The organism is Ruegeria sp. AB7 (genome assembly GCF_056542625.1).
Map to the genome: position 1 here is coordinate 1 of NZ_JBQGAC010000009.1, position 57671 is coordinate 57671.

Below are 57671 nucleotides of genomic sequence, written 5' to 3' on the forward strand. Positions count from 1 at the left end.
CATCAAACGGCCCTGCATGTCAACCAGACAAACCAATACCGTATCAATCTCGCCAGACGAAACCTCAGCCTTCAAATGCTCAAATGTCAGCGTCGCGCTCACGATGCGTCCTCCCTGATCGTGATATCGTTCAGCGCCGGTTCAAGCAGCGCCAGTATGTCCCGGGACATGTTGGCAACCTGTATTTCATTGCCCAAAAGATCATTGCGTACTTCGATCATCACATTGGCCAGCCCCCGGCTCAGCGCATGGAGACGGAGCGAATGCGTTACACCGTCAGCGGGGCCATAGGGCTGATTGCGTTCCGTGCGGCGATGCGGGATCTGATCCATGTGATCCAGCATGGCATCGACCAGACGGCTGTCCTCGTCATGGAGAAGTCCAAGTTCAACCGCGCGCGGCTGCCCAAAATAGACCGGCGTGAAGGAGTGAATGGTCACAACGACTGTATCCGGACCGCGCGCATCCAGAACCTGTGCAACTGCCTGACAGAACGGGGCATACACTGCCTGGATGCGTGCATCGCGTTGCGATTGATCGAGGCCCACATTGCCCGGCACTTCGATCAGTTCTGATTTCTCGGGCATTGCGCTTGCCGCCTCGGGCGGACGGTTGCAATCATAGACCAATCGCGAGACGGTCGAGGCCACGACCGGAGCATCAAGCGCTATCGACAGCGCCCGTGTCAGCGCCATTGCGCCCGGATCCCAAGCGGCATGGCTGACGCGCGCGGATGCGGACAATCCCAAATCATCAAACTCTGCCGGAATGCGGTTGCTTGCATGTTCACACAGCAGAACGACGCGCCCAACGCCCGCCTGGTTCAGGATTTCGACCGATCCGGTCATCCTTTGACCTCGGTATCCGCATCCTGTTCCATCTGCGGCATTTCTTCGATCAGGCGGGTTTCAAGCAACTGCCCGTTGCGATACAGGATCGGATAGGCGACGGCCGCGATGTGACTGTTGAATTCGCGAAAGGCGCGCAGCGTTTCTAGGTGGATGTCGCTGGTTTCAAAGCTTTCTGCGCTGCCATGTTGCAAGCGTTTAAGGTGGCGTTTGCGACTGTCACGCTCGGCCCGCTTGATTTCGGTTTTTTCCAGGCTCAGCAGACGCGCGCTTTCCAGATCGTCCGAGATCAGCACGTTCGAGGCCAGTTTCAGGTTGGCCACAATCCCCTCGTGCATTTCGACCAGCTCTGACCAACCTTCTTTCGAGAACGCGGCCCCCTTTTTGCGCATGTCATCCGCCAATGCCGTCAGGCGTTTGGCCACCACGTCGCCCGCGGTTTCCAGGCGAATGGCATATTCCATTAGGTCCCGCGCAATCTTGGCATTTTCCTTGCCGAACGCATCAGCGGGGATAGCCGCCACATATTGCCGGATACCAGAAAGGCAATCGTTCACATCAGTATCCATGTCCCGAATGGCCCGGATCTGCTCCTTGTCGCCGCTGCGATAAAGCTCCAGCGCAGGCCGGAACATCGAGCCAACCATGTCGCTCATCCGCAGAAGCTCGCGTTTGAGGTTAGACAGGGCCTGATTGGGTCTGCTGAGGGAGTCGAGATCAAGTGCGCTGATCGGTTGCCCGGGCTGCGCGCTGCTTTCAGGACTTTTCGGATCGGGCAGCAGTTTTTCGAATGGCGCGCGCAGCATGCCGCAGAACGGCAGTGCCAGAACCAGAAGCGAGGCGTTGAAAATCAGATGTGCATTCACCAGCATCTGCCCGCCTTGCAGATCGCCCAATACTCCGGTTCGCAGCGCCAGGTTGGCAGCAAACAGCGAGACAATTGACCAACTGCCCCGCAGCGCCAGATTAGCGAAGGGAATGCGCCTTGCAGACAGGGCCATGCCGCGTGTCAGCCAAACCGGGATGAAGGCGGACCCGAAATTAGCACCCAACATCAGTGAGAGCCCGGCGGCAAACGGGATCGCCCCGATTTGCACCAGGGTCACACACATCAAGATCGCAGCGACCGAAGAATGCATGACAAAGGCCAGCGCTCCACCGACTAGGAACGCTGTGATGTAATCACGCGCAAGATACTCGGCGATGGCGGGTAGAAAGGCGCTGTCACGGATTGGGTCCATCGCCTCGCGGAGAAAACGCAGTGAGATCAGGATGAATGCGACACCCATCAGAATACGGCCCAACTGGCGCGGTTTCTTGGCCTCTGTCTTGACGAACAGATAGCCGCCGACCGCAAGCAGTAGCGGCACCAACCAATCCAGTTTGAAGGACAGAACCTGAATGATCAGCGCCGAGCCGAGATCGCCACCCAGAACCATCGCGAGCCCGGTCGGAAAGGCCAACATCCCGCCCGCCGCAAATCCGGAGGTCAGCAATGCAACCGCGGCCGAGCTTTGCAAGACGACGGCCATTGTAAGCCCTACCATCGAGGCCTGCGCATAGCTGCGCTGCCCCGTCATCACCCGCTGAAACGATGCACCATAGCTACGCTCGATGCCCGTGCGCACCATGCGCACAGCGTAGAGCAGCAGCATCGTTGCACCAGCCAGACTTATGAGGAAACTGACAATCGCCATTCCGTTATCCGTTCACCAGATCAAGCAGCTCGGAATGCAGTTGCGGCGTGGCCGCCGATATGACTCGGCCGTCGGAGTTCAGACCTAGCGGCTTACCCTCCCAATCGCTCATGATCCCGCCCGCAGCTTCAACTACGGCGGAAACCGGCAGATAGTCATAAGGCTGCAGATCATAATCGATGACCGCATCAACATGGCCCATCGCAAGTAGTGCATGCGGGTAGCAGTCATAGGCGAAGCGTCGGGTCTGTCCCGAATTCATCAACCGATCAAACAGGGCCGGATGATCCCGGTAAATCTTGTCGCCTTCGTTGACGAAAAAAACTGCGTCGCTCAATTGGTGTGTAACGCTGACCGAGACAGGCTTGCCATTCAGTGTGGCCCCTTGACCTTTCATGCCGATCAGAAATTCGTTCAGGGCAGGCATGCCGATGACCCCCAATCGGGGAACACCATTCGTGAGATATCCCAACAGGAACCCAAACAACGGATGCCCCGACAGGAATGATCGGGTGCCGTCAATGGGATCTACAATCCAGACATTCTGCCGATCCTGACCTTCGAACCCCTGTTCTTCGCCAAAGATACCGTCATCTGGAAAGTTCTCAGCCAAATATTGTCGCACCACGGCCTCGACACCCTTGTCCGCCTGTGTGACCGGGCTTTCGTCCGCCTTGAACTCAACCCCCAAACGTCCCCGAAAGTACCCGCGCGCAGCCTGCGCGGCGATATTGGCGATTTCGGCGGCGTGAATCGCGATATCTGACGTACCTTCGGGCGTTGCAACGGTATTAGGTGGGGTTAGCATCTGTTTTTGTCCCTCATTGCAATGCCTTAAGCAGTATTCAGAGACGCCGTCATGGTACAGGTAAACTGGATGACTAACGGATCGCCATTGCACATGGGTGTTCCGGTTGTATCGTCACTCTGCGATGCTGCATTATGCAACATCTTTTAAGCATCAACGTCACAAAACCCCACACAGCACAGCAACATTAACCCACAAAAAACAACTTATTCAACCAAATTATTCCGTTTTTGGTTGATTAGCGGTTTCGTTTGTGGATTTTTGAGCGGTGGGTATCGCCATTCCGAGGCAAAGCAGGCAATACCGCCGCGTAGTTTTGGCAGGAATTCACGCGCAGGGCCAAGGATTCGGTTCAGCGATCAGGAGCACCGGGATATGACAGACAAACACAACGTCCTGTTTATCATTACTGACCAGATGCGGGCGGATTGTTTGTTTGGGGCATTGGATGCCCATGTTGACCTGCCTCACATGCGCGCGTTGATGGAGGACAGTGTTTCTTTCACGCGGCACTTTTCCGTTACCAACCCCTGCGGGCCATCGCGCGCCTCATTGCTGACCGGGCAATACGCGATGAACCACCGGTCGGTACGAAACGGCACGCCCCTGCGCCACGATGCACCGACCATCGCCAGCGAGATGCGCAAAGCAGGGTATCTGCCGATGCTGTTTGGATATACCGACACATCACAGGACCCGCGCGTGTTTGATGCAAAAGACCCGGCGCTCAGGTCATATGAATTCCACATGGCCGGTTTTCAGGAAATGCTGGAAATGCGGCTGGAGATGTCATTCCCATGGCGTTCTCATCTGAAAAACCGTGGATATGAGTTCGAAAACTATATTGACGTGTTCAAACCGGTCGCACCCGATGGCGGCCAGCCTGCACTGAATGACCCGGCCTTCTACGCAGCCGAGGATAGCGATACCGCCTTTCTAACCGATCGGTTTCTGGAAACCATGCCGGCGTATGCGGATGATGACAGGGGATGGTTTGCACATCTGACCTACATTCGCCCGCATCCACCGCTGGTAGCCCCGGCACCATATAACCGAATGTATGACCCTGCCTCGCTACCATTGCCATCGCGACTGCTAACCGCCGAGGCCGAAGAGGCGTTGCATCCGTTTTTCGCTCCGGCACGGGCCAACAGCACGGTTGCCGGTTTTGTTGAAGGTTTCCCGGACCTTGAACCGACGGACGAGGTAGTGCAGACGCTGCGTTCGATCTATCTGGGTCTTGCCACGGAGGTAGATCATCATATCGGCCGCGTGGTTTCGTTTTTGAAAGAGACAGGGCAGTACGACAACACTATGCTGGTGGTCACCGCAGATCATGGCGAGATGCTGGGGGATCGGCACAGTTGGGGTAAGATGTCGGTTTATGATGCAGCCTATCATACACCCTTGATCGTGCGCATGCCCGATGGAGCCCGTGGTAAACGGGTCGAGGCACCCACGGAATCGATTGATATCGTTCCGACGATTCTCGAATGGATCGGGCAGACAATACCGGATTCCATGAATGGGCATTCGCTGTTGCCCTTCCTTCAGAGTGAATCCTCAACCCCGGCTGACTGGCGCCGCTATTCATTCTCGGAGCTGGACTTCGCTGATCCGCTGAACCCAACCCGCTGGCAACGCGATCTGGAAACGGGGTTAGAGGACAGCTGCCTGAGCATCCTGCGCGACGACCGGTTTACATTGGTTGAGTTTGCGGCTGATCTTCCGCCCATGCTGTTTGACGGTGAAGGGCAGGGTGAGATGGAGAACGTGGCAGAACATCCTGAACACGCCGCCACATTGGCGCGCATGACACGCGACATGTTGCGTCACCGGATGCGGAAAATGGACAAGACCCTGTCAAACTGGATGATCACCCCGGATGGTCCGCGCCAACCGTGACGTTCCTATATGGCTGAGGATCGTCAACCACCCCAGGTTACAGTCATCAGCATATCCTCGAACTCTGCGGTGTCGAAAAACAGCACGATCTCACCCGTTGGGCCTGCGGGCAACGGAACCGTCGCCAACTGACCAACCGCCAGATCGCCCAGTTCCGGACGGCGGGTCAATGTGTCCTGAACCACACCTCCGTCGCTGGTATCAGAACGATCAGACACCGTGATTGTTGCCGGAGCAGCATCCAGACTGCTTTCAGCAAAAAGATCGCACCGTTTGAGCGTCGTGAGGCGACCAGCCGACCAATAGGGATAGTGCTCGGGTCGGAGTGTCAGCCGCAGCTCGTGACGCCCACCCGCAGCGGGTGTTTCGCGGCGGAAGCGCGCCCATTCCGTCGGGAACTCGTGCCGCAGTGAGAATAGCCGCACATTGCCCACAGTCCCGTCTGCCGCGATATCGGCTTTCAGATGATCAACCGCCGCATTACGCACGGGTCCACCGCCATCCCGCGCAGTGTAGCGCAGGTGCAAGACGACGTCCGAGATCGTGTCATAGTCGAACTGCTGCGGATCGCCTTGCGTTGGGTCCGCCGGCAGCTCTAGCCGCCACTCGCTGACTGCGCCCACATTTTCGAATGGTAAATAGCGATCATCAGGCATGCCCTCGAACTGACCGGTTTCCATTTGCGCCGCACTGAACACATTGCTTTCGGCGCTGTGAATATCGGCGAAACGGTCGTCTTCGGGGCCCGTGCGAACATAGCCATCCCCGATATCCGGTCGTTGCCGGATGCTGCTCTTGAGATGCACGAGTTTCGCGTGGGTCCCAATATAGGGCCCGGACACGCAGGGCAGGCTGAGCGCAACACTCTTGATCCGGCGGAAATAGTGGCCCGGCCCATCCAGATCGAACTGCGCCTCGGGGATTTTGAAGGTACACCGACCCGTGCGTCGTAGGTTGACCAGGGCCAGTGGATCGATTTGCAGCAGGCTGACATGTTTGGTCAGCTCGTATTCGTTTCGGTTGTGTTCATGATACGCAAGCTCCATCCGCTTGACGTCCAGCAGCAGCGCTTCGCCGGAAAGAAGCCCCTTGCGACCGCCATCCCAATAGTTGAACTGCACCAGAGTTTTCTGATCCAGCTCGGGCCGCATCAGTTCGGCTTTCATGGTCTGCTCGGCGCGTCGCGCGGTATCGAAGGCAAAGCGGTAGTACTCGTAATACAGCTTTGACAACTCGCCTTGCAGCCAGCCATAGAGCTCTTCGTTGGTGTATTTGTCCTGCAAGAAATCGCGGGTCTGCTCTGTTAGACGGATTGCCTTCTTCAAGTTCAGGTATTCGCGATGCTGCGCCTGTTCCGCGATCAACGATGTCAGAATCTGACGCCCGATCTGCATCACATCATGGGCCGCCAGATTGTGCTGCAATATCCATTCATCGGCGCGACGTTCATAGGCGGCAGTGCGGGCCGCCATCCCGGCCTGATCACGGTTCCAGTCCGCGATCATCCCGGATACATCCCCCGCGATCCGCATGACCGAGGACAGCACGGTTCCTACCTTAAAGTCGATGGTGCCACCGAGGCCCCAATAATGCAGGTCCAGTTTCGGGTCGGGGATCGGGGTAAGCGTTGCCGAGATCGAGTGGAATACCGATTTGGCCAGCGTTGTGTCCCGGGCTATTGGCAGCAGGATGTTAAGTTCTTCATTCTCTTTTTTCGACAGGTGAAGGTCTCCGTCCCCGGTTTGGCCTGACGTCTGCGCGCCATCGCCATCGCCCGGACGCTCAAGATCGGGAAACTCCAGCCGCTGAACCGGCACGTCATATTGCGCAACAAGTGCTTCGTAGGCTTCGTCGAAATTGGCCTTTGTCAGGGTCTGACGGGTCAACTCAAGGGTCTCGGGCGCATTTGGATCAGCTTCCTGACCCAGCAGGCGCTTGTAATAGTTCAATCGCTCAAGCGCCGCGCCACGACTGCCTATCAGCGCTTGCGTCGCTGCTTCGGTGTTTTTCCATTGCAGGTAACGCAGATCGACTTGCAGTTTCTGCAAGCTGACTTCGTGCCCCTGCCGCAACAGGGCTAGCGCCTCGGCGTCGCGTTTCTCCAAGGCGGTCAGCAACGCCGACCCGATATTTCGGACCTCACCAGCCAATTCCGCCGCCTTCTCGATCAACACGCGCGAGCGGACGGGGCTGACCGGTTGATTTAAGCCTGACACGACCGAGCCGATATCCAGCCCAGCCGCCGCCGCCTTGACCAGCATTCCGGGATCGATCGGCGGGTCGAACAGGGCAAGCGGACGAACCTGCCCTTCGATATCCATACAGTTGCGGATTTTGAACAGCCGGTCGGCAACCGTATCCCAATAACCCAGCAGCTTTTCATTATGCGGGATGCAGAAATACAACGTGCGGGCCATACCGAATAACGGCGCAGCGCTGTCGCTGGTGCCCGCACCTGTTGGCGTTGTGAAATTGAAGGGGAACGCGCCTTCAAGCTCGACCAATGCATTGCCCATCGGATCAAGCCCTTGCGCCCGAAGCTGCGCAAAGGTGCGTGGCGTGGTTGTTCCACCCGCAGGTGACCGCTGCGGCTTGTCGCCCAACAAGTTCGAGGCGAGCACATAGATCTGCAGCGCTTCCATGATGGCTTCGCGCGTGAATTGCTGGAACAGGTTGTCACCCCAGGCAATCAGATTGTCGAGGTACTTCATCACCACGTGCATCATGAATGAAATCGTCCGTGTGCGCGCGACTGCAAAGGGCTGAAACGGGGTGTTTCGCACCGCTTCATACCCATTTAGGATCGCTTCTTTCTCGGCCAGCTCCGCGTCGGTGCATTCGTCGTTTGGTTTGCTGAGCAGGGTCAACAACGTATCGATGGATTGAGCTTCGCCCTCGCGAAAGGCAAGGAAACGCCAATAGCGTGTGGGCACCGGTACATCGGGGTCATTCTCGGTCGGATCGAAAATCAGATGGAACCAGCGTTGCGCTTCGGCGAAACGTTGGGTCTTGGACAAGTGCACCGCAATGGTCAGCGGCACATGGAACATCAGTTCCCAATTGTAGTTGGCATAAGGCCCACCCATCCGCGTGTCGATTTCCTTCGGGAACGAATGGATGTCGATCTTGTCGGTTTCCTGCGGGGAATAGAGGGAATTGAAGAATGACTTGCGCAAGCTTTTGTGAAACTCCGGGGACAACATCCCGGGCACACCCTGTATGTTCAGACGCTCGATCAACTCCGACACGAAGGGGTGGAAGAAGTTTTCAAACGTGTAGTCCCAGTGTTTTTCATAGCTGATAAGCTTGATCTTCTGGGGGCCGAAAATGTCCTGATCAAGCAGGTGATGATAGCCGTAAGTGCTGATCTTGCTGGTATCCATGATCAAAGTCCTTTCCGGATCAAGTGCGACGCATGCGGACGGTGCTGCCCATCGGGCCGATGTCGCGGTCGCCAAAGCGGACCGTGCCACCGGTGCCCAGCGCTGTATGGACAAAGGCGTCTTCGGTCACGAATGCACGAAGAGTGCTCAGGTCGGCGCTGCCAAAGCCGGGGATTGCAGTCACCCGTTCAATCCGGTCGGGCTGCTCGGCAAACGGCTCAAACGCCAGCACCATGGTATCGATTGTCGGGTCAACTTCGGCCACGCGGCCAAAATCAAGCCAGGTCACAACTTCGACGATCCGCTGCTTCGTGGACACGTAGAACACATGTCGCGGGTCGGCATAGAAGAACGGCGACTCCCAGGCTTCTCCATTGGTCGGGTGATGCGGCTGTGTGGCCTGATCGGGCGCCTTATTGGACAGCAACCGATGCGTGATCCCGTCATTGGAATAGATCGCTGTAAGGCGGTTTGACCCGGTCGACGTAATACGTTTCGGCAAGAAATGCGGCGCCTTCTTGGGTGAGCGCGTATCGGGTGTGCTAAACGTGTTGTACATAAAGAACGAAACGCCCAGCCAATCCTTGTACGAGATCGATATCCGCATCCCGTTGGTCCATGGGAATGAAGACAGGCGGATGCCTTTACGGAAATTGCGCATCTCTCGGGCTGGCACGTTTTCGCGCAGCAACAGGGGCTCATCAGGATCCGAACTGCGCGGCGGTTGCCACACGCCATCCACCCGTTCGGTCCAGTTCAGCATGACCTTGACGTCAAAGGTGGGTTCATCAACATCCATCAACGATGACGCCTCAACCTCGGCCAGCGGGCCTGATCCCGCGTTGGGTGTTCCTTGTGCCGTGTTTTCCGGCATCATCTTGATCCAGAACAGGAACAGACGATTGTTCCAGACCAGCGGCATGACCGGATTATCCTCGATATCCAGCGGGATTTTCTCCCACGCGCTCCACGAGCCGTAGGCACGGGTCCGGTGGTAATAACTGCGTTTGGCCCCGGCGGTGCGCCCGATAACATGCAACACGTCGTCTGCAGCACCGGGATCGCCTTCGATCTGGTAGACACCGCATACTTCCAGCTTGGCGACCTCTTCCAGTTTCTGCAGATACCCGATCAGCGAGGTGGCTGCGCGTTCCTCGGTGATGTCACCCTGCAGCAATTCACTCATCGCCTCGCGGAAGAAGGGTGACTGGTCGTCGCGCAATTCCGGCTCCATCCAGTTTTCAGGGTACAGGAAGATTTTCCGGTTTGCCTCCCACACGCGGTAACGCTTCATCCACTCCCAATGCTTGGACCGAAGGCTGGATGCAGCCACACGGGGTTCAAGGTTCATCAGGCAGCGCTCGGTAAAGATCTGTACCGAGGACAATGCGTGACGAACCCGCGAAGTGAGCATGCACGGCTCCATCTGCACGTCCATCAGGAAGTATTCGAACAACTTTTCGGGCGTGTTGATATGCGCCGCATCCGGACGCCCGCGCAGATCGTGCAGGATATGCGCCACCAATGCATCACGCTGGCGCTTGCGCAGGCGGTCATTGATCGGTTGCAGGATTTTGAGCCAGTCATCCGGGCTGTAACGCGCACGAAGGGCGGCGCGGAAATTCCGCACAATGGGTCCGGTTGGGGCGGGTGTTGCGGCAGCGATAAGCGCTGTCGCCGGAATCCCAAGTGCCGTCAGCCATTCGGCGATGTCATGAAGCCGCTCCAGAACGGCCAGATCGCCAATATCGGCTGGGGTGAGTCCGAAATGTACCAACAGGGCGGCGATATCCACGGGATCCCAGCGCGTGACTTGGAACAACTCAGCCTCGGCGTCGGCTATGGCGAATGCTGGATTCTCGGCTATCGAGACCAGCCGGGCATTTTCAGGGTCATAAGCCGCCTTTAATCGCGCCATGCGCAGGTGTGCCGTTAGCACCCCCATCAGCGCGGCGGAGGTCGGATCATCAGGTGTGCCGGTGACGGGCAGGCTGTTTGGCCAGGCCGCACCCGCAATCTGCAAATCGCCATGTGTCGTCAGGTGCAAGACCTCAGCGACGTCAAGTTTCAGCGTTTCGGACAACCTGGCAATGCGGCGCGTGCGCAGGTAGGCCGCGCCCAGATGCGATACCGGATCAGCCGGGTAGAGATGCGAAGCGTCGATGACCTCAGTTCCTCGGCCCGGTGCACTCCAACGCAACGCCAGACGGTCGGTCACATTGGCCACGCCCAGCGCGATTTCGACCAAAGTGCCTGCGCGAAGCTCGATCGCGTTGGTGTTTGACCATATGCCGCCCGCCTCGGTCAGAGGAACAGGTTCGCCTGCGATGCTGAGTGTCACGGTCGCGCCCGCATCAGCTTCGACAGCAATGTTGAAGAACCCGTTTTCAGGCGCTTCCAGATATCCCCGTAACCGGATCGAAATCGAAGAACCTGGTGTGGTTTGATTGTCTGGCAGCACTGTTCCAGTGGAGGCAAAATCAATCGCGCCAGATAAAGTTTCGACCCGCGCAGGCGGTGCAGTGTGGGCCGGACCATCGCTGATTTCAGCACTCAGACCCCCGGATTCGAGCATCAGGGCATCCTCAAGCGCGGAGCTGGCCGGATCAGTCGCCGCATGCAGAACCTCGGCCTTTTCGAACAGGACGGCTGCCAGATCAGCCTCAACCTCGATCGCGGTACCCAGAAGCTGCAGCGCCACCTGGCGTTTCCGTCTTGAGATCAGCTGCGGCAGGATTCCTTCAAGCAGGGCACGATAGGCATCGGCCTTTGACGCAATTGAGCTGCGGTAGGCGTCGTGAAGCGGGAGCAGCTCGGGGAAGCGGGTGAAAAATGGCTGTGATTGTGCCTCGCTTGCGTTGAACAAAGCGTCAATTGCTGGCGTGAAGGCAGCAGGTGTCCCGGCGACGGCCTGCAGGGCATCTCTGACCGTGGTCGACATGAGCCCGTTGAAAACCAGAACCTTGCGGAAATCGTCATAAGCGATTTGATCGGGCGCCTCGGCCAGGATCGCCGGCTCTAGCGCAGGGGCAGAATGGTCATAGGTAACCTCGGCCGAGGATGTGGCCTCCAGATATCCGAAGAACTGCTCGGTCGCTTCGGCCCCATAGACCAGAGCCATGTGGGACCGGGCAATACCGCCATCGGGATCGTCCACCAGAACAAAGTCATTGGTGATCGCCGCAAACCCTGCACGCAGATCGCGTGCCAGGGTCGTGATGTTTTCTGCGGGCGGTGTCGTCTGGCCACTTGGGTCATGGTTCAACAGCAGCGCCAGCGCTGTTTCCAGCGACAGGCCTAGCTCGGACAGGCGATGCACCAGATCGATAACCGTCAGCAGAGCGGGTGTAGTGGCGTCTTGCGGGCCATAGGGGTCAAGACCGGTGGCTTGCAGCAAACGCTCCAATCCCGGCACGCTTTGCTCAAGCGCGCGCGCCAACCAGCCGCGACGGTAGATTGCGCTGACCGTCTCAATGGTCAGGGGTGTCGTGTCATCGAACCCCAAAACAGCAACGATCCGGTTAAATTCCGGACCCGTCAATGAAAAGGCCGCGCGCAATGTTTCAACCTCGGGCAGCAACAGGGCCGCAGGGTCTGTAAGCACGCCGCCAAAACCATCTTCGGCAAAGGCGGGGTTTTCGCGAGCAGGCCGCTGGAACATTTCACGGAATAGCGCGGCGGTTCCATTGGTGCTGATTGGTCCAAAGAGGGCCAGGATCGGGCGCAGCGCGTCCTCAGGCCTTAGCTCCAGCGCATCAAGGGCCGACATGGCGATGCCCAACTGTGGCAGGAGCTCGGCAAAGCCGGCGTCCATGCGAGCCAGGTCTACCTGCGCGTCGGCGCCGTCCGGCATCTGGTTCGTCGGATAAAGCGCCGAGATGATAGCATCCGTGTCGGCAATGCTAAGTTCCAGAACACGCCACAGACGGACGAACCGGTTAATCCGGATAAAGTCATTCCATTCAAGGCGGTTGGACAGCGGATCAGGGTCTGGGTGACGCAGTTCAAGCGCGCTTAGGTCGCACATATCCGACGGGTCTTGCGGATTTGTAAGCACGATCAGACCCATGATCCGGTCGAAAGTAGTGTCATCAAGCAACCATGCCTCGACATCACCGCCAAAGCGTTCAGGCTCGACCCCTGCCGCCATCCGGCTTTGTAGTTCTGCGGAGTTGATCGCGCCGTCCCGGAAGGCCCGGATATCGTCGAAGCCCAGGCCAAGATGCTCAAGCTTCGGGATCAGCGCGGCTCCGGGGTTCACGAACTCAGTCTTTAGGATGTTCACGAGATCAACCGGCGTGATCTCGGTACGGCGGCATAGGTCGCGCACGCTTTCCAAGCCATCACGCACTTCGGCTGCGCTGGCACCCGCATCAAAACCATAAAGCGAACGCACTGTCAGATCGGGTCGCGCTGACCCGGCAACCGCCACGCTTTCGGTCAGGACGGCGTTGAGACCGCGCGAGATGTTCAAGCGCTGCAGCCAGATGTCGCGCCATCCGTACGGTGCATCGTCCAGCGCGTCTGACGAACCCAAGTCAGCCATAACCCGATGTAAAGGCGCGTCGAAACGATTGAACAGGGCCTTCAGTGCCTCCAACGAACGGTCAAACGGCAATGGGGTGGGGAACTGGGCGGTGGCCAGCGTGGCATAGGCGGCATCGCGTACAAATTGAGGGCTGGCCAACAACTCTTCAGGCGGTGTTTGACCATCGGTCGAATGACCCTGATATCCACCCAAAGACATGCCATTGACAACGAAATGCTCAAGCACCTCGTTCACCAAGTCGATGTATGGCTCAGGCGTCAGAGTGTTTTCGCAAGTCAGAGGCAGGTGTTGAATATCAGGCCGCCGATCAAGCAACACATCAAGTGGATTGGTGAAGCCGTTCGGAATCTCGGTCGCGGGGCGATCGAGAAACAGCAGAAGATCGACAAGATAGGCTGCGGGGCTGAGGACTGACCGGCAATGCTCGCATCCGCAATAATCCATCGAACCGAAAAGCTCTTCTAATGTGGAGTATGCGAGCACATCACCAAAATTGTCCGACCCGCCCGGGGTAGGGTTCAAAAATCCGTCAGCAGCGCCCACGCTGGGGCCGATCGCTGGCATCATCCGATGAGTCATATAGGCGGTGGCCAGATTCAGAACCGCTCCATGGACCTGTTCAGCCTTGCGGTAGATCTGCATCGCGACGGCCTCGTTCAGAACGGCCTTGTGGGCGCGCAGGAACTCATCTTGTGGCAGCGCCACGACCGCATAGGCCGAATCCAACCCTGCAGCCAGCATGGCATTCATACTGCTGTCGTCGGGTGAGATCTGATAGACCCGCTGAATGCGTGAGATTTCGCGCACCACTTCTGGCGGTTCGTCCAGCGCATTTTTTGCAATAAAGCGCGCAACGGGCTGCTGGCCTATCTGGAAGGTATCGGCATGTTTTGCGAGGAAATCATGCACGTTATTCGACAGCCCTGTATCGACCAATGGCGTCTCCTGCGCCCGGACCATTTCCGCAACAACCGCAGTCGGGAAAGACAGCCGCACCTGAGCGGCCATGAATTCTGCATAGTTGGCGCGTCTTTCGGCGGCATCCCGGCCCTGAACTGCCTCTGGCACGGGGTCGGTATCATCCATGATCGCGGCCCAGGCATCGGCTTTATGAAAACCCGCCTTCACTAGGCCTCCCAACGTACCGTCCGCATCGCCATCGGTGTCACGGTGCAAGCGTTCGACCAGCTTGGAGTTGTTGAGCGTCAGATAGGCAAGCTTGCCATCGGTCTGCAAACGGGTGGCTTTGTCCTGACCCAACTTACCCTCTACCTCGGTCCAGAATGTATCGAGATCATCACCATGCGCCGCATGGAGCGCGGCAAAAGTTTCACGCTCGTCATCCCGCGTCAGCGAAAGTGCAAGCAAAGGCTGCATTCCGGCCAAAGCCCCGGGAGGGGGCGTATCCAGCCGCACGCGCGCGGAGACTTCGGTAAATCGGGCAAGGGAGGCATCTGTCTGATCCGCCAGTTTGGCGTCGATCAATCCTTCATCCAGCGCGGATTTCCAGATTTGCGCCACTTTAGCAGGGGGCGTGCGGAAAACCGCGGTGTCATCAGCGGGAACACCTGCACGTAAAAGCGCATAGAACAGGCCAGAGTCGATGCGTTGACCACGCCGTCCAGCGGTCTTGTCAGACAACTGCTGGGATAGCGACGCCAGTGCCACGGCGCGCGCGTCCCAACCTGTTTTATTGGCCAGATATGTGATGTCCTGACGGGTGTCGCTTTCTTCAAGTTTCGACAAGGCACCGTTGAACTGACCAGAGAGCGCCTTGGTCAGTGTGGCGTGTTCTGACGACAGTTTTGCGGCACTTTCAGCAGGCAGAACCACGGAAAGCTCGGAATCCGGTCCGGCGTCATATTCCACCGCCGAAGCGGCAACCACATCGTCATTCAAACGCACCTGCACCTGAAGGTCTGGTGCATCCTTGCCGCGCTTGGTGATCAGATCTCCGGTAAACACAATCTCGAAGGCACCGCGTTTACCGGTTGTAGCCTTCCCCAGTTCAACGTCGCCGCCGACACCTTTGTCGACAACAACAACAGCAAGGCCATCAACAGCCGCACTTTGCGCACTTATAACGCGACCGCTGACACGGTAGGTGCCAAAATCCGTCGGTGTGTCCAGTCGAGCGACCAGATCGTTAATCACAGCCGCCGTCCTTTTATCGACACTGCCGGTCGGGGACAGATCGGCCTCTTTCTGAAACAGGCGAACGGCTTCAGTGGTGCCTTTTCCGTAGGTCGGTGTGCGGCCATCCTTTTCGCGCGACACGATATCGGCCAGCGCTCGGCGCGCGCTGATATCATTGGCCAGCAGCAAGCCTTCACGCAGCAGTGCCAGCAAAGCGGATTGCAGATCGCCCACCGTAGCGCGGCGCATTCTGGGCTTTAGCGGATGCGTAACTTTGGTCATGAGGAGGTACCCTTTCTGACAACTGCGTTCACCATTTCAAATGGCCTTTGATGCCCTGGCCTTGCAGGATCGACATCGTGCCTGCCGCGCCCAGGCCAAGGTAACCAGCGGACCGTCGGAAGAAGCCGCCAACGCCGCCCTGACGATGGCCTGCATCGATTTCGTCCACCCAAAAATCGGCCGCTTCGCGTGCGGCGGTTTTTTCGCCTTTGATTGCGGAGCGAGCTTCGGTTCCGGCCAGTGCAATTGAGCCGAAAGCTGCGAGCCCGGCGGCAAGGACCGATCCGGCACCACCACCCGTGACGAGCTTGCCCGACACCGAGACCACGTTGAGAGTGCCCGAGGCCGTGCCCTCGACCACATTTGCAGTGCCAACGCCGGTCTCGCCTTCGGCGATTTGAGTGATCCCTGTGCCAACCTGAATGCCGCTGGCCGCCATACCGATCACCATGAGCCCACGGCCCATGACCCCTAGGATGGCGCGGCCCCCGGACAGGGTCTGCGACACTGCCTTGCTACCCCGCATTGCTTTGGCGAGCTTGGAAATTGAGGTGATTTTGCCTTGCTTGTTCACCATGTTCATGGTGTCGACTTTTTGCACCATCGACGCAGTATCGGGCGCAGCGCCCGGGCGGTAGACTTGCACGGTGCCCTTGATCATGCCGGTATTGGTGTCGAATGAGGTCAACATTCCGTTTCCCTGTTTCGGGATCTCGATCAGCGTCCAATTGCCGTTGCCATGCGCCACCAGATGAGACCGGACTCCGGCGACCTTCACACCCTGGGCATGGGTGGTGTTGACGTCTGCAAAGGAAACCATGGCAGTGGGCGGGTGCGTGTGTGCGATAGCCGTCGTTCCCTTTGGAATCGAGACCTCGGGCTTGGTGGCCGTGCCCTTCAATATCTTGAACGTGTTGTTCTCTTTGATAAGGGCAAACTCCTGCACGCTGCCTTCAGTGTTCCTGACCTGAGTCGCCAGCGCATCAAGCGTCTCAAGACCCTTCTGCAACGATGCAACTTCAAGGCCTCCGTTGGGCACAGTGGGCGGCGCAGTGCCCTCGGGATCGTTGAGCGTTACCGGGTTGTTATAGGCATAAGCATAAAGGTTCAGCCCACCTTCAATTCCGATGGGATCGGCGCTGATCCATCGGCCGAGCCAAGGGGCGGCATAGCGGGCACCATGATGGTTAAGCCCGGTTTCGGCATCCCGCTCCATCGCGGTATATCGAAAACGTTTCGGACCTAGGCCAGCGGTGGCAACGCCTTGATAGGTGGTACTGCCGAAGGAGCTGTATTCCTCGTAAGACAGAACATTGCCGTTCTCGTCCAGTTCGATCCCCACACTGCCCACATGGTTACTGTGCTGATAACGAATGACGCGGCTGACCGCTCCACCGGCGATCGTCGTCTCAACCAATGCAATACGGCCAGCTTCGTCCCCCACATGCAGGGTCTCTCGGGTCCGCGGGTTTGCACCCGGTTCGCGGATAATGTCGAACCCGCCCAGCGAGATCGTTTCGCGACGGATGGCTCCTGCAGCGGTTTCTGTCACTTTTCGGATGCGGGTCCCGTCAGAGGCGTAAACAAAGAAAGTGCGGTCCCCTTGGTGCGCCAGGCCGTCCGCATCATCAGGTCCAACTGCCTGACGGCGGCACATGCGCAGTTGGTTGTCGTGGTCCCATGCGATCTGATCGAGATGAGAAAGGCGCAGCATGTTGCCCATCGCATCATAGCCGTCACCGCCCTGACTGATGATATCATTCAAGGCACCGACCGATGTTTGACTTAAGCGGTTCGAGGATACCCCCGCGGCCAGATCGCTGTCCTCGCCATAGGTGTAGGTCCGCGTCCAACCGGGCGCCACGGGATCAGAGCCCCGGTGGCGCATCTCAATCAAGTTGCCCGCAATGTCATAGTGAAAACGCTCAAGATAACGGCCAAGGGCGAAACCATCACTGCGGTGTGGCAGCCGGGTTCGCGCGGCGTCGTTATAGCTGTGGGCGCCGGGTGCGCCGCCTTGCTGGCCCAGATGTTCGCGGCCCGTCGCCTCGATCAATCGATGCAGGGCATCAAACGTATAGTCGTTAGAGGCATCAACACGGCGATTGCGGAAAAAGATCTGCTGTTGCGCGCTGTCGCGGATGTGGGTCACGTGACCGGACACATCGTAGATCATGTGCTGCGCCTGCAAGTGGCATCCTGGCCAGCCTGCAACTGGCGGTGTCGGACAGTCCGAGCCAAATCCGGTTGCATCGCGCCGGGTGATGATGCGTTCGGTGAGACGGGTCAACGGATCATGCAGGATTTCTGTTTCAACCGCGTTGCCATAGGTGATGCGTTCGCGGTCGCCCCAAGGGTTGTATGCAATGCCTGTGACCACGGAATGATCCGCAGTGGCGGGATCCAATAAAGTGTCAGGTGCCGCGGGTCGTGCGTGCCAGGTGTCCACCCGATCAAGCCGCGAGGACGGGTTATAGCGGTACTGCACAACCTGGATGCGCGCGCCCGGCGATTGCGATTGCAGCGGCACCAGTTGGACCGGACGGTCCAGCGCGTCAAAGCGGGTTTGCCCTGCGAAAATCTCGGGCTCAGTCGCCACGGGTGCGGCCCAATCGAGCGTGGTGCGAAACTCCTGCGCCAGTTGCCGCTGGCTGCGGATTGGGTTGCCTTTGAAATCATGGGCCAGAATTTCCATCGTGCCGGATTGGTCGCGGCTGATCGCGATGCGTTTGCGGCGGTTCAGGGCTTCGGGTGTCGGCAGCGATTCTCCGTAGACCGTTTCATCGATCCGCAGCTCAGGAACCGCATTGATGCTTAGATGAGTGGCGATGGGTCGGCGCAATACATCGAATTCGTGGCGCAGCCGGTGGTCGCGCGCATCCCACGTAAACGCCGTTTCGCCATTTACATCCGATAGCCGCCAACGGGTACCGCCCTCCATACTGTCGGTCCGAATGGCGGTGCTGAGCATGTCGAAAGCGGTACGCTGAACCTCGCGCCCAAGCTCATCCCAGGTTCGGCGCGTATTGCCTTCGATATCGATTTCGGTCGCAACGCGGTGGAGTGTCTCGGTCGGTAGGGTGCCCGGGGCCGTGTTGCTGTAGAGAGTGCGGTTCGTGGTGAGGTGCGCGATCAGCGCACCACGGGTATCCGCCAATGCCCGCATCGGTGTGTCATCATAAAGCGCCGATTTCGATGCAGCCTCAGTGGCGCGCTGCCGGTCTTCGGGATCGGGGAAACGGGTCGCCAACGCCTGCGCTTGCGCCGGATCAGTGCGCAGCGCGTGCCAAGTGGGTAAATAGGCAGCCTGCGGCAACCTGCGGAAATGGTCGCCAAGATCGGGGTCTTGGGCGGGATCCGAAATCAGTACAGTATCGCCCGGGTCCCATGTCGTCTGGTCCCAAACAGAAAACCGGTGTTTGCTCCATGTATGATCGGGATTCAAAATCCCGATCTCTCTGCCCAATGCGTCGTAGAAGAAAATTGGGCTTACACCGATGCGGATGTCGGACTCATAGGTCGGGCGATCTGTGAAGAACGGTTCGAACTGTCGAACAATATTGCCTTTGTTGTTGCGCACTTGCCAGCCGGTACCGACCCAGCGTGGCGACTGCGATGCGGACATAACCGGCCGACCATCAGGTCCCAGCAGAATGCTCCCCGAGCCATCACGCGTTGGGACCGGACCGTCTTCGGCCTGAATCTTGCGTTGAATTTCCTGCCCCATCCCATCTGTAAAGGTAATTTCGGACAGGAACGGGGTGGCTTGACCCGGCAAAAGATCGCTGTCGTGAACCTCTCGATGCAGGGAAAGACCGATGACGGGTGATGGGACAGGATCCCCACGAGAGTGATAATAGGCCCAGGGATCATAAACATAACGCATTGTCGCGCGCCCAAGTGCTGCCAGAGCTTCAGGTCCACGCGGATTAGTCAGCACTTGGGTGCGTGCTGCAGGCACCGGTGTCGGATCAAAGCCATCCAGCCTGTCACCTTCGTCGGGCCCATCGACCTTGCCCATTCGGGCCATGCCGGTCACGCGGCCATAGGCGTCAAAGACCACCTCGCTGCGATTACCGTTCTCATCGGTCAATACCAAGGCTTGCAAAACGCGATAATCCTGTCGGCGTTCGGTGATTGCGCCAGCTGGACCGGTCGAGCGTACCCCTGCCGACATGCGATTGCCCAATGCGTCCTGCGTTTCCTCGATCAGCAGGTCGAAAGCGTCATAGCGGGCTGTTGTTTCCGTATGTGTCGCAGGCTGATGGAACGGGTCCCGCAGGCGATGTGGACGAAAGAAATGCTGACGTGCAAATGCCAGCTCTTGCGCGGGCGTATCACCGCTTGAGGGCGACAAAAGCTGACGGTCCGATGGGCGCCACCACTGGCCGTCGCCGTCAATCTCGGTGTATCCCGCCTGCGCCATCTCGGCCGCACCAACGCGGCCTCCATAAACCTGCGTGACAAGACCCGGCGTGAAGGCCAGTTGGAAGCTTTGATGGAGAAGCCCCAAACTGCCCATCTGGCCAAGCGGCAGTGGGCCGGTCAGCGTATCATCCCTGAAGTACTGACGGCGGTGTTCGATCAGACGACGCTGCACCTGACCCGCGGTTGAGGTCGCTTCATAAGCAAGATCGGCTGCAGCGTTCGCCTCTGTCTCGATCTCATCAAAGGACAAACGCGTACCCGGCGCTGGGCTTAAGCCGGTAAGCTCAAAGCTTTGTTCTTCACATGACACCGGGGCGCGGTAGGTTTGATCTGTCGCGATCAGGTCCGTGACGCGCCGCGTGTGTAATACCGCATATAACTGCGCCTGACGCACCTGATCTTCAGGCGTCAGCGTCGGATCAGGTGTTTGCCGGCCATACATGACATCGACGCGGCGCAGTTCAGTCCCAAACGGGTCAACCTCCAGTATGACCTGATGCTGAAGGCGTGGGTCATCGGGGATCCGCTCATAATGCGCGGTTAGACTTTCCCGGGCATGGGTCAGAAACACGGCATGACGGTTGGGTCCACGGGACTGCAGCAGATGCACAGTCTGCGTTTGCTCGACCACCTGATAGGGGTGACCGTTGGGATAGCCGGGCTCCGCCCTGCCATCGAGTGCGTAGGTCTCACGTCGCAGCACTGTGCCGCGAAGCGCGCGCGCAGCCTCGCGGGTTTCTCCGGTTGTCAATCCGGGTGGCAACACCGTGTCGGGCAAAAGCCGCCGCCGCGCTTCAACATCGTCGTCACGCCAAGCGGGTGCGCGCCAGTATTCCCCACGATCCTGCCCATCAAGCAGACCAGCCAAGACATCGGGCAGACTACCTTGGTCGAGATACACGCCGGTATGAAACCATGTTCTGGTCAGTACGGGCGGAACATGAGACGCCGGGTCTTCGTTTGATGCCAGTGGCCCCAGCGCATCTGACGAGAGCGCTGCGAATTCCTCGGTGTCCCATTGTTCGACCATGCCAAACCCGCGAAACTCTCGCTCGACCCCGTCGAAATGGCCATGGTGAAAGGCAAAGCGAGATACGAACCGGGTTTGCGCCACACGATCATGTGTGACGATGCGATCAACCACCTGCACCGGGAACGGCAGGCGCGTGGCCCAAGGGCGTCCTTCATAAAGGTCTTGCAGGTAAAACCGCGACGACGAGGCATAGCGCAATTCGGTCTCGCCACCGAAATTGTTGACATATCGGGTCATAAGATGCGGTTTTTGTCCGCCCATCAGATCGACGTAACGCAGTGGCTGACCTGCGTCGCGGGACAAAGTAGAGGACCACACAAGACAGGCGGTGCCCGTTCCAAATAGATCGAGCAGATCAACCGAAGTTTCGGTATCAAGCGGCGGCACATTCCCTAGGCGTCGACGCGGTGCAAGCCGGTTGCCAGACATGTTGAAATAGAGGTCGATACCTTCTGCACCCAGATAGACAATGTCGGTGGTGCCCGAGCCGTCGATATCCGTCAGGCGCAGGCGGCTGCGGTCGAACATTTCGGGGCGATCAAATTGTGGCGCGTCGTCCATCGCCACTTTGGTGCCGAAACGCCCATATCCGCAATTGGGCCAATAGGCGACTTCACCACAGCGGATACGAACCAGATCAGACAATCCGTCGCCGGACATATCCGCCAGAAAAATTGCAGCCTCAGGATCGGAAAACACAAGTCGGGGTCCGTCAGTGTCGTTCCATGGCTGCGCTTGCCTGCGCGCGGGGCCAAACCCGGCCTCGCCTTCAGAGGGGTGCCAGACAAAAGCGGTGTCCTCGGTCAGAAGAATGTCTGCAAGGCCATCGCCTGTCAGGTCAACCATCTTCATGCTGTCATTGGACGCATCTACATGTGGCCAATATTCAAACGCGCGGAAGTCGGACCAACCTGATTGCGCGTCGCGCTCATGGAACCCCGGGGTTGTCCGGTCCATTACCACCAGATCCGGGCGACCATCCCCGGCAAGGTCCATCCATTGACCTGACTCGGCAAATGCAGGCCGTTCGGCAACCAGCACGGGGGCAGCAAAGCGCGCCGTTCCATTCATTGGTCCAAGGTTGCGAGTGTAATGCCAGGCACCTGGGGTCGAAGTCAAAATTCCACCAACACCGTCACCGTCCAAATCAACCCAGTTTGCCGGATCGGTAAGTCGGGCCGGAGCACCTTCGGTCTGCTCGCGGTCAAGGCCGTGCACAATATCGTTCACTTCAGCTCGGCTATAGGTGAATTCCACCGGTGGAATTGCCTGTCGTCTGTAGGCGAGGAACGTGGCTCCGTTCACATCGAGCGGTGCAACCGTATCGTCCGGAGCGAAGCCCGACTGCGCGACCGCCATGAGGAATGAGCCATAGCGCGTACTGCCGGGGTGCTGACGCTCGTCATCAGTGCCAGCACCGGGAGGGGTGAAATCGTCATAGGAAAACTCGGTTGCCTTCACGAGACCGCGATAGCCCGGTTCGCCCGTCGGCAGGTCGGGGATATCGTGAAATGTCAGAATTCGATGGCAGCGACGATAGCGCCGAACCTCAAAGCCCGCGCGGTAGCTTGATGTGGGGTCCGGGCGCACTTGCCAATTTCGGCCGGGATCAGCGGATGCATGGACAAGCTCATGCTGAGCATCCGCCGCCACGTTGGGATCAGGTGCGATTGGCAACAGGTGGTCTTCGCCATAATCGAATACGACCGTGAACAGCCATCCACCTGCATTCACATCCGGATCAACCAAACGAGAGACTCGATTGCCGTAACGGATGCGTTTCAGGTACCGCTCGGCTGTGCGGGACCGATTGGCTTCGTGCGCCTGCGCCTGATCGATGCCAACTGCGTCTTCGGCGACATGCTCGTATCGGATGGCGTTGCCTTTGTCGTCGATGGTCTCGGACAACAACCAGCGAAATACACGGGCGGGGTCGTCCGGGTCTGCTACCCTTGATAGGCCTGACGCGCCATAGATCGAAGTGACGTTTTCGCGCGACGTGACACGCCAATGCGCGATACCCGTCGCCTCGTCTGTCCACCGCTCAATGCGGGCAAAAGCGCTTTCGATCCGTGGGCGGAACCTGTGGATGGTCACACCTGGAAACCGCGCGCGATCTTCCCATTGTGCCCCCTGAGAATCGAGCAGCGGCACCAGATCTTCAGACCCCGAAATCAGGAAGACATCCGATCCGGCGGCATCGTCGTATCGGGGCAGGCCTTTTTCCGTTTTGCGCGTAATCTCGGGCAGCGAAAGTGACCATCCAAAGCCGAATATGCCGCTGCTGGTGCCAGCCTCATAGCTCAGTTGCAGCTCTGGTGTGAAACCACCACGCCCAGGGCTGACAGGAACCGGAATCGTCAAGGACGCAGACCCGGTCACCGGGTTCGAGGTAATCTTTTCACCAATACCAGAAATCGCGCCACCGCCTTTCGGCAGATTAAGCGACAGCACATCTTTGTTGGCGCCATTGTCACCTGAAATGGCGGATGCTTCCGACCTTTGAGGTCGGGAAATGGCAGTGGAGCCTAACATTCGGCCACCATAAATTCGTCATAAAAATATCAGCGCCACAGGGGTGCTTTACGTAGGGTAAGCAATCGGAAACCGCTGGGTCAATGCAATCAGATGGGATCGGCGATTGTCTGCCATACCGTTCTGGTTGTGTTGTTAAGCACAAGCTCGCAAGCCTTGGACAAGGCTACGAAGTTTCATTGCGCCGGCAGTTTATCACCGGGGTTGCGGGACCTGCAGAAACAATAAACCAGTAGGGGTAAGGGCAGGGTACGCGTGCGAATCCGGTTCATGTGGGCCAGCTAGAATCAGCGATCCGACTAACGGACGCGCCTGAGGTAGACGTAATAGGCGCCATCACCGCCATGGCTGATATGTGCGGGTGTTACCTGCAGCACTGCTTGTGCAAGTGGTGGAATAGATAACCAGTGGGGCACCTGATTGCGCAAGACCCCACGCGGCGTTGGAATGGGTCCCGGTTCGTCCCGGTCCTTGCCCTTGCCGGTTATGACAAGCACCAGCCGTTTGCCCTGTGCCTGTGCGGTCAGGACGAACCGAACCAATGCGGGATGGGCTGCGCTCATGCGCATCCCGTGCAGATCCAGCTTGCCTTCGGGCTTGAGCTTGCCGCGTTTCATGCGACCAAAAGACTTGGTGTCCATCTGCACCGGATTTGTCCGTAAACCTTCGGTGATCGATGGCTTCAGGTTATTCCGTGACGGTTTGGTTGGCGCAGTCTGACCCAGTTCAAAGGCTTCTATCCGCGCCTTGGGCGTTTTGGTCGGTTTGGGCTTGGGCAAGGTAGTGGGGTGCACAGTCTGAGGTAGTTCGGGGTGCAAACGCTCAGCCTGTTTGGCGACCTTGCGCCACAAATCGATCTCATCCGCAGTCAGTTTGCGCCGGGTCATCAGAACTCATCCGGTAACAGGGCGTAGGCCCTCTGGATCGGCAACAGCACAACCATACGGCCGGGATCCTTCAAGCGACCGGCGGCCTGCCCGGCATCATCCCCTGTGCCAAAGAAAATGTCGGCACGTTGCGCACCCTTGATCGCCGATCCGGTGTCTTGTGCGATCATCAATCGGCGCAGCGGGTTTTTGCCATCCTTTTCTACCCAAACTGGCGCGCCCAAAGGTGTATAAGCCGGATCTGCCGCGATACTGCGCATCGTGGTCACTGAGCGGTTCATGGCGCCTAACGGTCCGAACTCGGGCGCGACACGCGTCACTTCACGGAAGAAAACATACGAAGGGTTGTGTAGTAACAGCTCAGCCCCGGCTTCAGGGTTTTTGCGTACCCAGGTCCGGATCATCTGCGCGCTGACCTGGTGCGCGCCCAGCGCACCCCGTCGGACCAGTTCCGCGCCGATCGAGCGATAGGGATGCCCATTCGCACCGCCATATCCAACCCGCAATGCACCGCCATCGGGCAGACGTATCCGGCCCGAGCCTTGAATTTGCAGAAAGAACAACTCAACAGGGTCATCGACCCACGCTATCTCAAGGCCCCGACCTGTTAGGGCGTCACCGGTCAGCAGGTCACGGCGACTGAGCCACTTGCCCGCCTCTCGCGCCTCGGGCGGCATCCGGTAGAGTGGATAGCGGTATTTGTCAGTTGGGGTTTTCGACCCATCCAGTTCAGGTTCAAAATATCCGGTGAACAGGGCGTCATCGCCGTCTTCGACCAGAACAGGACGAAAGAACAGCTCGAAAAAAGCCCGCGCCGCGCCAGGTTCATAACTCTGAGCCACGCCACACAGCGCCTGCCAATCAGGATCGTCCAGATCACCACAGGTGTTCAGAAAAACCGAAAGGGCCGCCCCGTGATCGTCGGCGGCCCAGCCATCGAGGTCATCGAATGACAGGATGGATCGCGTCGCCTCGGCTCCGGCGGCGCTGGCAGTGGTCATGACGACCCCCAGAAGTAGCGACCGGAGCGCTGCAATCATGCGTCCGTGGCAACAAGCAGCCAGTTCGGATCGTCCGCGCCCATGACACGGGCAAAGGTCCAGCTGTCCTTTTGGCGTTTGACGGTGTTCGGGTTGCCTTCGACAATATCCCCGCCGCGATCGCGCACGACCGACGTCAGCTCACCGATAAAGCGCATGGTGATCTCGGCCTGATTGGTATCCTTATCGAAGGTCGCATCGACCAGAGTGGTTTCACGCACCCCGATGAATTCGGCTTCGATGGTCAGACCTTTGTCTTCGCGATCCGCAACAACCGATACAAAACTGTCGAATACTTCTTCGGACAGGAACGGCTGGATTTCGTCCAGATTGCCCTTTTCAAAGCCCATCACGATCATCTCATAGGCGCCGCGCGCGCCCTGAACAAATTCGCTGACAGAAAAACTGGGTTCGACCCGCTTCATTGCGGCCAAAGTTTGCGCCTGTTCACTTTCTTCGGCCACATGGTCGGTGATGTCGTGATCTGGCCCGCCTTCAATCACTTCGAAATCACGGCGCGCGCCATTGGTATCAGGCTGTTGCTGAAGGGGCGGTTTCTCAAAACCTTCGCGTGTACCCAACACGCTTTTCAAGCGCAGGATCAGGAAAATGGCAATTCCGGCCAGCACCAGAAGCTGGATCAGGGGTGAGTTCATTTCGTCCTCTTTTCAGAACCCGGGCTTTGTATACGCTGCCCTCTGCCACTATGTAGGTGACAGTCGGGGCCAAGTCCACAGCCCGGACCATGCTAAAGGATACCGCAAATGTACTTGTTCTTGGCTTTTTTATTGGTTCCGATCATCGAGATCGCCCTGTTTATCCAGGTTGGCGGTCTGATCGGGCTTTGGCCGACGCTTGCAATCGTGGTTCTGACCGCCGTTCTGGGCACGGTTCTGGTGCGGACACAAGGTCGCATGGCGCTGGCCAATTTGCAGCGATCCTTTGCCGAATTGGACGACCCAACCGAACCGCTGGCCCATGGGGCGATGATCTTGCTGTCTGGTGTTTTGCTGCTGACACCAGGGTTTTTCACCGATGCCATTGGTTTTGCTCTGCTTGTTCCCGGCATCCGGGTCGCAGTGTTCCGCTATCTCAAGTCTAAGGCGACCATCACGCATTTTCAAATGGGCACCGGCGCACAATTCAGGTCGGGGCCAAACCCGTTTGATCAGGACGATGTGATAGATGGCGAATTCACCGAAGTTCGCCCTCGCCAGAACTCCGGAAAGCCGTCGAAGTGGGTGGAAGGCCCGCACCAGCATTGAGCTATCCGGCCCAAATTGCTAAGCAGTGCCGAATTTCAATTCCGGAGAAGTTTCATGGCTGACGAAAGCCCTGCAGAAAACACCGCCGCACAGGCAGCCCCTCAGATCCAGATGCGCGTTCTGGGACAGTTCATTCGCGACATGTCCTTTGAAAACGTCATGGCGCAAAAAGGCGTCTCAGGCGACGTACAGCCCGAGATTTCAGTTCAGGTCAATCTGGACGCAAAGAAACGCACGACCGAGCACCAATATGAAGTCTCGATCAAGCTAAAACTGACATCCAAGGCCAAGGGCCTGGAAGACGTCCTGTTCCTGTGCGAAATCGACTATTGCGGCCTGTTCCACGTGGAAGGTGTGCCCGAAGATCAAATGCATCCGTTCCTGATGATCGAATGCCCGCGTATGCTGTTCCCGTTCCTGCGCCGCATCGTCAGCGACATCACACGCGACGGTGGCTACCCGCCGGTCAACCTGGATAACATTGATTTCGTGGCGCTCTATCGCAACGAACTGGCGCGCCGTCAGGCGGCCGCACAAGAGCAAAAAACCGACGCCTAAGGTTTTGGTCCGCGTCTGGTTCGGGTCAGGCGCGGGTCCACAGGGCGTTCTCGCCCAGCTTTTCAACAAATTTCTGATGTGCTGCGCGCTCATCCTCGGTGATCCGGGATGGCAGGGCATCGGGTCGCGCTGTCGGGCGCCATTCCTCACCACCGCCAGACGCTGCACTTGCCGACGTTGACAATCCAAAATCGGGCTGACGGCCTCCGATCAGCTCCAGATACACTTCGGCCAGAATTTCCGAGTCAAGCAGCGCGCCGTGCAGCAGCCTGTTCGAATTGTCGATGCCAAACCGGCGGCACAATGCATCCAACGAAGCGGGTGATCCCGGAAACCGTTTGCGGGCAATGGCCAGCGTATCGATTGCCTGATCCATCGGGATCAGCGACACCCCCATCCAGCCCAGTTCGGCGTTCAGAAACTTCATGTCGAACGAAGCGTTGTGGATCACCAGCTTGGCGTCACCCACGAATTCACGAAACCCTTGCCCAACCTTGGCAAAGACAGGTTTGTCCTTCAGCGTCACTTCGCCCTTTTCCGGCGGGCGCGGGTTTTCCAGCAGGTCGGGGCCGATGCCATGCACACCAAATGCCTCTTCCGGCATAGAACGCTCGGGGTTGATGTAGACGTGATAAGTTTCTCCTGTGGCAACGTGGTTCCACAGCTCAACCGCGCCGATCTCGACGATCCGGTCGCCGCTTTCGGGATCAAACCCTGTGGTCTCGGTATCGAGTACAATCTCACGCATCTGCCAACCCTGCCCGTATCTGCCTGACGATATCCTGCACCTGCGCGCGAGCATGGTCCAGAGTATCCGTGACAATCACGAAATCCGATCGCGCGCATTTCTCTTCGTTTGGCATTTGCTTGGAGCGAATCTGCTCAAACTGCGCCTCATTCATCTTGCCGCGCGCCATGACCCGTCTTTTTTGTTCTTCAGCAGAGATTGAAACACAAGCAACAGCATCCATCGCCGCATCACCACCGGTTTCAAACAACAGCGGAATGTCGAATACCAAGATTTCGGCGGACGACGAAGAACGAAATGAGGCGCGATCCGCCGCTACCAGAGGGTGTACGATTTTTTCTATTGTTTTTAGCGCGTTAGGATTATCCGCAATGATTTGCTTCAATGCATCCCGGCTGACCGCATCCTCGGCAATGGCGGTGGGAAACGTAATCCGCATGGGCTCAACCGCCGCACCGCCCTTTGCATAGAGCCGATGCACCGCAGCATCCGCATCCCAAAGCGCACAGCCTTCATCTGCAAACATCTGAGCGGTCGTGCTTTTTCCCATTCCGATTGATCCGGTGAGCCCCAGCGCAAAACTCATGCCAAGGCCGCCGCGCGGGTTTCAGCGTCCACTTCGGGGCGAACACCGAACCAGCGTTCAAACCCGGGAACAGCTTGATGCAGCAACATTCCCAGCCCGTCGACCGTTGTACATCCAACCTCTTCCGCCTGTTTTAACAGATGCGTTTGAAGCGGCGCGTATACCAGATCGGTGACAACAGCGCCGGGTTGCAATCCATCCAGTGGAACGCGTAACTCTGGCTGCCCTTGCATACCCAAAGACGTAGTATTCACGACCAGTTCTGCATCTTCGATCACGTTGCCCGCCTGCACCCAGTCGACGACCGTAATCCGTTGGCCGAACTCTTCTTTCAAATGATCCGCACGGGTGCGGGTGCGATTGGTCAGCAGGATTTCAGGCACTCCGGCTTCTGCAAGCGCTTGAAGCACCGCCCGCGCAGCACCGCCCGCACCAAATACTACCGCAGGCCCATCTTGCGGGTTCCAATCAGGCGCACCGCTGCGAAGATTGGCCATGAACCCGTAGCCATCCGTATTATCCGCGTGAATTGAACCATCCTCGCGGAATACAAGCGTATTTGCCGCCCCGATGACTGAGGCACGGTCCGAGACATGATCCGCCAACCGCAAAGCAGCCTCTTTATGCGGTACGGTCACGTTGGCCCCAACGAACCCAGCCTTGGGTAGTGTCCGCAGAACGGTTTCCAGATCGGCCGGGGCGACATCCATCGGGATGTAGTGCCCCACCAATCCATAGGTTTTCAGCCAATGCCCGTGCAGTTTTGGCGAGCGGGAATGTGCGATGGGTTGCCCAATCACACCGGCCAGAGGAACGCGATGCTCAGTCATTGATCGATCACTCCCTTCAAGGCCAGAAAATTGAGCAGCTCTAACAGGGGCATACCCAAGACGTTAAAGTAGTCGCCGTCAATGGTGGCAAACAGGCGCACGCCTTCTTCTTCCAGTTTATAAGCCCCCACTGCGTGCCGAATACTGTCCCAGTTCCGCGCCACGTAATCACGTAAATAAGCATCCGAGCTGGCCCGCATCCGCAAACGCACCTGACCTATATGCCGCCAGATGGGCTCACCATCCTGATAGATCACCGCCGCCGACAGCAACATATGTCGCTTGCCGCGCATTGCTTTAAGCTGCGCCAGTGCTTTTTCGGGTGTTTCCGGCTTCGACAGCATCTGACCTTCGAAATCCAGAACCTGATCGCAACCCAGAACCATAGCGCCGGGCACTTTGTCACTGATCTTACGTGCTTTCATTTCGGCAAGCGCATCGGCAACATCACGGGGCGGAGCTCCCTCAGCCATCAGGGCGCGTTTGGCTGTGTCTTCATCCACCCGCGCAATCTGAACCGAAAACGGGACGCCTGCGTTTCTGAGCAGCTGCGCGCGGATCACGGACCCTGAGGCAAGGACTATGGGGACAGTCATGTGGAAAACCCCGTGTGCAAATCAATGAGTAGTCTCGAATGGTTTGTATGGCTTTCCGGTTGACACGCAACCCCGGGAATTTGGCGCAAGACTTCCCCGAGTCGCCCGGATCCTGTCCAGACGGGACAAGGATAAGTTGGAATACTCGGATAAGCATCCGATCCCGGATTGTTCCAATGGTTATCCACAATTCAGCCCGAGCTTTTATCTCATAATTTATTGTTATTAATCATTTTTTTTCTTACTCAACAGATTCTGCGCCGATGTGCTTCACTTTTTCCACCTGGGGAAAAAGGCAGGACAAAAAAGTAATCCACCGAATTTGATCTCCCTACAAAACCATCATCCTTTTTCTTTCTTATTTTTTTTATTAGGAGGGTTTCAGGTAAGCCCGGAATACCCAATGACCGATATTCTTTTCGCAATATACCCTTGGGTGAAATCGCTGCACATCATGGCCGTGATTTCATGGATGGCTGGTTTATTCTATCTGCCCAGATTGTTCGTGTATCACGTTGAAAAGGCGCAAGCCGTAGAGGGTGCGCAACAGATTTTCTTTGAAATGGAAGAAAAGCTGCTGCGTGTGATCATGCGCCCCGCAATGGTCGTGGCCTGGGTCTGCGGGCTGATCATGGTGTTCACGCCTGGTATCGTCGGATGGGGCTGGAGCTGGCCCTGGGTCAAAGGCGCAGCAGTGATCGGCATGACATGGTTTCACCATTGGCTTATGGCTCGGCGCAAGGACTTTGCTGAGGGGCGAAATAAGCTGACTGGGCGGCAGTACCGCATGATGAATGAGGTTCCGACCGTTCTAATGGTTGTTATCGTTCTAGCGGTCGTTGTGAAGTTCTGAGGGCCTGTTTGACTCTTTTGAGGTAAGCGCTTATCAAACGCGTAACGCGCCCGTCCGGGCGAGGTATCTTCCGTTCTGAAATTCCACTCTGGTGCCGCGATCCAAGCGGCCGAGGTTCGTATCATCATGACAACTGAATCCCTGAATCTGGCCGATCTGAAGGCCAAAAGCCCCAAAGACCTTCTGGCTATGGCCGAGGAGCTTGAGGTCGAAAACGCCTCAACCATGCGCAAGGGAGAGATGATGTTTCAGATTCTGCGCGAACGTGCAGATGAGGGCTGGACCATCGGTGGCGACGGCGTGCTGGAGGTTTTGCAAGACGGGTTCGGGTTTCTGCGCTCGCCCGAGGCGAACTATCTACCCGGACCGGACGACATCTATGTTTCGCCTGACATGATCCGCAAGCATTCGCTGCGCACCGGAGATACGGTTGAAGGTGAGATCAAAGCGCCCGATGAAAACGAGCGTTACTTTGCGCTGACAAATGTCACCAAGATCAACTTTGAAAATCCGGACAAGGCCAAACACAAGATTCTGTTCGACAACCTGACGCCTCTATATCCGGATGAGCGTCTGAAGATGGAAATCGAAGATCCGACCATCAAGGACAAGTCTGCTCGCGTGATCGATTTGGTTTCGCCGATTGGTAAAGGTCAGCGATCACTGATCGTGGCGCCACCGCGGACTGGTAAGACGGTGATCCTGCAGAACATCGCGCATTCCATCGAACAGAACCACCCGGAGTGTTATCTGATCGTTCTGCTGATCGACGAACGCCCGGAAGAGGTGACTGACATGCAACGCTCGGTGAAGGGTGAGGTTGTGTCTTCGACCTTTGATGAACCCGCGACTCGCCACGTGGCCGTGTCGGAAATGGTCATCGAAAAGGCCAAGCGCCTGGTCGAGCATAAACGAGATGTTGTTATTCTACTCGATTCGATCACAAGACTTGGTAGGGCATTCAACACTGTGGTGCCATCTTCGGGTAAAGTTCTGACCGGTGGTGTAGATGCAAATGCCCTGCAACGGCCCAAGCGCTTCTTTGGTGCTGCGCGGAACATTGAAGAAGGTGGTTCGCTGACCATCATCGCCACCGCCCTGATCGATACCGGCAGCCGCATGGACGAAGTGATCTTCGAAGAATTCAAGGGCACTGGTAACTCGGAAATCGTTCTGGATCGTAAGATTGCAGACAAACGCGTGTTCCCGGCAATCGACATCCTCAAATCCGGCACCCGGAAAGAGGATCTGCTGGTCGACAAGGGTGATCTGGCCAAGACATTCGTTCTGCGCCGCATCCTCAATCCGATGGGCACAACAGATGCAATCGAGTTCCTGTTGTCGAAGTTGAAACAAACCAAGACGAACGGCGAATTCTTCGATTCAATGAACACCTGACAAGGTTCTGGCACTGACGCGGGGGCTATCAATGGATACGATATTCGCCCTGGCCAGCGCCCAGGGCAAAGCAGGCGTGGCTGTGATCAGGCTTTCTGGTCCGCAGGCATATGCCTCCGCCAATGAGTTGTCTGGCGGGGGCCTGCCAAGGCGTGGAATGACAGTACGAACACTCAGCGCGTCGGATGGATCGCGGTTGGATGAGGGCTTGGTTCTGACGTTTCAGGCCCCGTCCAGCTTTACCGGCGAAGACGTGGCCGAGCTTCAGATTCACGGAAGTATGGCGTCAGTCAACGCTGTGCTGACCTCTCTTTCGGATATGGACGGTCTTCGGCTGGCCGAACCTGGTGAGTTCACGCGTCGTGCACTGGAAAACGGCAAGATGGATCTGGCGCAAGTCGAAGGTCTTGCTGATCTGATTGATGCAGAAACCGAAGCACAACGGAAACAAGCACAGACGATTTTGGCTGGTGCCTTGGGCACACTGGCTGAAGGTTGGCGGCGTGATCTGATCCGTGCGGCGTCTTTGTTGGAAGCCGTGATTGATTTTGCTGATGAAGAGGTGCCGACAGATGTATCACCTGAGGTTCGGAGGTTGATCTCTGGTGTGATGGCCGAATTGACCCAAGAAGCCAAAGGTGTTCGGATCGCCGAGCGCATTCGCACCGGCTTTGAGGTCGCCATAGTTGGTCTTCCGAACGCAGGAAAATCGACCTTGCTGAATGCGTTGGCAGGGCGGGAAGCCGCAATCACCTCAGAATATGCCGGGACAACCCGCGATGTAATCGAAGTTCGCATGGATTTGGACGGACTGCCTGTCACGCTGTTGGATACGGCTGGTTTGAGACAGACCGAAGATCACGTTGAAAACCTTGGAATTGAACTGGCGCGCAAGCGGGCAGAGGCCGCTGATTTGCGGGTGTTTCTGACGGATGACCCTGATCACTTAGGTGTACCGAGGCAGGCGGAAGACATTCATGTTCTGCCAAAATCTGACCTACGTGGGCCTTCTGCCGGCGGCATATCAGGGAAAACCGGGCAGGGGATTGACCAGCTGATAGACAACATATCGCGTGTATTGATAGCCCAAACTGCTAGTCATGGTATTGCAACGCGGGAACGCCATCGCGTTGCGATGACAAAAGCAGCTGACTCTCTTGCCGCTGCGCAAGCTGTTCTGGAATCGGGCCCAGATATGTATGATATAGCTGCTGAAGAACTAAGGACGGCCATTCGGTCGCTTGAGTCTCTGGTTGGCAGGATTGATGTCGAGACCCTTTTGGATGAAATCTTCGCAAGTTTCTGTCTGGGAAAATAGGGAGTGTTTCACGTGAAACATTCGAAATTTGATGTTGTCGTCATCGGTGCCGGACATGCAGGTGCAGAAGCCGCACATGCTGCAGCACGGATGGGTGCGAACACAGCACTAGTCACTCTTTCCGAACGGGACATCGGTGTCATGTCTTGCAATCCAGCAATAGGTGGGTTGGGCAAAGGGCATCTAGTCCGCGAGATCGATGCACTAGATGGCGTAATGGGGCGCGTGGCGGACCGTGCCGGTATTCAGTTTCGTCTATTGAATCGGCGTAAAGGACCGGCCGTTCAAGGGCCGAGGGCGCAGGCGGATCGAGCCCTTTATCGGGCAGCAATGGCGGGGGAAACGCAAAAACAAGACAATCTGTCGTTGATTACCGGGGAAGTGGTTGATTTCCTAATGGATGGCGACCGCGTCACCGGTGTTAAACTGGCAGATGAATCCGAGGTCCCCGCACAGACAGTTATCCTGACGTCAGGTACATTTCTGCGCGGCGTGATCCACATAGGGGACGTTTCAAAACCAGGTGGCCGCATGGGGGATCGCCCATCGATCAGGCTGGCTGAACGCCTTGATGCCTTTGATTTGCCTACGGCACGACTAAAAACAGGTACGCCACCGAGGTTGGACGGACGAACCATAAATTGGGATATACTTGAACGACAGGATGGCGATGCAGAGCCAATACTGTTTTCATTCATGTCCCAAGCGGTGACAGCGCCGCAAATTGCCTGTGGAATAACTCATACCAATGCTCAGACGCACGGAATAATCGAGAAAAATCTATCGCGATCAGCAATGTATGGAGGTCATATTGATGGTGTTGGTCCCAGATATTGCCCTTCAATCGAAGACAAAATCGTCAGATTTGCGGAAAAGGAGTCACACCAGATATTTCTGGAACCGGAAGGCGTGCGGGATCATACGGTGTACCCAAACGGGATTTCAACGTCTTTGCCCGAAGATGTACAAGTCGAATATGTCCAATCCATCATAGGATTGGAAAACGCGGTAATCTTACAACCCGGATACGCGATTGAATACGACTACGTTGACCCGCGCGTTCTATCTGCGTCTTTGTCTGTGCCCGATGTTCCTGGTCTATATCTTGCAGGACAGATCAATGGGACCACAGGATATGAGGAAGCGGCCGCGCAAGGCCTCGTTGCAGGTTTGAATGCAGCTCTGGAAACACAGGGGCGTGCGCCAATACATTTTACACGCTCAGACAGCTATATTGGCGTGATGATTGACGATTTGACAACACGAGGCGTTGCCGAGCCTTATCGGATGTTCACATCCCGTGCAGAGTTTCGCCTATCACTTCGCGCTGACAACGCAGATCAAAGACTGACCCCGATTGGTGAGCAGTTGGGCTGTGTGGGTGAACTCCGCCGCAAGGTTTTTGCTGAGAAATCAGAAAAACTTGTAAAGGCAAAGAACAAACTGACAGAGACCACATATACGCCAAAGCAAATTCGCGAAGCTGGTATCAGCATAAATCAGGACGGAAACCGGCGCGATGGAATGGCGGTTCTTGCTTTTCCAGAAGTATCGTTTGAAGACATGGTTTTACTCGAACCCGATCTACAGAATACAGACGATGAAATTCGCCGTCAGGTCGAGCGCGATGCGTTGTATGCAAACTATATTGCGCGCCAACAACGGGATGTCGAAGCAATGAAGCGCGATGAGGCGCATGAAATTCCTCGGGATTTCAATTATTTTGCGCTTGATGGTCTGTCGAATGAAATGAAGCAAAAGCTATCGCAGGCGAAGCCTGCGAATATTGCGCAGGCGAGTCGGGTTGAAGGTGTCACGCCTGCGGCTTTAACTCTCGTCCTGGCGAAGCTCAGGCGTGATGTGAAAGCTAGAAAAGCATGATTTATCAGAACGTCGCTTCTGCGGAGGCCCTGGATGTTTCACGTGAAACATTCGAACGCCTGGTGATCTATGTATCTCTGCTTGAAAAATGGAATCCAAAAATCAATCTGGTTTCAAGAAATAGTCTCGAAGAGATTTGGATTCGCCATATCAAAGACTCCATTCAAGTTTTTCAGAACGCAGATCGGGTAGATCATTGGGTGGATTTAGGCAGCGGAGGCGGCTTTCCTGGCATGGTCTGCGCCATCATGGCAATTGAATTTGCGCCTGAAACGCGTTTCACATTAGTCGAAAGCGACCAACGTAAATCCGCATTTCTTCGAAGTGTGACCAGAGAGAGTGGCGCCAATTGTTCCGTGATCTCTCGTCGAATTGAAGCCATTGATCCCTTGCATGCGGACGTGCTTTCAGCTCGGGCTCTGGCTGATCTGACCACTCTAATGTCATTTTGTGACAGGCATTTAAGTAAAAACGGTACAGCGTTGTTGCCAAAAGGCGCAACCTGGAAAAAAGAGCTGGAAGATGCGCGCAAAGAATGGAAATTCGAGGCTGAACCCATTAAGAGTTCGACAGAACCCCAAGCCGTTATCCTGAAAATCAAAGGAGTTGCACGTGGTTGATCTGTCTCGTCCTGCTGGGCCTCGGATTATCGCGGTTGCCAATCAAAAGGGCGGGGTCGGGAAAACCACTACAGCGATCAATCTCGCAGCCGGATTGGCCGAGGCCGGATGCAAGGTTCTTGTGGTCGATCTCGATCCTCAGGGAAATGCCTCTACGGGTCTAGGGGTCGAAGATCGCGACTGGACGACATATGATCTTCTTCTCGACGATGCACCATTGGAAGCTGTGGTGCAGGAGACCGAGATCGGTAATCTTTTTGTGGTTCCGGCGACCGTAGATCTCAGCTCGGCAGATATTGAGCTGATCTCGAATGAAAAGCGCAGTTATTTGCTGCATGACGCGCTTCGACAGACTGCAATTGATGCCTTCGATCTGGATTTTGTGCTGATTGATTGTCCGCCGTCCTTGAACCTGCTCACCGTAAACGCAATGGTAGCAGCGCATTCCGTCCTTGTACCATTGCAAAGTGAGTTCTTTGCGCTGGAAGGCCTGTCACAATTGATGTTGACCATTCGCGAGGTTCGTCAGACCGCTAATCCTGACCTCAGAATCGAAGGTGTTGTGCTGACGATGTATGACAACCGCAACAACTTGTCCCGTCAGGTCGAAAAGGATGCGCGTGACAATCTGGGTGAGATGGTATTTAAAACCAAGATACCCAGAAATGTGCGGGTCAGCGAGGCACCATCTTACGCGCTTCCTGTGCTGCAATATGATTCGGGTTCGCTCGGGGCGATGGCGTACCGGTATCTCGCCCGAGAGGTTATGCATAAGAACAACAAGGTAGCCATTTAAGTGGCCGTGAGGAGGGCAACATGAATGCCAGGAAAGGAAAACCCCGAGGATTAGGTCGCGGGCTATCTGCGTTGATGGCTGATGTCGCACCAGAAGCTGACGGTCGGATTGTATCTGAACCCCGCCGTCCGGATCTCACGGTACCGATCGAAAAACTGCAGGCGAACCCAGATCAGCCGCGCCGCCGTTTCGCGCAAGAGCAATTGGATGAGCTTGCGGCCTCAGTCAAGGAAAAGGGTATTATCCAGCCGCTGATTGTCCGCAGCATCGATGGCGGCCAATACGAAATCGTTGCGGGTGAACGGCGCTGGCGTGCTGCGCAGATGGCGCAACTGCATGATATCCCAGTTATTGTTCGCGAATTTGATGACACCGAAGTGCTTGAGGTCGCGATTATCGAGAACATTCAGCGCGCAGATCTGAACGCGGTGGAAGAGGCGGCAGGCTTTAAGCAATTGATGGATCGCTTTGGTCACACGCAAGAAAAGCTGGCCGAAGCGCTTGGTAAAAGCAGAAGCCATATCGCTAATCTGCTGCGTCTTTTGTCACTGCCATTGGATGTACAATCCCTTGTAATAGAAGGAAAATTATCCGCCGGTCATGCAAGGGCATTGATCACGGCAGAAAACCCATCGGAGCTGGCGAAACAGGTGGTTCGTGAGGGCCTTTCGGTGCGTGCGACCGAGGCATTAGTGAAAAAGCAGCAAGGTGGAGCGGATAAGCCGGCTCCGAAATCCAGAAACCTGAATGCTGGGAAGGACGCAGACACCCGAGCGCTTGAAAAGGATTTGTCTGCGATTCTGGCGATGAAGGTGACGATCAACCATAAGGCCGGATCTGAATCCGGGCAGGTTGTGTTGGCTTATGAGAACCTGGATCAGTTGGATGATCTGTGCGCGAAGCTCAGCCGTTAGGTCGGGTCCAGATAAACAGCATCACAGCGCTGAGCACAATGGCCTGAATGATCAGGACGTGAGAAGGAACCGACAGCAGAACCGATAAGCCAAATACGGCGGCAACCGAAAGGGTGGCCGCCTTTTTTGCACCGGGTCTGATCGCGCCAGAGCTTTGCCAATCGATGATCATAGGGCCAAAGGTTCGATGGCTCAGCAACCAGTTATGCAGCCGTGACGATGAGCGAGCAAAAAAGAACGCGGCCAACAGAAGAAATGGCACCGTCGGCAGCAGCGGCAGAGCGACTCCGATCATGGCAAGCGCAACGCATAATAACCCCAATCCGGCCCAGAGAAATTGCATCTGTTACTCCAACAGCTCTCGGATTACCGCGTTGAGCACGGCGCGCCCGTTTGAAGTGGCGCGCAATTGATTGCGATCAAGGGTTAGCATGCCCAGATCGATCAGCGAATCAAGTTTGTCATGCGAAAGTTCTTCACCTGCAAGCAGAGTGTATCTGTCTATATTTAGGCCCTCGACCAAACGTAGACACATCATAAGGTATTCTGAGGCTTGTTCACGTTGGCTAAGCTCGAACCGATTGCTTTCGCCGCGCCCATTGGAGGCAGCCGTCAGCCATTTGTTTGGTGAAAGATGAGTTTCCGTCGCGAATTTCCGGCGATCCAGGGTGATCCGACCGTGTGCGCCGGGTCCAATACCGATGTAGTCACCATAGCGCCAATAGATGAGGTTATGCCGTGATTCCGCTCCGGGCCGGGCGTGGTTTGAGATCTCATAGGCAGGCAGCCCATGCGCTTCGCAGATTTCCTGCGTCGCCAGATACATATCCGCAGCGTTGTCGTCCTCGGGCAGACCGCGCAGCTTGCCCAGGGCATAGCGATCACCAAACGCTGTGCCTTCCTCAATGGTCAGTTGGTATAGCGACAGGTGATCAACTGCCATCGATAGCGCCTCGGTCAGCTCAGCACGCCAGGCGTCCAGAGTTTGATGCTGGCGGGCATAGATCAGATCAAAGCTCACACGGTCAAAGCAAGAGCGCGCGATATCGAAGGCCGCGCGAGCCTCGGCAACCGTGTGAATGCGCCCCAGACGACGTAGGTCATCGTCGTTCAAGGCCTGAACACCCATCGAGATGCGGTTCACGCCCGCATCATAATAGGCCGCGAACCGCCCGGCCTCGACCGAGCCTGGATTGGCCTCAAGCGTGATTTCCATATCGTTGGCCGATCGCCAAAGGGCGCCGGCCTTGTCGATGATGGTGGCGACGGTCTCAGGCGCCATCAGTGATGGAGTTCCGCCGCCAAAGAAGATTGTGTTCAAAACCCGGTCAGGAGTTTCGATGGCCGAGCGGCTCAGTTCACTGAGATAACGCTCAAGCCATTGTTTTTGATTAATATTCTTGGAAACGTGGCTGTTGAAATCGCAATAGGGGCACTTGGCCTCGCAAAAGGGCCAATGCACATAAAGGCCAAAGCCCCCGTTTCGCCAATCATCCGCCAAAGCAGCCTTTCACGAACATCTCCACCGCGCGCCCGCGATGGCTGATCTTGTTCTTTTCCCAGCGATCCATTTCGGCAAAGGTAATGTCGTGCCCCTCAGGGACAAACATCGGGTCATAGCCGAACCCGTCCTTGCCACGGATCGGCCAAGTCAGGTGACCGGGCGCGACGCCCTCGAACACTTCGTCATGCCCGTCGGGCCAGGCCAGAACCAGAGTGCAGCGAAACTGGGCCATACGCGGGTGGGGGGCGTTTTTCGCCTCTAGCTCATTATGGGCGCGAGTCATCGCCATCAGGAAATCGCGGCCACTGCCGGTTTCGGCCCAATCGGCGGTGTAAACACCGGGTGCGCCATCCAATGCATCGATGGTGATCCCGGAATCGTCCGACAGGGCAGGTAGGCCGGTCGCCTTTGCAGCTGCGTGGGCCTTGATCCGGGCGTTACCGACGAAAGTGTCCTCGGTCTCTTCCGGTTCTGGCAGGTTCATTTCGCCCGCGCCGACAACCGTTACGCCAAAGGGCTCAAGCAGATGCGCCATCTCCTCGAGCTTGCCTTTGTTGTGGGTGGCGACCAGCAGTCGATCACCTTCGAACCTGCGAGTCATGCGGTTGCAGCTTTCTGGGCAGCAGCAAGTTCACCCACGCCTTTCTCGGCAAGGTCCATCAGTTGATCCATTTGCGCGCGGCTGAAAACGGATCCTTCGGCGCTCATCTGCACTTCGATCAGCTTACCCGAGCCGGTCATGATGAAATTGCCGTCAACGCCAGCTTCGCTATCTTCGGGATAGTCCAGATCTAGCACGGGCTGACCGGCATAAATTCCGCATGAAACGGCGGCAACAGGGTCTAATAAAGGGTCAGAGATCACATCGCCTGTTTTCATCAGCTTGTTCACGGCCAGACGCAGCGCCACCCAACCGCCAGTGATCGAGGCACAGCGGGTGCCGCCGTCGGCTTGAATGACATCGCAGTCAACAGTGATCTGCCGTTCTCCCAAGGCAACCCGGTCTACACCGGCGCGCAAGGCGCGGCCGATAAGGCGCTGGATTTCCACGGTGCGTCCGCCTTGCTTGCCGCTGGCAGCCTCGCGCCGCATCCGCGTATTGGTCGCACGGGGCAGCATGCCATATTCAGCGGTGACCCAACCCAGGCCCGAGCCTTTGATGAACGGTGGCACGCGATCCTCGATTGTGGCGGTGCATAGCACATGGGTGTCGCCCATCTTGATCAGGCAAGAGCCTTCGGCATGTTTGGTGAACCCCGTTTCAATTGAAACGGCGCGCATTTCGTTTAGATCACGTCCTGAGGGTCGCATGAGAAATCCTTTATCTGCTGGGTTGGGGATACCGTCCTGCGGCGTTACGATGCAAGCCCGATTGACCTTTCATTTGCCTGCGATTTAATGACGATCCAGCAGAGGGCCGCCGATGAGCGAAGCAAGCAAAATTCTGGACGAGATGAATGACCGGTCGCGTGAGGTGTTCCGGTTGATTGTCGAAAGCTATCTGGAAAGCGGTGAACCCGTGGGCAGCCGGACTCTGACGCGCACATTGTCCGAGAAAGTCAGTGCTGCGACCGTACGCAATGTGATGCAGGATCTTGAATTTCTGGGTTTGCTCGACAGTCCGCATGTCAGCGCTGGTCGAATTCCAACACAGCAGGGGCTGCGCATGTTCGTGGACGGATTGCTAGAAATGGGCGATCTGGGTGCGGATGATCGGCAGAAGCTGGACGAAACACTAGGCTCTAACGCAGGCGATGTGGGTGGTATGCTCGATCGCGTCGGCGCGGCGCTATCACACGTGACACAAGGGGCTTCGCTGGTTCTGACGCCAAAGCATGAGGCCGAGATCAAGCATATCGAGTTCGTCTCGCTTGGTCATGACCGGGCCTTGGTGGTTTTGGTGTTTTCGGACGGGCAGGTAGAAAACCGGCTGTTTACACCTCCGCCTGGCCAAACACCCAGTTCGATGCGCGAGGCAGCCAATTTCCTGAATGCGCTGATCGAAGGACGTACGCTTGGCGAAGTGCGCCGTCAGATGCTGTCACAGATCGACGCGCGGAAACAGGAAATCGATGTTCTGGCGCGTGAGATGGTCGAGAGCGGCATTGCCGCTTGGGACGGGGACGGCGGCGACTCGGCCCGGCTGATCGTGCGCGGGCGTGCGAATCTGTTAAATGAGCCGGGTCAGGCAGAAGAGCTTGATCGAATCCGCACCCTGTTTGACGACCTTGAACGCAAACGCGATATCGCCGAATTCCTTGAATTGACCGAAGAAGGCGAAGGTGTGCGCATTTTTATTGGCTCTGAGAACAAACTTTTCTCACTTTCGGGTTCCTCTTTGGTGGTGTCTCCATATATGAACGCTGATCGTAAGATAATCGGTGCGGTTGGGGTCATTGGACCCACACGTCTGAATTACGGGCGAATCGTACCAATCGTGGATTATACGGCGCAACTGGTCGGCAAGCTGATTTCCGACCGGAGCTAGAGGGTAAGAGATGGCAGAGCCCAAGAACGAAGATTTTCTGGACGACATCATGTCCGCCGAGGCGGAAGAGTTTGCCGAAGATTTTGCTGAGATCAGCGATGAGGCGCTTGAGGTCGATCAACTGCGTGCTGAGCGCGATGATTACAAAGACAAGTTCATGCGTGCGCTGGCCGATGCCGAAAATGCGCGCAAGCGTGGCGACAAGGCGCGTCGGGATGCGGAACAATATGGCGGGTCAAAACTGGCCCGCGACATGCTTCCGGTTTACGACAATATGAAACGCGCGCTTGAGGCCGCGACGGATGAGCAGAAAGAGGTTGCCGCCGGCTTGCTGGAAGGTGTCGAGTTGACCATGCGCGCGCTGAAGGATGTGTTCCAGAAGCATGGGATCGAGGTGATTACGCCACAGGTCGGGGACAGGTTCGACCCGAATGTACATGAGGCGATGTTCGAGGCCCCGGTGCCCGGAACCAAAGCCGGCGACATCATTCAGGTGTCGGCAGAAGGCTTCATGCTGCACGACAGGTTGTTGCGTCCGGCGCAGGTTGGGGTGTCGTCAACGCCCGCAAGCTGAACAGTTCCTGGGTCAACCGGGTTCGAGGCGGTCAGGATCTGGCCGCCTCTTTCAGTTTGTAGATCAAGTCCAAGGCTTCGCGGGGGCTGAGTTCATCTGGAAGGATGGTTTCCAGCATATCAGCAACGGGCGAGGTTTTTGGCGCAGGGGGAGGCGGCGGCGCAGCTGAAAACAGGGGCAGATCGTCGATCAGTGCTTTCTGCTTACCGCCTTCACGTTCGGTTTTTTCTAATTGATCCAACACGATACGGGCGCGGTCCACGACCGAGGTGGGCAAGCCAGCCAATTGTGCAACCTGGACGCCGTAAGACCGATCGGCAGCGCCTTTATGTACCTCATGCAGAAAGATGACTTCACCCTCCCATTCTTTGACTGCAACGGTCGCGTTTTCTACACCGTTCAGACTTCCAGCGAGTGCAGTTAATTCGTGGTAGTGGGTGGCGAACAATGCGCGGCATTGGTTTGCCGCGTGTAGGTGTTCCAGTGTGGCCCAGGCAATGGAAAGGCCGTCGTAGGTCGCGGTGCCTCGGCCGATCTCGTCCAGGATGACGAGCGCGCGGTCGTCGGCCTGATTCAGAATAGCTGCGGTTTCGACCATTTCGACCATAAAGGTCGAGCGGCCCCGCGCCAGATCGTCTGACGCTCCGACGCGGCTGAACAATTGACTGACTAATCCGATTTGCGCCTGTTCCGCCGGAACATAGCTGCCCATCTGCGCCAGTAGGGCGATCAGCGCATTCTGGCGCAGGAAGGTTGATTTACCGGCCATGTTGGGACCGGTGAGCAACCAAATTGCAGCGCCTGCATCGGCGCTCAGATCGCAGTCGTTGGCGATGAAAGCATCGCCGCTTTGCTGCCTCAGGGCATGCTCGACCACCGGGTGACGGCCTCCTTTGATGTCGAATGCGCGTGACCCGTCGACCTTTGGACGGCACCAGCTTTCGCCGCGAGCCAGATCGGCGAGTGCAGTGGTCAAATCCAACTCAGCCAGTCCGCGCGCGGCCTGATTTAGCCGTGCGGCAATATCCAGAATAGCCCCAGAAAGCCTTTGATAGAGCCGTTTTTCGATCTCTAGCGCGAGATTTCCGGCATTCAGAATCTTTGTTTCGATCTCGGACAGCTCCACCGTGGTGAAGCGCACCTGATTGGCGGTGGTTTGGCGGTGGATAAAAGTCTCGCTAAATGGCGTGTTCAACATTTTCTCGGCATGGGTTGCCGTGGTCTCGATGAAGTAGCCAAGCACATTGTTGTGTTTGATCTTCAGTGACGTGATGCCGGTATGCTCCGCGTATTTCTGTTGGAAACCTGCGATGACCGAACGGCCTTCGTCACGCAAGGTGCGCGCTTCGTCCAATTCGGTATCAAACCCGGGGGCGATAAAGCCGCCATCGCGGGCCAGCAAGGGTGGATCAGCAACCAATGCTTCGTCCAGCAAAGCCAACAGATCGTCAAATCCGACAAGGTTCTGGACGGCAGTGGCCAGCAGAACAGGCAGATCCTGTGAGGCACAGGTTTCGGCGATTGTTGCGGCTTGTTCCAATCCATTGCGGATAGCGGCCAGATCACGCGGGCCGCCCCGGTCCAGCGAAAGCCGGGACAGGGCACGATCCAGATCAGGTGTTTTGCGTAAAGCTTCGCGCAGGTCCGAGGCGATCAGGCTGTCTTCGACTGCGAAAGATACCGCGTCCAGCCGGGCGTGGATCACATCCAGATTACGCGAGGGGCTGGACAGTCGCTGTTCCAGAAGTCTTGCGCCACCTGGCGTTACTGTTCGGTCGACCACGGACAGCAGCGACCCGGCGCGCCCACCAGACAGCGACCGGGTCAGTTCCAGATTGCGTCGCGTTGCGGCGTCGATCTGAACCACGCGATCCTCGGATTCCTTTAAGGGCGTTTGCAGCAGGGGCAGTTTGCCCTTTTGCGTGATCTCCAGATAATCGATCAGCGCGCCTATGGCCGAAACCTCGGCGCGCCCGAAGTTCCCAAATGCATCCAGAGCGCCCACGTGAAACAACCCGCAGATGCGTTTCTCGGCTGCAGCGCTGTCAAAACTGGCGCGTCCGACAGGCGTAAGCGATATGCCAAGGTCCATGACTGTTTCATGCAGCTTTTCCTCGGACCCATCGGCCACGATCAGCTCAGATGGGGCCAGCCGAGCGAGTTCAGGGCTCAACCGGATTGACGTCAGCGGCATCACGTGAAACGCACCGGTTGAGATATCGGCCCAGGCCAGCGCGGCTTCGTCCCGAACCTCGGCATAGGCGGCCAGAAAGTTGTGCCGCCGCGCCTCTAGCAGGGCATCTTCGGTCAGTGTGCCGGGCGTCACCAGACGCACAACACCGCGCTTTACCACCGATTTAGAGCCTCTTTTCTTGGCTTCCGCCGGGCTTTCCATCTGCTCGCAGACCGCGACGCGGAATCCTTTGCGGATCAAGGTCAGCAAGTAGCCCTCGGCAGAATGCACCGGCACGCCGCACATCGGGATATCGTCGCCATTGTGTTTGCCGCGCTTGGTCAGCGCGATATCCAACGCCTCAGCCGCGTTCACCGCATCCTCGAAGAACATCTCGTAGAAGTCGCCCATGCGGTAAAACAGCAGGGCATCTACATGAGCCTCTTTGATCTCAAGGTACTGCGCCATCATCGGCGTGACTGTGGACAAATTCGGCCCCCTTCTGGCGTGTTCCGGGCGCGACCTTACAAATCCCGCATCTTCAGTAAAAGGTGAAAACTCATTCTCGTTGAGGCGCGGCCCCGCCTGCGTTATGAGGCAAAAGCCCCAAAGTCATGGAAACGACCTGTAAGATGCCCAAAGCGAAGATCACCAAAGAAGAGGCGCTGGCCTTTCACCTAGACCCGACCCCCGGCAAGTGGGAGGTGCAGGCCACCGTACCCATGACCACGCAGCGCGATCTTTCGCTAGCTTACAGCCCTGGCGTTGCGGTTCCCTGTGAAGCCATCGCTGAAGCACCAGAGACGGCGTATGACTATACAAACAAAGGCAATCTGGTTGCCGTGATCTCGAACGGTACCGCCGTTCTGGGCCTTGGAAATCTGGGTGCGCTGGGCTCAAAACCGGTGATGGAAGGCAAATCGGTCCTGTTCAAGCGGTTCGCTGATGTGAACTCGATCGATATCGAGCTGGATACCGAAGACCCGGACGAGTTCTGTCGCGCTGTGCGCCTGATGGGTCCGACCTTTGGCGGTATTAATCTGGAAGATATCAAAGCACCCGAATGTTTCATCATCGAACAACGCTTGAAGGAAGAGATGGATATCCCGGTCTTCCACGATGATCAGCATGGCACAGCAGTGATTTGTGCGGCTGGCCTGCTTAACGCGTTGCATATCTCGGGCAAGAAGATCGAAGATGTAAAAATCGTCCTGAACGGGGCAGGCGCTGCAGGAATTGCCTGTATCGAACTGCTCAAGGCCATGGGTGCACGGCATGAGAATTGCATCGTCTGCGACACCAAAGGCGTGATTTATCAGGGCCGGACCGAGGGTATGAACCAGTGGAAGTCGGCCCATGCCATCACGACTGATCTTCGCTCTTTGGAAGAGGCCATGAAGGATGCGGATGTATTTCTGGGCGTGTCGGTCAAAGGGGCGGTGACACAAGACATGGTCGCCAGCATGGCTGACAATCCGGTGATTTTCGCCATGGCGAACCCTGACCCGGAAATCACCCCGGAGGAGGCGCACGAGGTGCGCGTTGATGCGATCGTCGCGACGGGCCGTAGCGATTATCCGAATCAGGTGAATAACGTTCTGGGTTTTCCTTACCTGTTCCGCGGTGCGCTGGATATTCATGCCCGTGCGATCAATGACGAGATGAAAATCGCCTGCGCTCATGCTCTGGCGCGATTGGCACGTGAAGATGTTCCGGATGAGGTTGCCATGGCCTATGGCAAGTCGCTGACTTTTGGGCGCGACTACATCATTCCAACGCCTTTTGATCCGCGCCTGATCCACCGTATCCCGCCTGCGGTTGCCAAGGCTGGTATGGATACCGGCGCGGCGCGACGTCCGATCATCGATATGGACGCTTATGAGCTGAGCCTGAAATCCCGCATGGACCCGACGGCCAGCATCCTGCGCGGCTTGAACGCGCGGGCGCGTCAGGCGCAAAGCCGGATGATCTTTGCCGAGGGTGACGATCCGCGCGTATTGCGCGCGGCCGTTATGTACCAACGCTCGGGCTTTGGTAAGGCTCTGGTTGTGGGCCGGTCAGACGACGTAAAGGAAAAGCTCGAAGCCGCTGGTCTTGGGGACGCGGTGCGTGAAATTGATGTGGTGAACGCCGCCAACACCGCGCATCTCGAGGCCTATAAGGATTTTCTGTATCAGCGCCTGCAGCGTAAGGGCTTTGATCACAAAGATATTCACCGACTCGCTGCACGGGATCGACATGTGTTTTCGTCTCTGATGCTGGCGCATGGTCATGCGGATGGTCTGGTGACCGGGGCCACACGCAAGTCGGCGCACGTGCTGGACCGTATCAACCATGTGTTTGACGCCGATGCCGCCCATGGCGCGGCTGGGGTTACCGCGTTGCTGCACAAGGGACGGATTGTTCTGATTGGCGACACTTTGGTGCATGAATGGCCGGATGAGAACGATTTGGCCAATATCGCTGAGCGCGCCGCAGCCGTGGCGCGCCACATGGGGCTAGAGCCCCGGGCGGCCTTTGTCAGTTTCTCGACCTTCGGTTACCCGGTGTCTGAACGTGCTGAGAAGATGCACCGTGCCCCGGCAGTGCTGGACGAGCGCGGCGTCGATTTCGAGTACGAGGGCGAGATGACGGTTGATGTCGCCCTGAATGTTGATCAGCAGGAAGCCTATCCGTTCCAACGACTGACCGGACCAGCCAATATCCTGATTGTTCCTGCACGACACTCGGCCTCGATTTCGACCAAACTGATGCAGGAAATGGGCGGCGCCACCGTGATCGGCCCGATCCTGTCCGGCGTCGACAAGCCGATCCAGATCTGTTCGACGGTCTCGACCGCAAATGACATTCTGAACATGGCCATCCTGGCCTCCTGCGATATCGGGTAAATCATGACAATCTGGAACCTTGGCTCAATCAACGCGGATATGGTCTATGCCCTGCCGCATTTGCCCGAAGCGGGTGAGACACTGGCGGCCAGTGGGCTACAGAGGTTTCTGGGTGGCAAGGGCGCCAACATGTCTGTGGCGTCTGCACGAGCCGGATCGCGGGTATCCCATATCGGCGCGGTGGGCTCGGATGGCCTTTGGGCGCGGGATCGGCTGACCGAATATGGCGTGGACACGCGGCATATTGCCGAGGTGGATGTGCCGACAGGTCACGCCATCATCGCAGTAGATGCGCAGGGTGAAAACCTGATCGTTCTGTATCAAGGCGCCAACCATGCCATCTCGAACGACCAACTTGGGCAGGCGTTGTCCTCGGCTGTTTCAGGTGATCTGCTGGTGATGCAGAACGAAACCAATGCGCAGATTGAGGCCGCTAAACTAGGTTGCGAAATGGGGCTGACTGTCTGCTACGCCGCCGCCCCATTTCAGGCAGACGCAGTTCAAGCGGTTCTACCGTATCTGGATTTTCTGATCCTCAACGAAGTCGAGGCCGAGCAATTGCAGGATGCAACGGGTCTCGCCCCTTCAGACCTGCCGGTCGAACATGTGATCGTCACCTTTGGCTCAAAAGGTGCGCGCTACTATCAGCAAGATCATCAACTCCAAGCGTTTCAGGCGCATAAGGTCAACGCTGTGGATACCACCGGGGCAGGTGACACATTCACCGGCTATGTGTTGGCTGGAATGGACCGGGGTATGCCGATGGCGCAGGCGATTGCCCAAGCAAACCGTGCCGCGGCCCTGATGGTCACGCGGCACGGCACTGCAGATGTCATTCCTGATCTGAAAGAGGTGCGCGAAGCGCAGTTTGACTAGGACCCTGCAAAGGGCGCTTCGTTGCCCCACAATTGTTTGACCCGCGCATCGCGACCGCAGGCTTCGCGGTAGGCCTTATAGGCGTTCTTTTGGCGCTTGGGGCCAAAGCGGGTCAGTACCAGCTTGCTACCCTTGTAATAATCCTGGTGATACGCTTCGGCTGGATAAAACGTTCCAGCTTGCAGGATCGGCGTGACCACAGTCTGCCCCAGCGCGTTTTGTGCGCTGGTCTTGGCTTGCTGTGCCTGCGCCTTTTCCCCTTTGTTAGAGACGAAAATTGCTGTGCGATAGCTGTCGCCGCGATCGCAGAACTGGCCGCCCGCATCCGTGGGATCGACTGAGCGGAAGAACATGTTCAGCAAGGTTGCACGGGAAACGCGGGCGGGATCGAAGGTGATCTGGACCGCCTCGTAATGCCCTGTTCCGCCTTTCGAGACCTGATCATAGGTGGGGCTATCCGTCTTGCCACCGGTATAGCCCGAGACCGCGCCGATCACGCCGGGCACGGACTCGAAATCGGATTCCACACACCAGAAACAGCCACCGGCGACTGTTAGCGTTTCAGTGCCAGCGGCCGGAGCAGGTAAGGCGCGCAGCATTGCTGCCAACAAGATCAGCACAAACAGAAGTGAAGGTTTCAGGCAATCAAGGTAAGTGATCCGGGTCATGGCAGGTCTCCTTCCGAAACCAAGCTGCCCGCAGATTTTTGTGCTTGCAATGCGCTGACATGATTTGTCACGCGCTGGTGAGACGAGTTTATCAGCCCAGCAGTTGCCCCAGCTTCATCGCAACACCCATGTTGCCCGAGATTTTCAGCTTGCCCAGCGCAACCCCGGTCATTGGGTTCAGCTTACCGGTCAGCAACTTAGAGAGGTTCTCGCGCGAGATGCGGATGGTGCAGTCTGTGTCCCGATCCTGGGTTGAGGCAGTATTCTCCGCCAGAACGATCACGCCCTCGTCGCCACAATCGAACTTAAGCGATCCGTCAAAGTTTTTGCCGTTCAAACCCTTTTGAATTCCGTCGGCGATGTCTTGCAGCATTATTCGTCCTTCCCTGATTGACGTATGCGTAAAGACAATCGCCTGATCCGGGCAAGCCCGACCCGACGGAAACCCGGCAAAGAAAAACCCCGGTGCCTGATCAGACACCGGGGCCAGATCTAAAATTCTAAACGCTTACTTGCTCAGCCGTTTGTCACGCGCGGCCAGAAGCTTCAGGCGCAGTGCGTTCAACTGGATGAAGCCTGCCGCATCTTTCTGGTCATATGCACCGGCGTCTTCCTCAAAGGTCACGTGCGCCTCGGAGTACAGCGAATGATCCGACCAGCGGCCCACGGTTGAGGCAAGACCTTTGTACAGTTTCACGCGAACGGTGCCGGTGACATGCTCTTGCGACTTGTCGATGGCCGCCTGCAGCATCTCACGCTCGGGGCTGTACCAGAAGCCGTTATAGATCAGCTCGGCATATTGCGGCATCAGCTGGTCTTTCAGATGCATCGCGCCCCGGTCCATGGTGATGGACTCGATGCCACGATGCGCTTCCAGCAGGATGGTGCCGCCGGGGGTTTCGTAAATACCGCGCGATTTCATTCCAACGAAGCGGCCTTCGACCAGATCGAGACGGCCAATGCCGTGCTTGCCGCCATATTCGTTCAGCTTGGTCAGGATGGTCGCGGGGCTCATCGCCTCGCCATTGATGCTGACCGCATCGCCTTTTTCAAAACCGATCTCGATAAATTCCGGCTCGTTCGGCGCATCCTCGGGGTGGACGGTGCGCTGATAGACATAGTCGGGTGCCATATCGGCGGGGTCTTCCAGAACTTTTCCCTCGGACGAGGTGTGCAGCAGGTTGGCATCGACCGAGAACGGGGCCTCACCACGCTTGTCCTTGGCGATCGGGATCTGGTTCGCCTCGGCAAATTCCAACAGCTTGGTACGGCTGGTCAGGTCCCACTCACGCCACGGCGCGATCACCTTGATTTCGGGATTCAGTGCGTAAGCAGCCAGTTCAAAACGAACCTGATCGTTGCCCTTGCCAGTCGCGCCGTGGGCCACAGCGTCAGCACCGGTCGCTTCGGCGATCTCGACCAGACGTTTCGAGATCAGAGGCCGTGCGATCGAGGTGCCCAGCAGGTACAGCCCTTCGTACTGTGCGTTGGCGCGGAACATCGGGAAGACAAAGTCGCGAACGAATTCCTCGCGGATATCTTCGATATAGATGTTCTCGGGTTTGATCCCCAGCAGCTCGGCTTTCTTGCGGGCGGGCTCCAGCTCCTCGCCCTGACCCAGATCGGCGGTGAAGGTCACGACCTCACAACCATACTCGGTCTGCAGCCATTTCAGAATGATCGAGGTATCAAGGCCACCGGAATAGGCCAGAACAACTTTCTTGGGCGCGGACATCTGACTTCCCTTTATGCGTAGAACGACTGGCCCCTAACGGGTTTTGGGCGTGGGGGCAAGCTGTGTGGATTGACGCAGCCCGGGAATTGGGGTGAAACGGGCGGATAGAGAACAAGGATTGGTTGAGAGGGCGGTATTTATGCTGGGATTAGAGATTTTCGTGCATTCGGTGAGGATGGTTCTTAGGAACCTGACGCAGGCGCTACAGATTTCAGTCGTACCGGCGCTCATTGGCGGCTTTTTAGCCATCGGCCTGTTCTTCCTGTTTGGCATCCCTTTCGAAGAATTCAACAGTGAAACCAATGGCTTCCCTGAAGGCGTAACGGCCGCGTCCTTCACCGGTTTTCTGCTCTGCCTTATGGCCGTTGTCTTTGGGGTCATGCTGTGGATTGTCGTGTCGTGGCACCGTTTTGTTCTACTTGAGGAATATCCAAGCGGTTTGGTTCCGCCTTTCAGGTTCGACCGTGTGCTCGCCTATTTCGGACGTCTTCTGATGCTCGGCCTAATCGCTCTTATCATCATGATACCGGGAGCGCTGATCATGGGCATGATGGCGCAATCCTCTGTGGCGCTGGGAATTCTGGTTTGGCTGGGTTTGATCATCATTCTCACGATCGGATTCTATCGGGCCTCCCCGATTTTACCCGGCGCAGCGATCGGAAAACCAATAAAGCTGTCTGAAGCGTGGCAAGCAACCTCGGGCGCAAGCGGAGCCATCGCACTTCTGGTCGTCTTATCCATCCTCTTCCAAATATTGCTTCAGCTACTGGCGTCTTTGCTGCTTTTCGTCCCGATCATCGGTGTCTTGATTGTCTTGTTTGCGAGCATGCTGATCGTCCCACTGATCAATGTCAGTATCCTGACGACGATCTATGGTGTGTTCATCGAAAAACGCGAGCTGGCCTAAGCCCGTACACATATGTATTCCTTGCCCTTTCGACGATGATGGGGCAGGGAATCCAACATGATTGATTTCACGACCCGCGCCCGCGCTGCCGAAAAGGCAATGCGCTCAGTGTTTCCGGCAACTCCGTTGCAGCGGAACGCCCATCTGTCCGACCGTTACGGCGCGGATATCTGGCTCAAGCGCGAAGACCTCAGCCCGGTGCGGTCGTATAAAATCCGTGGTGCGTTCAATGCGATGCGCAAGCAGCAGGGGCAGGGCCTTTTCGTTTGCGCCAGCGCTGGCAACCATGCGCAGGGCGTGGCCTATATGTGTAAGCATCTGGGTGTGCGGGGTGTGATCTTCATGCCGGTGACCACGCCGCAGCAGAAGATCCAGAAGACGCGCATTTTCGGCGGCGACAATATCGAGGTTCACCTGATCGGTGACTATTTCGATGACACGCTGGCTGCGGCGCAAAGCTGGTGCGCAGAACAGGGCGGATATTTCCTGTCTCCGTTCGATGATGCGGATGTGATTGAGGGGCAGGCCTCATTGGCGGTTGAGATCGAAGAGCAATTGGGCCGAGTGCCTGATCATGTAATTCTGCCGGTTGGCGGCGGCGGTATGTCTTCGGGGGTGGCGACCTGGTTCGGGGACCGGGCGCATTGCCTGTTCGTGGAACCGGCCGGCGGGGCGTGTTTGCGCGCGGCGCTTGCAGCGGGGCACCCGGTGGCTCTGGATCATGTGGATACCTTTGTCGATGGCGCAGCAGTAGGCCGGATTGGTGAGAAACCGTTTGAATTGCTGAAATCGCGGCATCTGTCGGATGTGCTGACTTTGTCCGAAGACCGCATCTGCACCACCATGATCGAAATACTGAATGTCGAGGGCATCGTTCTGGAACCTGCCGGTGCATTGGCGGTTGAGGCTGTGGGTGACGTGCAAAGCTTTGTGCGTGGCAAGACGGTGGTCTGTGTGACATCGGGTGGCAACTTCGATTTCGAACGCTTGCCTGAGGTCAAAGAGCGCGCGCAGCGTTATTCCGGGGTCAAGAAATACTTCATCTTACGCCTGCCGCAGCGTCCTGGCGCTTTGAAAGAATTTCTGGGTATTCTGGGGCCCGAAGACGATATCGCACGGTTCGAATACATGAAGAAATCGGCGCGCAATTTTGGTTCGGTGCTAATCGGGATCGAAACCCGCAAGCCCGAGAATTTCATGCGCCTGTTTGCGCATCTGGATGAAGCCGGGTTTACTTATACGGATATCACCGAAGACGAGACGCTGGCACAGTTTGTGATCTAGCGCAGGTTTTCGGCCAGACCGGCCTGAAACAGTTTTTTCGACTCGTCGTAGGCCGCGATAATCGCCGATAAATCAACGGCGGCGCTTTCACCTGCGGCTGCGCGTCGCTCACCGTCCTGGCACAGTTTCGAGAAACTATCAAAGCCAAGACTCAGCGCGCTGCCCTTCAGGAAATGCAAGTTCTGTTCGATCTCGGACCGGGTAGTGTCATCGCGTAGCTTAGTGATAACTTCCTGAACCTCGTCCAAAAAGATTTCGACAACCTCGGTGAACTCGTCTGCGCCGACTTCATCACGTAATTGTCTGACTCTGGACCACTGAATCATGCCATCCTCTTGCGGTTGCATGTTGTTAGACCGTCGCGGGTAAAGATGGGGTTAAATCGCGGCCATTTGGTTTTTCATAGGATGTTAAGCTGAGAGGCATAGCGTTGCGACAACTGGAGAGTTGAGCAAGTACAGGGACTTCATGGTGCCGGATGCCAGTCAAGTAGAGGCCCGGGTCGAGCTGGATTTTGGCGCGATCCGCAAGGTTCTTGTTGTGGACGACAGCCGTCTGCAGCGGCGCATTCTGGTGGCCTCGCTAAAAAAGTGGGGATTCGAGGTTCTTGAAGCCGACAGTGGTGAAGCCGCGATAGAGCTTTGCACCTCGGACCCGCCTGATCTTGTTCTAAGCGACTGGGTCATGCCAGGCATGGGCGGGCTTGAGTTCTGTCGCGCCTTCCGAGAGCTGGATAGTGAGCAATATAGCTATTTCATTCTTCTGACCTCAAAAAGCGAAAAGCAGGAGGTCGCGCGCGGTCTGGATGCTGGGGCAGACGATTTTCTGATCAAGCCGCTTGAGGCTGATGAGCTGCGTGCGCGCATATCGGCCGGGGCGCGTATTCTTGACATGCAACGCGAATTGTCCCGAAAAAACCAATTGATCGAAACAGCGCTGAACGAACTGAAGCTTGCCCATGATGCGATCGATAAAGACCTGATGCAGGCGCGCAAAATTCAGGATTCGCTGGTGCCTGAATTGAAGGGGACCTTTGGCAACTCACAGGTCAGCCTGCTTCTGAAACCCTGTGGTCATATCGGTGGTGACCTGGTGGGGGTGTTTTCGCCCGGTGTCAATCGGCTCGGGTTTTACAGCATCGATGTCTCGGGCCACGGGATCACCTCTGCGATGATGACGGCACGGCTGGGCGGGTATCTGTCCAGCACGCATTTCGATCAGAACATCGCGATGGAGCGTCGTTTTAATAAATTCTACGCCCTTCTGCCACCCGAAGAGGTCGCGTCGTTGCTCAACTCGCGTCTGATCGCCGATGCCGGGATCGAAGAGTATTTCACCATGGTCTATGCCATCATCGATCTGCGCAACGGACATCTGAAAATGGTGCAGGCCGGACACCCGCATCCGCTGTTGTTGCGCCGTGATGGTAAAAGCGAGTTTCTGGGCGAAGGCGGGTTGCCCATTGGCCTGCTGCCTGAGGCGCAGTTTCAGCAGACGGAAACCTATATGCAACCGGGCGACAAGCTGCTCTTGCATTCGGACGGGTTCACCGAATGCCAGCTCGCCGACGGCAGTTTGCTGGATGATGACGGGTTGAAGGCGATGGCTGTTGAATGCGCCGCCGATCACGGTGGACCGGAATTCCTGGATGACATGTTCTGGCGTCTCACACAGGTTATGTCACCGGACAGCGGAATTGCGGATGATGTCTCTGCAGTGTTTTTTGAATATAACGGACCTTAAAGCCCATGCAGGTGGCGCTGGGCGAAATGGGCGTCGCCCTCGTTGCCCAACAGATGAACGGCATCTGCGGTCTCCATCCAAATGGCCTCATGAATGTCTTCGGTCGGAGGGCCTAGGCGTCTGACCGGGTGGGCGCGGTAAATCAGGCAGACCTTCTCGGCCCACAGATCGTATTCCGGCATATACGTATATCGACGAAACGCACCCACTCTCCGGGGCGCGGCGATCAGCCAGCCGGTTTCTTCGTAAACCTCACGGTGAAGCGCTGTAATGGGTGATTCCCCCGGATCGATGCCGCCGCCCGGCAGCTGCAGATCGGGTCCGGGTTCCAGCTGACAGGTCAGCAGCAATCGGTTGCCTTGTGGCAATAGGGCATAAACGCCGACCCGCCGGGTGTATTTTCGCTCTGCCTCGGGGCTTTCACCGAACCGTCTGATCATGTAAGGCCCCTTTCAACCCAAACTGTTCAACCTATATGGTGGCGGTATGCCAACCTGTGGCGCTTAAGGAAACCCCATGTCTATTGGAACCAAAATCGCGTGGGACGATACCGTCCTGCCCTTTCAACTCGATATACCCGACATGCGAGGCCGCGTGGCCCGGCTGGACGGCGTGTTGGGCGGCATCTTGAAACAGCACGACTACCCGGAGGTGGTCGAGGCGCTGGTGGCCGAGATGGCCCTGCTGACTGCATTGATAGGGCAAACGGTATCGCTGCGCTGGAAGCTGTCTCTGCAGGTGCAATCCAAGGGCGCGGTGCGGATGATCGCAACCGATTATTATGCGCCACAGGTCGAGGGCGAACCCGCGCAGATCCGCGCATATGCGAGCTTTGACCGCGACCGGCTGACCGATGCAGCCCCTTTCGATCAGGTGGGTGACGGGTACTTCGCCATCATGATTGACCAAGGTGAAGGTACACAGCCTTATCAGGGCATCACCCCACTGGCCGGGGGATCACTGAGCGCGTGTGCGGAAGCCTATTTCGCGCAGTCCGAACAGCTGCCGACCCGGTTTTCGTTGAGCTTCGGCAAATCGACTGAGCCCGGTGTCGGTGAACACTGGCGCGCTGGCGGGATCATGCTGCAGCACATGCCCAAAGCCTCGCCCTTTGCCGCTTCCGGGGAGGGCAGCGGAGAGATCCTGTCTGCCTCGGATCTGGTGGATGGTGAAGAGGGCGAGAACTGGGATCGCGTCAACATCCTGCTCGACACCGTGGATGATCTGGAGATGATCGGGCCATCCGTTGCGCCAACCGACCTTCTGGTGCGTCTGTTTCACGAGGAACAGCCTCGCGTCTATGATGCACAGCAGGTAAAATTCGGTTGCACTTGTTCCGAAGATCGCGTGCGCCAAAGCCTGTCGATCTATTCGGCGCAGGATATTGCGACAATGACCACGGACGAAGGCACCGTCACAGCAGACTGCCAATTCTGCGGTGCGCACTATGTGCTGGACCCTGCGACCGTCGGGTTCGAGGCCGAAGGCCCGGATGGCGCGTGATCTGATCACAGACCTGACCGAGGCGCTGAGCCGTGATGGGTCCGGGTCCAGTGACTTTGATCTGAACCCGGAAACGGTGCTGCCGGCGGGGCGCAAACTGCGCCCTGCGGGCGTGTTAGTGCCTGTTTCTGTGACCGGAGACGCACCGCGATTGATCCTGACCAAACGCTCTTCGGCGTTGAAACACCATCCGGGCCAGATCGCCTTTCCGGGTGGAAAACAGGATGAGGGCGACATCGACGTTACTGCGACAGCTTTGCGCGAAGCACAGGAAGAAATTGGTCTTCCGCCAGAACTACCCAGTATTCTGGGTCATCTGCCGACTCATGAAACCGTGACGTCCTTTTCGGTCACGCCGGTTGTTGCGATCCTTGAAGCCAGTTTTGAACCAGTCGCCGAACCGGGCGAGGTGGATGAGATCTTCTTCGTTCCGCTTGCGCATGTCCTGAACCCAGAGAATTATGTCGTCGAGTCGCGCCGTTGGCGTGGCCAAAGACGGTATTACTATGCTGTGCCCTATGGCCCCTATTATATCTGGGGTGCGACGGCACGGATGCTGCGGGGATTGGCAGCGCGGATGAGTGAATGAAGCGGATCACAGAAGATTGGTTAACCGACCAAGCCACGCAGGATGTATGCACCGCCCTGACCAACGGCGGGGCGCAGGCACTATTCGTTGGTGGTTGTGTGCGCAATGCTCTGCTGAAGGCGCCGGTTTCTGACATTGATATCGCCACAGACGCTAGGCCTGAACACGTCGTGGAACTGGCGCAGAAAGCTGGGCTGAAGCCGATACCAACAGGGATAGACCATGGCACCGTGACGATTGTCAGCAAAGGCATCCCGCACGAGGTCACGACGTTTCGCCGTGACGTCGAAACGGATGGTCGGCGTGCTGTCGTCGCCTTTTCCGACAAGGTCGAAGAAGACGCCGCGCGTCGTGATTTCACCATGAACGCGCTTTATGCCAAACCTGACGGCACAATCCTTGATCCGCTGAACGGTTTGCCGGATCTACAGGCTCGTCGCGTACGGTTCATCGGGGAGGCCAGTGATCGCATCCAAGAAGACTACCTGAGATCGCTCAGATATTTCAGGTTTCATGCTTGGTACGGGGATGTGGACGGTGGCTTTGACCCCGCTGCACTGGATGCAATAGCTGCAAATTTGGACGGGTTAGAGACGCTTTCGCGCGAACGGGTCGGGGCCGAGATGCTTAAACTGCTCGCTGCGCCTGACCCCGCGCCGTCGGTTGCCGCCATGCGCGTCACTGGCGTTTTGGCGCAGCTCTTACCCGGGGCTGATGACCGGGCACTGCCGATCCTGATTCAGCTGGAACAAGACGCCCATGCAGCGCCCGAAGCGATTCGTCGTTTGGCAGCGATTGCGTCGCCCGAGGTGGCCAAAACTCTGCGTCTTAGCCGCGCGCAACTG

Annotated in this window: 43 protein-coding genes (1 of these 43 running past the window's edge); 20 read left to right on the forward strand and 23 right to left on the reverse strand. The window is 57.1% G+C overall.

Annotated features, from left to right (window positions below; genetic code table 11):
* Positions 1-98: 98 nt before the first annotated feature.
* The 3 genes from ACR0EN_RS18815 to ACR0EN_RS18825 are packed head-to-tail and all read right to left on the reverse strand — an operon-like array spanning position 99 to position 3353.
* On the reverse strand, positions 99-848 hold the full coding sequence (locus ACR0EN_RS18815; protein ID WP_170613576.1) for an N-formylglutamate amidohydrolase: 750 nt from the start codon (positions 846-848) through the stop codon (positions 99-101).
* Positions 845-2545, reverse strand: a complete 1701-nt coding sequence (locus tag ACR0EN_RS18820; protein WP_480588272.1) for a Na/Pi cotransporter family protein — start codon at positions 2543-2545, stop codon at positions 845-847. The genes ACR0EN_RS18815 and ACR0EN_RS18820 overlap by 4 nt, the downstream gene beginning before the upstream one ends.
* Positions 2546-2549: 4 nt before the next feature.
* Complete coding sequence (locus tag ACR0EN_RS18825; RefSeq protein ID WP_170626926.1) at positions 2550-3353, reverse strand: inositol monophosphatase family protein; 804 nt, start codon at positions 3351-3353, stop codon at positions 2550-2552.
* A gap of 375 nt (positions 3354-3728) precedes the next feature.
* On the opposite strand from ACR0EN_RS18825, the gene ACR0EN_RS18830 reads away from it, so the two are divergent.
* A complete protein-coding gene (locus ACR0EN_RS18830; RefSeq protein WP_480588274.1) occupies positions 3729-5258 on the forward strand; it encodes a sulfatase-like hydrolase/transferase in 1530 nt (509 codons plus the stop codon).
* 23 nt (positions 5259-5281) lie between these two features.
* Here ACR0EN_RS18830 and ACR0EN_RS18835 read toward each other — a convergent pair whose 3' ends face one another.
* The 6 genes from ACR0EN_RS18835 to ACR0EN_RS18860 all read right to left on the reverse strand — a co-directional run bounded on the left by ACR0EN_RS18835 (position 5282) and on the right by ACR0EN_RS18860 (position 26187).
* The gene (locus ACR0EN_RS18835; RefSeq protein ID WP_480588276.1) at positions 5282-8641 is read right to left on the reverse strand and encodes a Tc toxin subunit A-related protein; all 3360 of its coding nucleotides are present in this window, start codon (positions 8639-8641) and stop codon (positions 5282-5284) included.
* A 19-nt stretch (positions 8642-8660) separates the two neighbouring features.
* The gene (locus tag ACR0EN_RS18840; protein ID WP_480588278.1) at positions 8661-15608 is read right to left on the reverse strand and encodes a neuraminidase-like domain-containing protein; all 6948 of its coding nucleotides are present in this window, start codon (positions 15606-15608) and stop codon (positions 8661-8663) included.
* Between the two features lie 28 nt (positions 15609-15636).
* Positions 15637-23604 carry a SpvB/TcaC N-terminal domain-containing protein gene (locus tag ACR0EN_RS18845; RefSeq protein WP_480588280.1) on the reverse strand — a complete coding sequence of 2656 codons (7968 nt, stop codon included), beginning with the start codon at positions 23602-23604 and terminating at the stop codon, positions 15637-15639.
* A gap of 299 nt (positions 23605-23903) precedes the next feature.
* Positions 23904-24491 (reverse strand): Smr/MutS family protein, encoded by a 588-nt coding sequence (locus ACR0EN_RS18850; RefSeq protein ID WP_170515080.1) that lies wholly within the window; start codon positions 24489-24491, stop codon positions 23904-23906.
* Positions 24491-25531: a murein transglycosylase A gene (gene mltA / locus ACR0EN_RS18855; protein ID WP_480588282.1), complete on the reverse strand. Its 1041-nt coding sequence runs from the start codon at positions 25529-25531 to the stop codon at positions 24491-24493. Before mltA ends, ACR0EN_RS18850 begins: the two co-directional genes overlap by 1 nt.
* On the reverse strand, positions 25528-26187 hold the full coding sequence (locus ACR0EN_RS18860) for a Tim44/TimA family putative adaptor protein (RefSeq protein ID WP_480588284.1): 660 nt from the start codon (positions 26185-26187) through the stop codon (positions 25528-25530). Before ACR0EN_RS18860 ends, mltA begins: the two co-directional genes overlap by 4 nt.
* A gap of 108 nt (positions 26188-26295) precedes the next feature.
* Between ACR0EN_RS18860 and ACR0EN_RS18865 the strand changes: the two genes are divergently transcribed.
* Both ACR0EN_RS18865 and secB read left to right on the forward strand, forming a co-directional pair.
* Positions 26296-26796 carry an FxsA family protein gene (locus ACR0EN_RS18865; RefSeq protein ID WP_170399458.1) on the forward strand — a complete coding sequence of 167 codons (501 nt, stop codon included), beginning with the start codon at positions 26296-26298 and terminating at the stop codon, positions 26794-26796.
* Positions 26797-26850: 54 nt separating this feature from the next.
* Positions 26851-27354: a protein-export chaperone SecB gene (gene secB / locus ACR0EN_RS18870; RefSeq protein ID WP_170399455.1), complete on the forward strand. Its 504-nt coding sequence runs from the start codon at positions 26851-26853 to the stop codon at positions 27352-27354.
* Positions 27355-27379: 25 nt separating this feature from the next.
* Here secB and dnaQ read toward each other — a convergent pair whose 3' ends face one another.
* Genes dnaQ through ACR0EN_RS18890 form a run of 4 tightly spaced genes read right to left on the reverse strand, consistent with a single transcriptional unit; the run spans position 27380 to position 30114 of the window.
* Complete coding sequence (gene dnaQ / locus ACR0EN_RS18875; RefSeq protein ID WP_170426353.1) at positions 27380-28102, reverse strand: DNA polymerase III subunit epsilon; 723 nt, start codon at positions 28100-28102, stop codon at positions 27380-27382.
* The gene (gene coaE, locus ACR0EN_RS18880; RefSeq protein ID WP_170819272.1) at positions 28095-28688 is read right to left on the reverse strand and encodes a dephospho-CoA kinase; all 594 of its coding nucleotides are present in this window, start codon (positions 28686-28688) and stop codon (positions 28095-28097) included. The genes dnaQ and coaE overlap by 8 nt, the downstream gene beginning before the upstream one ends.
* The gene (locus ACR0EN_RS18885) at positions 28685-29518 is read right to left on the reverse strand and encodes a shikimate dehydrogenase (RefSeq protein ID WP_170515525.1); all 834 of its coding nucleotides are present in this window, start codon (positions 29516-29518) and stop codon (positions 28685-28687) included. The genes coaE and ACR0EN_RS18885 overlap by 4 nt, the downstream gene beginning before the upstream one ends.
* Positions 29515-30114: a nucleoside triphosphate pyrophosphatase gene (locus ACR0EN_RS18890; protein WP_170819271.1), complete on the reverse strand. Its 600-nt coding sequence runs from the start codon at positions 30112-30114 to the stop codon at positions 29515-29517. Before ACR0EN_RS18890 ends, ACR0EN_RS18885 begins: the two co-directional genes overlap by 4 nt.
* 403 nt (positions 30115-30517) lie before the next feature.
* Here ACR0EN_RS18890 and ACR0EN_RS18895 point away from each other — a divergent pair, with 403 nt between their 5' ends.
* From ACR0EN_RS18895 to ACR0EN_RS18925, 7 genes are all read left to right on the forward strand, one after another.
* Positions 30518-30967, forward strand: coding sequence for a CopD family protein (locus tag ACR0EN_RS18895; RefSeq protein ID WP_170819270.1), 450 nt, complete (start codon positions 30518-30520; stop codon positions 30965-30967).
* 126 nt (positions 30968-31093) lie between these two features.
* A complete protein-coding gene (gene rho, locus ACR0EN_RS18900) occupies positions 31094-32365 on the forward strand; it encodes a transcription termination factor Rho (RefSeq protein ID WP_170399438.1) in 1272 nt (423 codons plus the stop codon).
* Positions 32366-32396: 31 nt separating this feature from the next.
* On the forward strand, positions 32397-33683 hold the full coding sequence (gene mnmE / locus ACR0EN_RS18905; RefSeq protein WP_170819269.1) for a tRNA uridine-5-carboxymethylaminomethyl(34) synthesis GTPase MnmE: 1287 nt from the start codon (positions 32397-32399) through the stop codon (positions 33681-33683).
* Between the two features lie 12 nt (positions 33684-33695).
* Positions 33696-35564 carry a tRNA uridine-5-carboxymethylaminomethyl(34) synthesis enzyme MnmG gene (gene mnmG / locus ACR0EN_RS18910; protein WP_480588286.1) on the forward strand — a complete coding sequence of 623 codons (1869 nt, stop codon included), beginning with the start codon at positions 33696-33698 and terminating at the stop codon, positions 35562-35564.
* On the forward strand, positions 35561-36184 hold the full coding sequence (gene rsmG, locus ACR0EN_RS18915; protein WP_170626952.1) for a 16S rRNA (guanine(527)-N(7))-methyltransferase RsmG: 624 nt from the start codon (positions 35561-35563) through the stop codon (positions 36182-36184). The genes mnmG and rsmG overlap by 4 nt, the downstream gene beginning before the upstream one ends.
* The gene (locus ACR0EN_RS18920; RefSeq protein WP_170408801.1) at positions 36177-36980 is read left to right on the forward strand and encodes an AAA family ATPase; all 804 of its coding nucleotides are present in this window, start codon (positions 36177-36179) and stop codon (positions 36978-36980) included. The genes rsmG and ACR0EN_RS18920 overlap by 8 nt, the downstream gene beginning before the upstream one ends.
* 20 nt (positions 36981-37000) lie before the next feature.
* Positions 37001-37894 carry a ParB/RepB/Spo0J family partition protein gene (locus ACR0EN_RS18925; RefSeq protein ID WP_170408800.1) on the forward strand — a complete coding sequence of 298 codons (894 nt, stop codon included), beginning with the start codon at positions 37001-37003 and terminating at the stop codon, positions 37892-37894.
* On the opposite strand, the gene ACR0EN_RS18930 is transcribed toward ACR0EN_RS18925, so the two are convergent.
* The 4 genes from ACR0EN_RS18930 to rph are packed head-to-tail and all read right to left on the reverse strand — an operon-like array spanning position 37884 to position 40709.
* Positions 37884-38237 carry a YbaN family protein gene (locus ACR0EN_RS18930; RefSeq protein ID WP_170399420.1) on the reverse strand — a complete coding sequence of 118 codons (354 nt, stop codon included), beginning with the start codon at positions 38235-38237 and terminating at the stop codon, positions 37884-37886. The two genes, ACR0EN_RS18925 and ACR0EN_RS18930, sit on opposite strands and share 11 nt — an antisense overlap.
* 3 nt (positions 38238-38240) lie before the next feature.
* Positions 38241-39395 carry a radical SAM family heme chaperone HemW gene (gene hemW / locus ACR0EN_RS18935; protein WP_480588288.1) on the reverse strand — a complete coding sequence of 385 codons (1155 nt, stop codon included), beginning with the start codon at positions 39393-39395 and terminating at the stop codon, positions 38241-38243.
* Positions 39385-39999, reverse strand: a complete 615-nt coding sequence (gene rdgB, locus ACR0EN_RS18940) for an RdgB/HAM1 family non-canonical purine NTP pyrophosphatase (RefSeq protein ID WP_170819265.1) — start codon at positions 39997-39999, stop codon at positions 39385-39387. Before rdgB ends, hemW begins: the two co-directional genes overlap by 11 nt.
* Positions 39996-40709, reverse strand: coding sequence for a ribonuclease PH (gene rph, locus ACR0EN_RS18945; protein WP_170399411.1), 714 nt, complete (start codon positions 40707-40709; stop codon positions 39996-39998). The genes rdgB and rph overlap by 4 nt, the downstream gene beginning before the upstream one ends.
* A gap of 112 nt (positions 40710-40821) precedes the next feature.
* Here rph and hrcA point away from each other — a divergent pair, with 112 nt between their 5' ends.
* The gene (hrcA, locus tag ACR0EN_RS18950) at positions 40822-41886 is read left to right on the forward strand and encodes a heat-inducible transcriptional repressor HrcA (protein WP_170399408.1); all 1065 of its coding nucleotides are present in this window, start codon (positions 40822-40824) and stop codon (positions 41884-41886) included.
* A gap of 10 nt (positions 41887-41896) precedes the next feature.
* On the forward strand, positions 41897-42460 hold the full coding sequence (locus tag ACR0EN_RS18955; protein ID WP_170399405.1) for a nucleotide exchange factor GrpE: 564 nt from the start codon (positions 41897-41899) through the stop codon (positions 42458-42460).
* Between the two features lie 31 nt (positions 42461-42491).
* On the opposite strand, the gene mutS is transcribed toward ACR0EN_RS18955, so the two are convergent.
* Positions 42492-45104 carry a DNA mismatch repair protein MutS gene (gene mutS, locus ACR0EN_RS18960; RefSeq protein WP_480588345.1) on the reverse strand — a complete coding sequence of 871 codons (2613 nt, stop codon included), beginning with the start codon at positions 45102-45104 and terminating at the stop codon, positions 42492-42494.
* 161 nt (positions 45105-45265) lie between these two features.
* Here mutS and ACR0EN_RS18965 point away from each other — a divergent pair, with 161 nt between their 5' ends.
* Together ACR0EN_RS18965 and ACR0EN_RS18970 are read left to right on the forward strand one after the other, a co-directional pair.
* Complete coding sequence (locus ACR0EN_RS18965; protein ID WP_480588290.1) at positions 45266-47521, forward strand: NADP-dependent malic enzyme; 2256 nt, start codon at positions 45266-45268, stop codon at positions 47519-47521.
* Between the two features lie 3 nt (positions 47522-47524).
* Positions 47525-48397: a ribokinase gene (locus ACR0EN_RS18970; RefSeq protein ID WP_480588292.1), complete on the forward strand. Its 873-nt coding sequence runs from the start codon at positions 47525-47527 to the stop codon at positions 48395-48397.
* Here the strand turns inward: ACR0EN_RS18970 and msrA are convergent.
* The 3 genes from msrA to ACR0EN_RS18985 all read right to left on the reverse strand — a co-directional run bounded on the left by msrA (position 48394) and on the right by ACR0EN_RS18985 (position 50800).
* On the reverse strand, positions 48394-49065 hold the full coding sequence (gene msrA / locus ACR0EN_RS18975; RefSeq protein ID WP_170399396.1) for a peptide-methionine (S)-S-oxide reductase MsrA: 672 nt from the start codon (positions 49063-49065) through the stop codon (positions 48394-48396). The genes ACR0EN_RS18970 and msrA overlap by 4 nt on opposite strands.
* 91 nt (positions 49066-49156) lie before the next feature.
* On the reverse strand, positions 49157-49438 hold the full coding sequence (locus ACR0EN_RS18980) for an SCP2 sterol-binding domain-containing protein (protein WP_170598637.1): 282 nt from the start codon (positions 49436-49438) through the stop codon (positions 49157-49159).
* A gap of 135 nt (positions 49439-49573) precedes the next feature.
* Positions 49574-50800: an argininosuccinate synthase gene (locus tag ACR0EN_RS18985; protein WP_170426327.1), complete on the reverse strand. Its 1227-nt coding sequence runs from the start codon at positions 50798-50800 to the stop codon at positions 49574-49576.
* Positions 50801-50939: 139 nt separating this feature from the next.
* Between ACR0EN_RS18985 and ACR0EN_RS18990 the strand changes: the two genes are divergently transcribed.
* The gene (locus ACR0EN_RS18990) at positions 50940-51707 is read left to right on the forward strand and encodes a hypothetical protein (protein ID WP_170408791.1); all 768 of its coding nucleotides are present in this window, start codon (positions 50940-50942) and stop codon (positions 51705-51707) included.
* A 57-nt stretch (positions 51708-51764) separates the two neighbouring features.
* Entirely contained in the window at positions 51765-52991 is a 1227-nt protein-coding gene (ilvA, locus tag ACR0EN_RS18995) for a threonine ammonia-lyase IlvA (protein ID WP_480588294.1), read from the forward strand.
* On the opposite strand, the gene ACR0EN_RS19000 is transcribed toward ilvA, so the two are convergent.
* The gene (locus ACR0EN_RS19000; RefSeq protein WP_480588296.1) at positions 52988-53317 is read right to left on the reverse strand and encodes an Hpt domain-containing protein; all 330 of its coding nucleotides are present in this window, start codon (positions 53315-53317) and stop codon (positions 52988-52990) included. The two genes, ilvA and ACR0EN_RS19000, sit on opposite strands and share 4 nt — an antisense overlap.
* 142 nt (positions 53318-53459) lie before the next feature.
* On the opposite strand from ACR0EN_RS19000, the gene ACR0EN_RS19005 reads away from it, so the two are divergent.
* A complete protein-coding gene (locus tag ACR0EN_RS19005) occupies positions 53460-54734 on the forward strand; it encodes a SpoIIE family protein phosphatase (RefSeq protein ID WP_170819281.1) in 1275 nt (424 codons plus the stop codon).
* Here ACR0EN_RS19005 and ACR0EN_RS19010 read toward each other — a convergent pair.
* Complete coding sequence (locus ACR0EN_RS19010; protein WP_170426319.1) at positions 54731-55174, reverse strand: NUDIX hydrolase; 444 nt, start codon at positions 55172-55174, stop codon at positions 54731-54733. The genes ACR0EN_RS19005 and ACR0EN_RS19010 overlap by 4 nt on opposite strands.
* Before the next feature lie 76 nt (positions 55175-55250).
* Between ACR0EN_RS19010 and hslO the strand changes: the two genes are divergently transcribed.
* The 3 genes in view from hslO to ACR0EN_RS19025 are tightly spaced (each overlapping or abutting the next) and all read left to right on the forward strand, a layout consistent with a single transcriptional unit that may run on beyond the window.
* The gene (hslO, locus tag ACR0EN_RS19015; RefSeq protein WP_170399357.1) at positions 55251-56237 is read left to right on the forward strand and encodes an Hsp33 family molecular chaperone HslO; all 987 of its coding nucleotides are present in this window, start codon (positions 55251-55253) and stop codon (positions 56235-56237) included.
* Entirely contained in the window at positions 56227-56826 is a 600-nt protein-coding gene (locus tag ACR0EN_RS19020) for a CoA pyrophosphatase (protein ID WP_170399354.1), read from the forward strand. The genes hslO and ACR0EN_RS19020 overlap by 11 nt, the downstream gene beginning before the upstream one ends.
* Positions 56823-57671: the 5' portion of a CCA tRNA nucleotidyltransferase gene (locus ACR0EN_RS19025; RefSeq protein WP_480588298.1), read on the forward strand. The gene runs 306 nt beyond the window's last position; only the first 849 of its 1155 coding nucleotides appear in the window; the start codon lies at positions 56823-56825; the stop codon falls past the right edge of the window. The genes ACR0EN_RS19020 and ACR0EN_RS19025 overlap by 4 nt, the downstream gene beginning before the upstream one ends.

Bases quoted from the DNA above. Each gene is read 5' to 3' on its own strand.
- ACR0EN_RS18830 (WP_480588274.1), top strand. From the start codon at position 3,729: ATGACAGACAAACACAACGTCCTGTTTATCATTACTGACCAGATGCGG.
- ACR0EN_RS18895 (WP_170819270.1), top strand. From the start codon at position 30,518: ATGACCGATATTCTTTTCGCAATATACCCTTGGGTGAAATCGCTGCAC.
- hrcA (WP_170399408.1), top strand. From the start codon at position 40,822: ATGAGCGAAGCAAGCAAAATTCTGGACGAGATGAATGACCGGTCGCGT.
- rho (WP_170399438.1), top strand. From the start codon at position 31,094: ATGACAACTGAATCCCTGAATCTGGCCGATCTGAAGGCCAAAAGCCCC.
- ACR0EN_RS18965 (WP_480588290.1), top strand. From the start codon at position 45,266: ATGCCCAAAGCGAAGATCACCAAAGAAGAGGCGCTGGCCTTTCACCTA.
- ACR0EN_RS18990 (WP_170408791.1), top strand. From the start codon at position 50,940: ATGCTGGGATTAGAGATTTTCGTGCATTCGGTGAGGATGGTTCTTAGG.
- ACR0EN_RS19000 (WP_480588296.1), bottom strand. From the start codon at position 53,317: ATGATTCAGTGGTCCAGAGTCAGACAATTACGTGATGAAGTCGGCGCA.
- ACR0EN_RS18825 (WP_170626926.1), bottom strand. From the start codon at position 3,353: ATGCTAACCCCACCTAATACCGTTGCAACGCCCGAAGGTACGTCAGAT.
- ACR0EN_RS19005 (WP_170819281.1), top strand. From the start codon at position 53,460: ATGGTGCCGGATGCCAGTCAAGTAGAGGCCCGGGTCGAGCTGGATTTT.
- rph (WP_170399411.1), bottom strand. From the start codon at position 40,709: ATGCGACCCTCAGGACGTGATCTAAACGAAATGCGCGCCGTTTCAATT.
- ACR0EN_RS18820 (WP_480588272.1), bottom strand. From the start codon at position 2,545: ATGGCGATTGTCAGTTTCCTCATAAGTCTGGCTGGTGCAACGATGCTG.
- ACR0EN_RS19020 (WP_170399354.1), top strand. From the start codon at position 56,227: ATGGCGCGTGATCTGATCACAGACCTGACCGAGGCGCTGAGCCGTGAT.
- ACR0EN_RS19010 (WP_170426319.1), bottom strand. From the start codon at position 55,174: ATGATCAGACGGTTCGGTGAAAGCCCCGAGGCAGAGCGAAAATACACC.
- ilvA (WP_480588294.1), top strand. From the start codon at position 51,765: ATGATTGATTTCACGACCCGCGCCCGCGCTGCCGAAAAGGCAATGCGC.
- mltA (WP_480588282.1), bottom strand. From the start codon at position 25,531: ATGATTGCAGCGCTCCGGTCGCTACTTCTGGGGGTCGTCATGACCACT.
- msrA (WP_170399396.1), bottom strand. From the start codon at position 49,065: ATGACCCGGATCACTTACCTTGATTGCCTGAAACCTTCACTTCTGTTT.
- rsmG (WP_170626952.1), top strand. From the start codon at position 35,561: ATGATTTATCAGAACGTCGCTTCTGCGGAGGCCCTGGATGTTTCACGT.
- ACR0EN_RS18980 (WP_170598637.1), bottom strand. From the start codon at position 49,438: ATGCTGCAAGACATCGCCGACGGAATTCAAAAGGGTTTGAACGGCAAA.
- secB (WP_170399455.1), top strand. From the start codon at position 26,851: ATGGCTGACGAAAGCCCTGCAGAAAACACCGCCGCACAGGCAGCCCCT.
- dnaQ (WP_170426353.1), bottom strand. From the start codon at position 28,102: ATGCGTGAGATTGTACTCGATACCGAGACCACAGGGTTTGATCCCGAA.
- ACR0EN_RS18865 (WP_170399458.1), top strand. From the start codon at position 26,296: ATGTACTTGTTCTTGGCTTTTTTATTGGTTCCGATCATCGAGATCGCC.
- rdgB (WP_170819265.1), bottom strand. From the start codon at position 39,999: ATGACTCGCAGGTTCGAAGGTGATCGACTGCTGGTCGCCACCCACAAC.
- ACR0EN_RS18955 (WP_170399405.1), top strand. From the start codon at position 41,897: ATGGCAGAGCCCAAGAACGAAGATTTTCTGGACGACATCATGTCCGCC.
- ACR0EN_RS18925 (WP_170408800.1), top strand. From the start codon at position 37,001: ATGAATGCCAGGAAAGGAAAACCCCGAGGATTAGGTCGCGGGCTATCT.
- ACR0EN_RS18815 (WP_170613576.1), bottom strand. From the start codon at position 848: ATGACCGGATCGGTCGAAATCCTGAACCAGGCGGGCGTTGGGCGCGTC.
- coaE (WP_170819272.1), bottom strand. From the start codon at position 28,688: ATGAGTTTTGCGCTGGGGCTCACCGGATCAATCGGAATGGGAAAAAGC.
- ACR0EN_RS18850 (WP_170515080.1), bottom strand. From the start codon at position 24,491: ATGACCCGGCGCAAACTGACTGCGGATGAGATCGATTTGTGGCGCAAG.
- ACR0EN_RS18860 (WP_480588284.1), bottom strand. From the start codon at position 26,187: ATGAACTCACCCCTGATCCAGCTTCTGGTGCTGGCCGGAATTGCCATT.
- mutS (WP_480588345.1), bottom strand. From the start codon at position 45,104: ATGATGGCGCAGTACCTTGAGATCAAAGAGGCTCATGTAGATGCCCTG.
- ACR0EN_RS18930 (WP_170399420.1), bottom strand. From the start codon at position 38,237: ATGCAATTTCTCTGGGCCGGATTGGGGTTATTATGCGTTGCGCTTGCC.
- ACR0EN_RS18890 (WP_170819271.1), bottom strand. From the start codon at position 30,114: ATGACTGTCCCCATAGTCCTTGCCTCAGGGTCCGTGATCCGCGCGCAG.
- ACR0EN_RS18970 (WP_480588292.1), top strand. From the start codon at position 47,525: ATGACAATCTGGAACCTTGGCTCAATCAACGCGGATATGGTCTATGCC.
- ACR0EN_RS18845 (WP_480588280.1), bottom strand. From the start codon at position 23,604: ATGTTAGGCTCCACTGCCATTTCCCGACCTCAAAGGTCGGAAGCATCC.
- ACR0EN_RS18840 (WP_480588278.1), bottom strand. From the start codon at position 15,608: ATGACCAAAGTTACGCATCCGCTAAAGCCCAGAATGCGCCGCGCTACG.
- hslO (WP_170399357.1), top strand. From the start codon at position 55,251: ATGTCTATTGGAACCAAAATCGCGTGGGACGATACCGTCCTGCCCTTT.
- ACR0EN_RS18835 (WP_480588276.1), bottom strand. From the start codon at position 8,641: ATGGATACCAGCAAGATCAGCACTTACGGCTATCATCACCTGCTTGAT.
- ACR0EN_RS18885 (WP_170515525.1), bottom strand. From the start codon at position 29,518: ATGACTGAGCATCGCGTTCCTCTGGCCGGTGTGATTGGGCAACCCATC.
- ACR0EN_RS18985 (WP_170426327.1), bottom strand. From the start codon at position 50,800: ATGTCCGCGCCCAAGAAAGTTGTTCTGGCCTATTCCGGTGGCCTTGAT.
- mnmE (WP_170819269.1), top strand. From the start codon at position 32,397: ATGGATACGATATTCGCCCTGGCCAGCGCCCAGGGCAAAGCAGGCGTG.